This is a genomic window from Sphingomonas lenta, assembly GCF_002288825.1.
Lineage (GTDB): Bacteria > Pseudomonadota > Alphaproteobacteria > Sphingomonadales > Sphingomonadaceae > Sphingomonas > Sphingomonas lenta.
Window position 1 is genome coordinate 888,085 of record NZ_NSLI01000003.1, and the last position, 56,387, is coordinate 944,471.

General features: G+C 68.9%; 53 protein-coding genes and 1 pseudogene (1 of these 54 running past the window's edge). 31 read left to right on the forward strand and 23 right to left on the reverse strand.

The window, feature by feature from the left end; genetic code table 11:
• Positions 1-771 carry the final stretch of a succinate dehydrogenase flavoprotein subunit gene (sdhA, locus tag CKY28_RS11510; protein WP_095998436.1) on the forward strand. It extends 1,032 nt beyond the left edge of the window, so 771 of the gene's 1,803 nt are visible here — the last part of the coding sequence; the start codon falls outside the window, past its left edge; its stop codon occupies positions 769-771.
• A gap of 7 nt (positions 772-778) precedes the next feature.
• Entirely contained in the window at positions 779-1,651 is an 873-nt protein-coding gene (locus tag CKY28_RS11515) for a glycoside hydrolase (RefSeq protein WP_141243917.1), read from the forward strand.
• Here CKY28_RS11515 and CKY28_RS11520 read toward each other — a convergent pair.
• Positions 1,648-2,652: an SDR family oxidoreductase gene (locus CKY28_RS11520; protein ID WP_095998437.1), complete on the reverse strand. Its 1,005-nt coding sequence runs from the start codon at positions 2,650-2,652 to the stop codon at positions 1,648-1,650. The two genes, CKY28_RS11515 and CKY28_RS11520, sit on opposite strands and share 4 nt — an antisense overlap.
• 99 nt (positions 2,653-2,751) lie before the next feature.
• Between CKY28_RS11520 and CKY28_RS11525 the strand changes: the two genes are divergently transcribed.
• The 13 genes from CKY28_RS11525 to CKY28_RS11585 all read left to right on the forward strand — a co-directional run bounded on the left by CKY28_RS11525 (position 2,752) and on the right by CKY28_RS11585 (position 16,694).
• Positions 2,752-3,735, forward strand: coding sequence for a C13 family peptidase (locus CKY28_RS11525; RefSeq protein ID WP_095998438.1), 984 nt, complete (start codon positions 2,752-2,754; stop codon positions 3,733-3,735).
• Positions 3,736-3,878: 143 nt separating this feature from the next.
• The gene (locus CKY28_RS11530; protein ID WP_095998439.1) at positions 3,879-4,658 is read left to right on the forward strand and encodes a succinate dehydrogenase iron-sulfur subunit; all 780 of its coding nucleotides are present in this window, start codon (positions 3,879-3,881) and stop codon (positions 4,656-4,658) included.
• A 176-nt stretch (positions 4,659-4,834) separates the two neighbouring features.
• The gene (zapE, locus tag CKY28_RS11535; RefSeq protein WP_095998440.1) at positions 4,835-5,938 is read left to right on the forward strand and encodes a cell division protein ZapE; all 1,104 of its coding nucleotides are present in this window, start codon (positions 4,835-4,837) and stop codon (positions 5,936-5,938) included.
• A gap of 257 nt (positions 5,939-6,195) precedes the next feature.
• Positions 6,196-7,158 carry a malate dehydrogenase gene (gene mdh, locus CKY28_RS11540; protein ID WP_095998441.1) on the forward strand — a complete coding sequence of 321 codons (963 nt, stop codon included), beginning with the start codon at positions 6,196-6,198 and terminating at the stop codon, positions 7,156-7,158.
• A 91-nt stretch (positions 7,159-7,249) separates the two neighbouring features.
• A complete protein-coding gene (locus CKY28_RS11545) occupies positions 7,250-7,813 on the forward strand; it encodes a hypothetical protein (protein WP_095998442.1) in 564 nt (187 codons plus the stop codon).
• Positions 7,810-8,694, forward strand: a complete 885-nt coding sequence (gene sucD / locus CKY28_RS11550; RefSeq protein WP_095998443.1) for a succinate--CoA ligase subunit alpha — start codon at positions 7,810-7,812, stop codon at positions 8,692-8,694. Before CKY28_RS11545 ends, sucD begins: the two co-directional genes overlap by 4 nt.
• Positions 8,695-8,856: 162 nt before the next feature.
• Positions 8,857-11,835, forward strand: coding sequence for a 2-oxoglutarate dehydrogenase E1 component (locus tag CKY28_RS11555; protein ID WP_095998444.1), 2,979 nt, complete (start codon positions 8,857-8,859; stop codon positions 11,833-11,835).
• 14 nt (positions 11,836-11,849) lie between these two features.
• Entirely contained in the window at positions 11,850-13,091 is a 1,242-nt protein-coding gene (gene odhB, locus CKY28_RS11560; protein WP_095998445.1) for a 2-oxoglutarate dehydrogenase complex dihydrolipoyllysine-residue succinyltransferase, read from the forward strand.
• 12 nt (positions 13,092-13,103) lie between these two features.
• Positions 13,104-13,346, forward strand: coding sequence for a DUF433 domain-containing protein (locus CKY28_RS11565; RefSeq protein WP_245841797.1), 243 nt, complete (start codon positions 13,104-13,106; stop codon positions 13,344-13,346).
• 3 nt (positions 13,347-13,349) lie between these two features.
• Complete coding sequence (locus tag CKY28_RS11570) at positions 13,350-13,718, forward strand: DUF5615 family PIN-like protein (RefSeq protein ID WP_095998446.1); 369 nt, start codon at positions 13,350-13,352, stop codon at positions 13,716-13,718.
• The gene (lpdA, locus tag CKY28_RS11575; RefSeq protein ID WP_095998447.1) at positions 13,711-15,105 is read left to right on the forward strand and encodes a dihydrolipoyl dehydrogenase; all 1,395 of its coding nucleotides are present in this window, start codon (positions 13,711-13,713) and stop codon (positions 15,103-15,105) included. The genes CKY28_RS11570 and lpdA overlap by 8 nt, the downstream gene beginning before the upstream one ends.
• A gap of 206 nt (positions 15,106-15,311) precedes the next feature.
• Positions 15,312-16,244, forward strand: a complete 933-nt coding sequence (locus CKY28_RS11580) for a 3-keto-disaccharide hydrolase (RefSeq protein WP_245841798.1) — start codon at positions 15,312-15,314, stop codon at positions 16,242-16,244.
• 60 nt (positions 16,245-16,304) lie between these two features.
• On the forward strand, positions 16,305-16,694 hold the full coding sequence (locus tag CKY28_RS11585; RefSeq protein ID WP_217989580.1) for a hypothetical protein: 390 nt from the start codon (positions 16,305-16,307) through the stop codon (positions 16,692-16,694).
• On the opposite strand, the gene CKY28_RS11590 is transcribed toward CKY28_RS11585, so the two are convergent.
• Positions 16,642-17,925 carry a serine hydrolase domain-containing protein gene (locus CKY28_RS11590; protein ID WP_095998449.1) on the reverse strand — a complete coding sequence of 428 codons (1,284 nt, stop codon included), beginning with the start codon at positions 17,923-17,925 and terminating at the stop codon, positions 16,642-16,644. The genes CKY28_RS11585 and CKY28_RS11590 overlap by 53 nt on opposite strands.
• A 41-nt stretch (positions 17,926-17,966) precedes the next feature.
• On the reverse strand, positions 17,967-19,103 hold the full coding sequence (locus tag CKY28_RS11595; protein ID WP_245841799.1) for a serine hydrolase domain-containing protein: 1,137 nt from the start codon (positions 19,101-19,103) through the stop codon (positions 17,967-17,969).
• A gap of 44 nt (positions 19,104-19,147) precedes the next feature.
• Here CKY28_RS11595 and CKY28_RS11600 point away from each other — a divergent pair, with 44 nt between their 5' ends.
• Positions 19,148-19,720 carry a PepSY domain-containing protein gene (locus CKY28_RS11600; protein WP_095998450.1) on the forward strand — a complete coding sequence of 191 codons (573 nt, stop codon included), beginning with the start codon at positions 19,148-19,150 and terminating at the stop codon, positions 19,718-19,720.
• Between the two features lie 73 nt (positions 19,721-19,793).
• Positions 19,794-20,105 (forward strand): GCN5-related N-acetyltransferase, encoded by a 312-nt coding sequence (locus CKY28_RS11605; protein WP_095998451.1) that lies wholly within the window; start codon positions 19,794-19,796, stop codon positions 20,103-20,105.
• 355 nt (positions 20,106-20,460) lie between these two features.
• Here the strand turns inward: CKY28_RS11605 and CKY28_RS11610 are convergent, their stop codons facing one another.
• The 4 genes from CKY28_RS11610 to CKY28_RS11625 all read right to left on the reverse strand — a co-directional run bounded on the left by CKY28_RS11610 (position 20,461) and on the right by CKY28_RS11625 (position 23,875).
• Complete coding sequence (locus CKY28_RS11610; protein WP_095998452.1) at positions 20,461-20,829, reverse strand: cupin domain-containing protein; 369 nt, start codon at positions 20,827-20,829, stop codon at positions 20,461-20,463.
• A gap of 64 nt (positions 20,830-20,893) precedes the next feature.
• Positions 20,894-21,235 (reverse strand): PilZ domain-containing protein, encoded by a 342-nt coding sequence (locus CKY28_RS11615; protein WP_095998453.1) that lies wholly within the window; start codon positions 21,233-21,235, stop codon positions 20,894-20,896.
• A gap of 79 nt (positions 21,236-21,314) precedes the next feature.
• Positions 21,315-22,013: a class I SAM-dependent methyltransferase gene (locus CKY28_RS11620; protein ID WP_095998454.1), complete on the reverse strand. Its 699-nt coding sequence runs from the start codon at positions 22,011-22,013 to the stop codon at positions 21,315-21,317.
• 92 nt (positions 22,014-22,105) lie between these two features.
• A complete protein-coding gene (locus tag CKY28_RS11625; protein ID WP_176473062.1) occupies positions 22,106-23,875 on the reverse strand; it encodes a calcium-binding protein in 1,770 nt (589 codons plus the stop codon).
• Between the two features lie 230 nt (positions 23,876-24,105).
• Here CKY28_RS11625 and uvrA point away from each other — a divergent pair, with 230 nt between their 5' ends.
• The gene (gene uvrA, locus CKY28_RS11630) at positions 24,106-27,024 is read left to right on the forward strand and encodes an excinuclease ABC subunit UvrA (RefSeq protein ID WP_095998456.1); all 2,919 of its coding nucleotides are present in this window, start codon (positions 24,106-24,108) and stop codon (positions 27,022-27,024) included.
• 15 nt (positions 27,025-27,039) lie between these two features.
• On the opposite strand, the gene CKY28_RS11635 is transcribed toward uvrA, so the two are convergent.
• On the reverse strand, positions 27,040-28,974 hold the full coding sequence (locus tag CKY28_RS11635) for an NACHT domain-containing protein (RefSeq protein WP_095998636.1): 1,935 nt from the start codon (positions 28,972-28,974) through the stop codon (positions 27,040-27,042).
• Between the two features lie 498 nt (positions 28,975-29,472).
• Here CKY28_RS11635 and CKY28_RS11640 point away from each other — a divergent pair, with 498 nt between their 5' ends.
• From CKY28_RS11640 to CKY28_RS11670, 8 genes are all read left to right on the forward strand, one after another.
• Positions 29,473-29,685: a cold-shock protein gene (locus tag CKY28_RS11640; protein ID WP_095998457.1), complete on the forward strand. Its 213-nt coding sequence runs from the start codon at positions 29,473-29,475 to the stop codon at positions 29,683-29,685.
• Positions 29,686-29,893: 208 nt separating this feature from the next.
• On the forward strand, positions 29,894-30,067 hold the full coding sequence (locus CKY28_RS18700) for a hypothetical protein (RefSeq protein WP_176473063.1): 174 nt from the start codon (positions 29,894-29,896) through the stop codon (positions 30,065-30,067).
• A 286-nt stretch (positions 30,068-30,353) separates the two neighbouring features.
• Complete coding sequence (locus CKY28_RS11645) at positions 30,354-31,976, forward strand: hypothetical protein (protein WP_095998458.1); 1,623 nt, start codon at positions 30,354-30,356, stop codon at positions 31,974-31,976.
• A gap of 111 nt (positions 31,977-32,087) precedes the next feature.
• A complete protein-coding gene (locus CKY28_RS11650; RefSeq protein ID WP_095998459.1) occupies positions 32,088-34,892 on the forward strand; it encodes a VCBS domain-containing protein in 2,805 nt (934 codons plus the stop codon).
• 148 nt (positions 34,893-35,040) lie between these two features.
• Positions 35,041-35,487 carry a ferritin-like domain-containing protein gene (locus tag CKY28_RS11655; protein WP_095998460.1) on the forward strand — a complete coding sequence of 149 codons (447 nt, stop codon included), beginning with the start codon at positions 35,041-35,043 and terminating at the stop codon, positions 35,485-35,487.
• A 53-nt stretch (positions 35,488-35,540) separates the two neighbouring features.
• Positions 35,541-36,224: a hypothetical protein gene (locus tag CKY28_RS11660; RefSeq protein WP_095998461.1), complete on the forward strand. Its 684-nt coding sequence runs from the start codon at positions 35,541-35,543 to the stop codon at positions 36,222-36,224.
• The gene (locus CKY28_RS11665) at positions 36,221-36,655 is read left to right on the forward strand and encodes a hypothetical protein (RefSeq protein WP_245841800.1); all 435 of its coding nucleotides are present in this window, start codon (positions 36,221-36,223) and stop codon (positions 36,653-36,655) included. The genes CKY28_RS11660 and CKY28_RS11665 overlap by 4 nt, the downstream gene beginning before the upstream one ends.
• Before the next feature lie 13 nt (positions 36,656-36,668).
• Complete coding sequence (locus CKY28_RS11670) at positions 36,669-37,139, forward strand: DUF3597 domain-containing protein (protein WP_095998462.1); 471 nt, start codon at positions 36,669-36,671, stop codon at positions 37,137-37,139.
• Positions 37,140-37,219: 80 nt separating this feature from the next.
• Here CKY28_RS11670 and CKY28_RS11675 read toward each other — a convergent pair whose 3' ends face one another.
• The 5 genes from CKY28_RS11675 to tgt form a co-directional block, all read right to left on the reverse strand.
• A complete protein-coding gene (locus CKY28_RS11675; RefSeq protein WP_095998463.1) occupies positions 37,220-37,417 on the reverse strand; it encodes a hypothetical protein in 198 nt (65 codons plus the stop codon).
• 51 nt (positions 37,418-37,468) lie between these two features.
• Positions 37,469-38,431 carry a cell wall hydrolase gene (locus CKY28_RS11680; protein WP_245841801.1) on the reverse strand — a complete coding sequence of 321 codons (963 nt, stop codon included), beginning with the start codon at positions 38,429-38,431 and terminating at the stop codon, positions 37,469-37,471.
• Between the two features lie 120 nt (positions 38,432-38,551).
• Positions 38,552-41,422, reverse strand: a complete 2,871-nt coding sequence (locus CKY28_RS11685) for a M16 family metallopeptidase (RefSeq protein ID WP_095998465.1) — start codon at positions 41,420-41,422, stop codon at positions 38,552-38,554.
• Positions 41,423-41,430: 8 nt separating this feature from the next.
• Positions 41,431-41,619 carry a hypothetical protein gene (locus CKY28_RS11690; protein WP_095998466.1) on the reverse strand — a complete coding sequence of 63 codons (189 nt, stop codon included), beginning with the start codon at positions 41,617-41,619 and terminating at the stop codon, positions 41,431-41,433.
• The gene (gene tgt / locus CKY28_RS11695; protein WP_095998467.1) at positions 41,616-42,755 is read right to left on the reverse strand and encodes a tRNA guanosine(34) transglycosylase Tgt; all 1,140 of its coding nucleotides are present in this window, start codon (positions 42,753-42,755) and stop codon (positions 41,616-41,618) included. The genes CKY28_RS11690 and tgt overlap by 4 nt, the downstream gene beginning before the upstream one ends.
• Positions 42,756-42,998: 243 nt before the next feature.
• Here tgt and CKY28_RS11700 point away from each other — a divergent pair, with 243 nt between their 5' ends.
• Positions 42,999-44,828 carry a PQQ-dependent sugar dehydrogenase gene (locus tag CKY28_RS11700; RefSeq protein ID WP_095998468.1) on the forward strand — a complete coding sequence of 610 codons (1,830 nt, stop codon included), beginning with the start codon at positions 42,999-43,001 and terminating at the stop codon, positions 44,826-44,828.
• A 2-nt stretch (positions 44,829-44,830) separates the two neighbouring features.
• On the opposite strand, the gene CKY28_RS11705 is transcribed toward CKY28_RS11700, so the two are convergent.
• The 7 genes from CKY28_RS11705 to CKY28_RS18290 form a co-directional block, all read right to left on the reverse strand.
• The gene (locus CKY28_RS11705) at positions 44,831-45,298 is read right to left on the reverse strand and encodes an EF-hand domain-containing protein (RefSeq protein WP_095998469.1); all 468 of its coding nucleotides are present in this window, start codon (positions 45,296-45,298) and stop codon (positions 44,831-44,833) included.
• A 9-nt stretch (positions 45,299-45,307) separates the two neighbouring features.
• A complete protein-coding gene (queA, locus tag CKY28_RS11710; protein ID WP_095998470.1) occupies positions 45,308-46,333 on the reverse strand; it encodes a tRNA preQ1(34) S-adenosylmethionine ribosyltransferase-isomerase QueA in 1,026 nt (341 codons plus the stop codon).
• A gap of 43 nt (positions 46,334-46,376) precedes the next feature.
• Positions 46,377-47,114 (reverse strand): peptidylprolyl isomerase, encoded by a 738-nt coding sequence (locus tag CKY28_RS11715; protein ID WP_095998471.1) that lies wholly within the window; start codon positions 47,112-47,114, stop codon positions 46,377-46,379.
• 86 nt (positions 47,115-47,200) lie between these two features.
• The gene (coaD, locus tag CKY28_RS11720; RefSeq protein ID WP_095998472.1) at positions 47,201-47,707 is read right to left on the reverse strand and encodes a pantetheine-phosphate adenylyltransferase; all 507 of its coding nucleotides are present in this window, start codon (positions 47,705-47,707) and stop codon (positions 47,201-47,203) included.
• The gene (locus CKY28_RS11725; protein ID WP_095998638.1) at positions 47,704-48,570 is read right to left on the reverse strand and encodes a polyprenyl synthetase family protein; all 867 of its coding nucleotides are present in this window, start codon (positions 48,568-48,570) and stop codon (positions 47,704-47,706) included. The genes coaD and CKY28_RS11725 overlap by 4 nt, the downstream gene beginning before the upstream one ends.
• Positions 48,571-48,607: 37 nt before the next feature.
• Positions 48,608-48,847 (reverse strand): exodeoxyribonuclease VII small subunit, encoded by a 240-nt coding sequence (locus CKY28_RS11730; protein WP_095998473.1) that lies wholly within the window; start codon positions 48,845-48,847, stop codon positions 48,608-48,610.
• A 78-nt stretch (positions 48,848-48,925) separates the two neighbouring features.
• The gene (locus tag CKY28_RS18290; RefSeq protein ID WP_176473064.1) at positions 48,926-49,363 is read right to left on the reverse strand and encodes a hypothetical protein; all 438 of its coding nucleotides are present in this window, start codon (positions 49,361-49,363) and stop codon (positions 48,926-48,928) included.
• A 357-nt stretch (positions 49,364-49,720) separates the two neighbouring features.
• On the opposite strand from CKY28_RS18290, the gene CKY28_RS11740 reads away from it, so the two are divergent.
• Entirely contained in the window at positions 49,721-51,103 is a 1,383-nt protein-coding gene (locus tag CKY28_RS11740) for an NAD-dependent succinate-semialdehyde dehydrogenase (protein ID WP_095998474.1), read from the forward strand.
• A 175-nt stretch (positions 51,104-51,278) separates the two neighbouring features.
• Here the strand turns inward: CKY28_RS11740 and CKY28_RS11745 are convergent, their stop codons facing one another.
• Positions 51,279-51,479, reverse strand: a complete 201-nt coding sequence (locus CKY28_RS11745) for a hypothetical protein (RefSeq protein WP_095998640.1) — start codon at positions 51,477-51,479, stop codon at positions 51,279-51,281.
• 302 nt (positions 51,480-51,781) lie between these two features.
• Between CKY28_RS11745 and CKY28_RS11750 the strand changes: the two genes are divergently transcribed.
• The 3 genes and pseudogenes from CKY28_RS11750 to CKY28_RS18960 all read left to right on the forward strand — a co-directional run bounded on the left by CKY28_RS11750 (position 51,782) and on the right by CKY28_RS18960 (position 53,656).
• The gene (locus CKY28_RS11750) at positions 51,782-52,846 is read left to right on the forward strand and encodes a class I SAM-dependent methyltransferase (RefSeq protein WP_095998475.1); all 1,065 of its coding nucleotides are present in this window, start codon (positions 51,782-51,784) and stop codon (positions 52,844-52,846) included.
• Positions 52,847-52,915: 69 nt separating this feature from the next.
• Positions 52,916-53,152 (forward strand): annotated as a pseudogene (locus CKY28_RS18705) (DUF2171 domain-containing protein); the annotation flags it as partial.
• Positions 53,138-53,656: a PRC-barrel domain-containing protein gene (locus CKY28_RS18960; protein WP_095998641.1), complete on the forward strand. Its 519-nt coding sequence runs from the start codon at positions 53,138-53,140 to the stop codon at positions 53,654-53,656. The pseudogene CKY28_RS18705 and the gene CKY28_RS18960, both read left to right, overlap by 15 nt.
• Before the next feature lie 62 nt (positions 53,657-53,718).
• On the opposite strand, the gene clpA is transcribed toward CKY28_RS18960, so the two are convergent.
• Positions 53,719-56,046, reverse strand: coding sequence for an ATP-dependent Clp protease ATP-binding subunit ClpA (gene clpA, locus CKY28_RS11760; protein WP_095998476.1), 2,328 nt, complete (start codon positions 56,044-56,046; stop codon positions 53,719-53,721).
• A 132-nt stretch (positions 56,047-56,178) separates the two neighbouring features.
• Complete coding sequence (locus tag CKY28_RS11765; RefSeq protein ID WP_095998477.1) at positions 56,179-56,373, reverse strand: DUF1192 domain-containing protein; 195 nt, start codon at positions 56,371-56,373, stop codon at positions 56,179-56,181.
• Positions 56,374-56,387 lie beyond the last annotated feature (14 nt).

Here is a 56,387-nt window from a genome sequence, read left to right on the forward strand (position 1 = left end):
CTGACGCGCCAGGCGCTGCCCGTCGTGCCGACCGTGCACTACAATATGGGCGGCATCCCGACCAACTATCACGGTGAGGTCATTGCGCCCAAGGACGGGAACCCGGACGCGATCGTCCCCGGCCTGTTCGCGGTGGGCGAGGCGGCCTGCGTCTCCGTCCACGGCGCGAACCGCCTCGGCTCGAACTCGCTTATCGACTTGGTCGTGTTCGGCCGCGCCACAGGCCTGCGCCTCAAGGAGACGCTCAAGCCCAACACATCGCACAATCCGCTGCCGAAGGACTCGGCCGACCTCGCGCTGGGCCGCCTCGACAGGTTCCGCTACGCGAACGGCGGCACCAAGACCGCCGATATTCGCGGCCAGATGCAGCGCACCATGCAGCGCCACTGCGCCGTGTTCCGCGACAACGAGCTGCTGACGGAGGGCCAGGCCAAGATGGGCGAGGTCTATCGGTCGATGGGAGACGTGAAGACCGCCGACCGTTCGCTCATCTGGAACACGGACCTCATCGAGACGCTGGAGCTCGACAACCTGCTCGCCCAGGCGGTCGTCACCATGGAGAGCGCCGCGAACCGCAAGGAGAGCCGTGGCGCGCACGTCAACGAGGATCACCCGGACCGCGACGACGCCGACTGGATGAAGCACACGATCACGACGTTCATGGGCTGGGGCGGCGAGGGCGGCGCGGTCGCGATCGACTATCGCCCGGTCCACGATTACACGCTGACCGACGACGTCGAGTACATCAAGCCGAAGAAGCGGGTGTACTAAGCCGAGGATGAAGAGGCGGCGGTTCGGCCTGTTCGCGGCGGCGCTGGCATGCGCGGCCGCGGGCTGCGCGGAGCCGTCGCGCCCGCCGGCCACGCTTGGGCTCGACCCGTTCTATACGCGCTATGTCGACGCAGGCGGCATGCCCGTCGTCTCCTCCCGCCGCACACCGGCGGAGGCGCTGAAGGTCGCGCGCGACATCGTGCTCGGGCTGACGGCGCATCGGCCCGACCTGCACCGCAACATCGTCGCGAACGGCGTGCGCGTGGCGGTGATGGCGCCCGAGGAGGGCACGGTCGACCTTCCGGAGCAGCGTCATTGGCGCAAGCCTGCGCCCAACGACCCGCGCCTGACCCGGTGCGAGCGCAAGCATTATCAGGAGCGGATCGGCCGCCTGTCCGACCGCGAATACTGGAACGGCCGCGCGCGCGGCATGGCGGGGCGGCTCACCTCCGGGGCGACGGAGGACCTGCTCGGCCTGCCATCCAGCCGCTACTACGGCGAGAACATCCTCCTGCACGAGTTCGCCCATGTCGTGCTCTGGGCGATCCGCGACGTGGACCCCGCCCTCAACGCCCGCATCGAGCGGGCCTATACGCAAGCCAAGGCGAGCGGCCGCTGGCGCGACGAATATGCGTTGACCACCGTCGACGAATACTGGGCGGAGGGCACGCAGTTCTGGTTCAACTCGAACAAGGTCGCGACCTTCGACGGCCAGGTGGTCCTCTCCGACGCCGACCTCGCCCGCTACGACCCCGCGCTCGCGGCCGTGCTGCGCGAGGCGTACGGCGACCGCCACCACATTCCCGCCGATCGCTTCCACCAGCACGCCGCCCGCGTGCCGCCCGGACCGCTGCCGAAATTCACCGCTGAGGTGTGCTAGGCCGCCTGCTCGCGCCGCCTGAACCACCACGCGCCCAGCGCCGCCGCGCCCGCCGCCGCCACGGCCAGCGTCGCCGCGGGGCGCTCGACGGCCTTAGTGTAGAGACTGAACGTCTTGGCCGCGTGCTCGCCCGAGCGCTCGGACCCGCCTCGGCCCTCCCACAGATTCGTGGGTGGCTGCTTCTTGTCGGGGTCGGTCAGCAGCTTGGCCGCAGCCTTGGGCGCGACCCGCTCATAGATCCAGGGGAAGTGCAGCCCGAGCAGGACCTGGAGCCGTCCGGAACCGCCCACCGTGATCTCGCGCCGGGGCTTCTCGGCGGCGGTCAGGATCGCGTCGGCGACCAGCTCGGGCGCGTAGATCACCGGCGGGATCTGCGCCTCGCCCGGCTGATGGTTGCGCGTGTGCTGTGCGATGGGCGTGTCGATCCCCGACGGTTTGATTAGCGTGACGGAGATGGGCGCGCCCATGTCGCGCAGCTCCATGCGCAGCACTTCGACATAGGCCTTCAGCGCGTGCTTGGTCGCCGAATACGCGCCCATGATCGGCGTCGGCAGGTCGGACGCGATCGAGCCCACCGTGATCAGCGCACCGCCCGCGTCGCGCAGCAGCGGCACCGCCGCGCGGCACCCGTGCACCGCGCCGAAGTAGTTGGTGCGCATCATGCGCTCATGCTCGTCGTTCGGGATGTCGAGCAGCTTGCCCCAGACGGACGTCCCCGCGTCGTTGACCCAGGTGTCGACGCGCCCGAACCGGTCGATCGCGACACGCGCGGCGGCGTCCACCTGTGCCTGATCGCCCACGTCCGCGACCGCATAGGCCGCGGTACCACCCGCCGCCTCGATCTCGCCCACCACCTCGCGCGAGCCGTCCTCGTCGCGCGCGACCAGCAGCACGGTGGCGCCACGCTCGGCCGCCCGCCTGGCCGTGGTGCGCCCGATGCCCGAGCTCGCGCCCGTGATCACGATCACCTGTTCGGACAGCGGCTTCAGCTTCACGCTCATGACAACGACCTCTCGACTGGAAAGCAGCAGAACCGGGCGGCGCGACGCGCGGTTCCGTCGCTTGACTTGGGGGCCCGCGGGCCCAAGCTGCGGAGCGCCATGAACCGCTTTCTCAAACCGCTGGTCGCGCTGCTCGCCTTCACCCCCGCGGCGGCCGCGCAGCAGCAGCCCTACCAGCCGCCACAGCACAACCAGCCCGCGCCGCTGATCGGCACCGCCAGCCAGCAGGAGGTGGCGCGCCTCGCCGAGCTCGGCGTCCAGATCGAACGCGACCGCACCGCGCGCGACATGCTCGCGGAGCATCGCCGCCTCGCGACGGCGCTCGCCAACCTGCAGCCGCAACGCCGCGGCAAGGTCGACGCGTACGTCGTCTCGGTCGCGCTCGACAGCGACCCCGTGTTCGGCCGCGAGGCGCGCGAGGCCGGCCGCGTGCTCGCGCGGCGTTACAAGGCCGATGGCCGTACGATCGTGCTGGCGGGCACGGACGGCAGTCGGCCGAGCGACCTGCCCATGGGCTCGCCCCAGACGCTCGCCGCGGCCCTCGCCCGCGTGGCCGAGCTGATGGACGCCCGTGAGGACGTGCTCGTCCTCTACACGACGAGCCACGGCGCGCCGCTTGGGCTGGTCTACAACGACGGCGACCAGGGCTTCGGCGCGATCGCGCCCGCTAAGCTGTGGCGGACCTTACGCGAGCTCGGCATCGAGAACCGGCTGCTCTTCATCAGCGCCTGCTACTCCGGCCAGTTCGTGCCCATGATGATGGCCGACCGCACCGCGATCGTCACCGCGTCCGCCGCCGACAAGACCTCGTTCGGCTGTCAGGCGGATAATGACTGGACCTTCTTCGGCGACGCGGTGATCAACCAGGCGCTGCGCAAGCCGCAGCCGCTCGGCCGCGCCGTGGACGAGGCGAGGGGCCTGATCGCCCGCTGGGAGCGCGAAGGCAGGCTCGACGCATCCGACCCGCAGGTCAGCATCGGGCGCGGCGCGGGCAGGTGGCTGGCCGCGCTCGAACGCGACCTGCCGCCCGCGAGCGCGACTGTCGGCCGCTCGCCCGCCACGGTGCTGCGCGCGTCGCGTTGAGGCTCGGAAAAGCGCCGCGCGGCAACACGTGATAATGGCCCGAATCTCGTATTTGCGGGGCGGGGGGCTTACATGTATCGGACCTTGTCCCACCAGGGCGGCGGCCCCGCCTCCCGCACCCAGAACTGACGGATTGCACTGAAATGGCCGAGTTCGCGCTTCCCAAGAACAGCAGGATCAAGAAGGGCGTCGTCCACAAGTCACCGACGCAAGGCCGCATCCGCCAGTTCAAGGTCTACCGCTACGACCCGGACTCGGGCGAGAACCCGCGCTACGACGTGTTCGAGGTCGACCTCGACGCGTGCGGCCCGATGGTGCTCGACGCGCTCTTGAAGATGAAGGCCGAGCAGGACTCGACGCTCACCTTCCGCCGCTCCTGCCGCGAGGGCATTTGCGGATCCTGCTCGATGAACATCAACGGCCGCAACGGGCTCGCCTGCACCACCGCAATCGAGGACAGCAAGGGCGAGATCCGCATCACGCCGCTGCCGCACATGGACGTGGTGAAGGATCTCGTCCCCGACTTCACGCACTTCTACGCGCAATACGCCGCGATCAAGCCGTGGCTCCAGACCGTCACCCCCGCGCCGTCCGGCAAGGAGCGGCTGCAGTCGCCGGAAGATCGCGCCAAGCTCGACGGCCTGTACGAGTGCATCCTGTGCGCCTGCTGCTCGACCTCGTGCCCGAGCTACTGGTGGAATAGTGACAAGTTCTTAGGGCCGGCGATCCTGCTCCAGGCCTATCGCTGGCTCGCCGACAGCCGCGACGAGATGACGGGCGAGCGGTTGGATGATCTCGAGGACCCGTTCCGCCTCTACCGCTGCCACACGATCATGAACTGCGCGAACGTCTGCCCGAAGGGGTTGAACCCGGCCAAGGCGATCGCGGAGATCAAGAAGCTGGAGATGGAGCGCGTGCTCTAGGCGCAGTGCGGCCTGCGCCGCCCCGGCGCAGGACTCGCGCAAGCCCGGCCGGCGGATCGCGCTAGCGGGCCCGTCCGACGACGCCCCGGATTTACTCCGGGGCGCCCCCTTCGACGAGTAAGTGCGACTACCCCAGCTTTCGCTCGGGTGACGACTAGGGCTAAGGGCGGCGGCTAATGTCCTCCGTCCTCCCCGCTTACCAGTCCCTCGTCACCGCCGGCGAGCTCCGCCCCGACCCGGAGCAGGCCGCCGCCGCCGCCCGCCTCGACCGCCTCGCCGCCGAGCTGGAGGGCGCCGCCAAGCCCGGCCTACTCGCCCGCCTGTTCCGCAAGCCCGCGCCGCCGCGCGGCGTCTATCTCTGGGGCGGCGTCGGCCGCGGCAAGTCGATGCTGATGGACCTGTTCTTCTCCAACGTCCGCGTGGAGAGGAAGCGCCGCGTTCACTTCGCCGAGTTCATGCTGGAGGTGCACGCGCGCATCCACGACGAGCGGCGCAAGGAGGAGGGCGACCCGATCGCCCCCGTCGCCGAGGCCATCGCGGAGCAGGCGCGCCTGCTCGCCTTCGACGAGATGATGGTGACCAACTCGCCGGACGCGATGATCCTGTCCCGGCTCTTCACTGCGCTCATCGTCGAGCACGGCGTGACGGTGGTCACCACCTCCAACCGCGCGCCGTCCGAGCTCTACAAGAACGGCCTCAACCGTGAGCACTTCCTGCCCTTCATCGCGCTGATCGAGAACCGGTTGGACGTGCTCCCGCTCAACGGTCCCGTCGACTACCGCCGCCAGCGCCTGGGGCGCGTCGAGACCTGGCTCGTGCCCAACGGCCCGGAGGCGACCGCCGAGCTCTCCGCCGACTTCTTCCGCCTGACCGACTATCCGCCCGAGGATGCCGAGCACGTCCCGTCGGAGACGCTCACCGTCCAAGGGCGCGAGCTACGCGTCCCCAAGTCGCTGAAGGGCGTCGCCGTCTTCTCGTTCAAGAAGCTCTGCGGCGAGGCGCGTGGCGCGGCCGACTACCTCGCTATCGCGCGCCGCTACCACACTATCATCCTGGTCGGCATCCCGAAGCTCGGCCCCGAGATGCGCAACGAAGCCGCGCGCTTCGTCCAGCTCATCGATGCGCTCTACGAGCACAAGGTGAAGCTGCTCGCCGCCGCTGACGCGGAGCCGGACCAGCTCTACGAGGCGGGCGACGGCCGGTTCGAGTTTCAGCGGACGGTGTCGCGGCTCGAGGAGATGCGGTCGGAGGAGTATATGGCGCTGGGCCACGGTTGCTGAGCGCAGGCCGCGAGATGGATCAGCGGAGCTGAGCCGCACGCGGCCAAGCTCGGCCGGCGCGGCAGAGCCCGCCACAGGGCGCGGCTCTGCCGCGACCGACGGCGGGCGGGGGCGCATCCGGAGCCCATTGCTCCTGCGAAGCAGTCGCAACAAGACCTGTTAACCTCCGCCGTTTAGAGGTTGCCCCGCTTGCCCGAAAGGCGTAGGCGGCAGCCCAACCGCGCCCTTCTCAGCGGCGCCAAGCAGAAGGACAGGGGATGGCCCGCAAGAAGATCGCGCTGATCGGCGCCGGCAACATCGGCGGCACGCTCGCCCACCTCGCGGCGCTGAAGGGTCTCGGCGACATCGTGCTCTTCGACGTGGTCGAGGGCGTGCCGCAGGGCAAGGCGCTCGACTTGGCCCAGTGCGGCCCCGTCGAAGGCTTCGACGCCGAGATCAAGGGCACCAACGACTACGCCGACATCGCGGGCGCGGACGTGTGCATCGTCACCGCCGGTCGCGCGCGTCAGCCCGGCATGAGCCGCGACGACCTGCTCGCCATCAACCTCAAGGTCATGAAGGCGGTGGGCGAAGGCATCCGCCAGCACGCCCCCGACAGCTTCGTCATCTGCATCACCAACCCGCTCGACGCGATGGTCTGGGCGCTCCGCGAGTTCTCCGGCCTGCCCGCGCACAAGGTCGTCGGCATGGCGGGCGTGCTCGACAGCGCACGCTTCCGCACCTTCCTGGCTCAAGAGTTCGGCGTGTCGGTCAAGGACGTCAACGCCTTCGTGCTCGGCGGCCACGGCGACACCATGGTGCCCGTGCTCGAATACTCGACCGTGTCGGGCATCCCCGTCGCCGACCTCATCAAGATGGGCATGTCCACCCAGGAGAAGGTCGACGCCATCGTCCAGCGCACCCGCTCGGGCGGCGGCGAGATCGTCGCGCTGCTCAAGACCGGCTCCGCCTACTACGCGCCCGCGACCTCCGCGATCGAGATGGCCGAGGCGTATCTCTACGACAAGAAGCGCGTCCTCCCCGCCGCCGCCGAACTCAATGGCGAGTATGGCGTATCCGGCCTTTATGTCGGCGTGCCGATCGTCATCGGCGCGGGCGGCGTGGAGAAGGTGATCGAGGTCGAGCTGACCGACGCCGCCAAGCAGAACCTGCAGGTCTCCGTTGACGCGGTGAAGGAGCTGCTGGAGGCCTGCCGTTCGATCGACTCCAGCCTGGCCTGAGCGTTTGCGCCGGAGCCTGGCAATTTCGGTGATCGCTGCGCTGGGGCTGACCGTTCCGGCGGCTCCCGCGCATGCCCAATCGACTTACCCCATGCTCGCAGTGCTGAACGAGGTCCGGGCCGCGTGCGACAAGTTGCCCGTCCTGCGCGACGCGCACGCCCATGTGCGCGGCAAGGGTTGGACGCGCGTCGAGGACGCCGCGGCGACGCCGGTCGGCCCGCTCGTCGCGATGGGTATGGAGCAGGGCCGCGCATTGGCGAAGGCGCAGGGTGGCTCGATCGAGGCCGATCGCGGCGCCTATCGCAAGATCGTCGCTGGGGAGGAGCTGTGGCTGCTCCTGTCGGGCGCCACGATCGGTGGCCAGGTGGTCCATGGCTGCCGCGTCTACGACCCCGGCGAGACGCGCCGCATCACCGTCAAGGACGTATCCGCCTGGCTGGGCCGTGAACCCGTCCAGACGGTGGACCGGCCCGAACTGCTTCGCGGCGAGTGGCAGCCCGGCATCAACGCGGGCCAGGACAGTTTCGAACTGTTCTTCGTCCCGGACGCCAGCCCGCTCCGCGAGCTCATCAAGCTAAGCGGCGTCGCGATCAAGGCCGATTGGGTCGGCGCTCCCGCCGCTTCATCCCCGACCTCTCCCCAGGAGAAGAAATGAGCATCCTCGTCGACAAGAACACCAAGGTCATCACCCAGGGGATGACCGGCGAGACCGGCACCTTCCACACCAAGGCGGCGCTGGAGTACGGCACGCAGATGGTCGGCGGCGTGACGCCGGGGAAGGGCGGCACCACGCATCTCGACCTGCCCGTGTTCGACACGGTGCACGAGGCGGTCGCGAAGACGGGCGCGACCGCGTCCGTCATCTACGTGCCGCCGCCCTTCGCCGCAGACTCGATCCTGGAGGCGATCAACGCCGAGGTGCCGCTGATCGTGACGATCACCGAAGGCATTCCCGTGCTCGACATGGTCAAGGTGAAGCGCGCGCTCTCGGGCTCCAAGTCGCGGCTGATCGGCCCCAACTGCCCGGGCGTGCTGACGCCGGGCGAGTGCAAGATCGGCATTATGCCGGGCTCCATCTTCAAGAAGGGCTCGGTCGGCGTCGTCTCGCGCTCGGGCACGCTGACCTATGAAGCGGTGTTCCAGACGTCGAACGCCGGCCTCGGCCAGACCACCGCGGTCGGCATCGGCGGCGATCCGGTGAACGGCACCAACTTCATCGACGTGCTGGAGATGTTCCTCGCCGACGACGAGACCCAGTCGATCATCATGATCGGCGAGATCGGCGGCTCCGCGGAGGAGGAAGCCGCGCAGTTCCTCCGCGACGAGGCGAAGCGTGGGCGTTCCAAACCCATGGCGGGCTTCATCGCCGGCCGCACCGCGCCGCCGGGACGCCGCATGGGCCATGCCGGCGCGATCGTGAGCGGAGGCCAGGGCGGCGCCGAGGACAAGATCGCGGCGATGGAGGCGGCCGGCATCAAAGTCGCGGCCTCGCCGTCCGAGCTCGGCTCGACGCTGCTCGAAGTGTTAAACAAGTGAGTATCTCCCTCTCCCCTCCGGGGAGAGGGTCGGGGAGAGGGGCCGAGCCGGCGGCTCGGCGCGGAGCTAAGCTCCGCATCACCCCTCTCTCAGCTACGCCCCGGGCTCGATCCGGGGCTGCGCAACCCTCTCTCCTTGAGGGGAGAGGGAGGAGGTGGTGAGATGGGCTACGAAGGCCAGGATTTCAGCGACATCGCCGCCGGCGTCAGCCCGGCGTTCATCGACACGCTCTACGCCAAGTTCCGGGCCTCGCCCGACAGCGTGGAGCCCGTGTGGCGCAACCTGTTCGAGGGATTGGAGGGCGGCGCGTCCGGCCCGAGCTGGTCGAACCCTGCCTGGCCGCTCAGCACCACCGACGATCTCACCGCGGCGCTCGACCCGACGCAGATGGAGCCTGCGCCCAAGCCGTCGAAGGCCGGCAAGCCGGCCCCGGCCGGGCCGGCGGCCGCGCCGCCGTCCCAGGACGAGGTCGTCCGCGCCGCCGCCGACGCCATCCGCGCGCAGATTCTGGTCCGCACCTACCGCGTCCGCGGCCACCTCGCCGCCAATCTCGACCCCTTGGGTCTCGTCAAGCGCGAGATGCCGCTGGAGCTCCGCACCGAGTATCACGGCTTCACCGACGCCGACCTCGACCGCCGCGTGTACCTGGGCGGTACGATGGGCTTCGAATGGGCGACCGTCCGCGAGCTCGTCGATACGCTCCGCGCCAACTACTGCGGCAATGTCGGCCTCGAATATATGCACATCGCCGACCTGGAGGAGCGCCGCTTCCTCCAGGAGCGCATGGAGGGCAAGGACAAGGCCATCGACTTCACGCCCGAGGGCAAGAAGGCGATCCTCAACAAGGTCATCGAAGCCGAGCAGTGGGAGCGCTTCCTCGGCCGCAAATATGTCGGAACCAAGCGCTTCGGCCTGGACGGCGGCGAGGCGATGATCCCCGCGCTCGAGTCCGTCATCAAATATGGCGGCCAAGCGGGCATCAACGAGATCGTGTTCGGCATGGCGCATCGCGGCCGTCTGAACGTGCTCGCCAATGTCATGGGCAAACCCTTACGCGTCATCTTCCACGAGTTCGCAGGCGGCTCGGCCAACCCCGACGAGATCGGCGGCTCGGGCGACGTTAAATACCACCTTGGTACGTCGTCCGACCGCGAGTTCGACGGGCACAAGGTCCACATGAGCCTCGTCGCCAATCCCTCGCACCTCGAAGCGGTCGACCCCGTCGTGCTCGGCAAGGCGCGCGCGATCCAGACGATCGCGAACGACCTGGAGAACCACTGCCGTTCGCTCCCCGTGCTGATCCACGGCGACGCCGCGTTCGCGGGGCAGGGGATCGTATGGGAGTGCTTCGGCTTCTCCGGCATCCGCGGCTACAACACCGGCGGCTGCGTCCACTTCGTCATCAACAACCAGATCGGTTTCACGACCAGCCCGCAGTTCGCGCGTTCTTCGCCTTATTCGTCGGACGTCGCCAAGGGCGTGCAGGCGCCGATCTTCCACGTCAACGGCGACGATCCGGAGGCGGTGACCTTCGCCACCAAGATGGCGATCGAGTTCCGGCAGAAGTTCCACCGCGACATCGTCATCGACATGTGGTGCTACCGCCGCTTCGGCCACAACGAGGGCGACGAGCCCGGCTTCACCCAGCCGCTCATGTACCGCGCGATCAAGGACCACCCGCCCGTCAGCGAGGTCTATAGCCGCCGCCTCGTGAGCCAAGGCGTCGTCGACCAGGCCTGGATCGACGAGAACGTCCGCCAGTACGTCACCCGCCTGGAAGGCGAGTTCGAGGCGGGCGCGTCGTACAAACCCAACAAGGTCGACTGGTTCGGCGGCCGTTGGACCGGCCTCGGCGCCCCCGCCGACCCGGAGGGCTCGCGCCGGACGCCGGAGACGGGCCTCGAGCCCAAGCTGTTCGACGCGCTCGGCCGCACGCTGACCACCGTCCCCGACCACATCGCTATCCACAAGACGCTGGCCCGCGTCCTCGACGCCAAGCGCCAGATGTTCGGCACGGGCGAGGGCTTCGACTGGGCGACCGGCGAGGCGCTCGCGTTCGGCTCGCTGCTCGCGGAAGGGTACGGCGTCCGCCTGTCGGGCCAGGACTCCGGCCGCGGTACCTTCAGCCAGCGCCACGCCGTCTGGGTCGACCAGAATGACGAGCACAAATACGTGCCGCTCTCCACCGTCGAGCATGGCCGCTTCGAGGTGCTGGACTCGCCGCTTTCCGAATACGGCGTGCTCGGCTTCGAATACGGCTACGCGCTCGCCGACCCCAAGACGCTCGTCCTCTGGGAAGCGCAGTTCGGCGACTTCGCCAACGGCGCGCAGATCATGATCGACCAGTTCATCGCGAGCGGAGAAGCCAAGTGGCTCCGCGCCAACGGCTTGGTCATGCTGCTGCCCCACGGCTACGAAGGCCAAGGTCCCGAGCACTCGTCCGCCCGGCCCGAGCGCTACCTGCAGCTCTGCGCGCAGGACAATATGCAGGTCGCCAACGTCACCACGCCGGCCAACTATTTCCACCTGCTCCGCCGGCAGATGCACAGGACCTTCCGCAAGCCGCTCGTGCTGATGACGCCCAAGTCGCTGCTCCGCCACAAGCTGGCGGTGTCGCGCCGCGACGACTTCCTGGGCGACACACACTTCATGCGCATCCTGTCCGACCCGAACGGCGCGGCCGACGCGGACACGACGCGGCTCGTGCTCTGCTCGGGCAAGGTCGCCTATGACCTTATCGAGGCGCGCGACGCCGCCGGCGACACGGGCACCCAGATCGTCCGTGTCGAGCAGCTCTACCCGTTCCCCGTCGACGCGCTGGCGAAGCGCGTCGCGCGCATGCCGAACCTCGGGGACGTGGTCTGGGCGCAGGAGGAGCCGAAGAACAACGGCTACTGGACCTTCGTCGAGCCATTCGTCGAGGAAGCGCTGACCCGCGCGAACGCCGCCGTGAAGCGCCCCCGCTACGCCGGCCGCGCCTCGGCCGCGTCGCCCGCCACCGGCCTGATGAAGCGCCACCAGACGGAGCAGGGCGCGCTCATCGCCGACGCGCTCGGCCACAACGTCCGCGAAGAGATCCGCCGCACCCGCTCCGGCGAGGTGGCGACCACCACCCAAAAGGCCGGCGGCGCGACCGCCTGAGGAACGAGAAAACGATGGCAACCGAAGTCCTGGTCCCCACGCTCGGCGAGTCGATCACCGAAGCCACGCTCGGCGAGTGGCTGAAGCAGCCCGGCGACGCCGTCCGCGCCGACGAGCCGATCGCCAGCCTCGAGACCGACAAGGTCTCGGTCGAGGTGCCCTCGCCGGTGGCCGGCGTCATGGGCGCGCACGCGGTCAAGGTGGGCGATACCGTCCAGGTCGGCGCGATGATCGCCACCGTCGACGCCGGCGGCGCCGCGCCCGCCCAGACCGCAGCACCTCAGCCCGCGGTCACCCAGTCGCCTCAGCAAGCCGCGTCCGCACCGGCTCCGGAGCCTGAGCCGCAGGGCGACAGCCCCGCCGCGCTCTCCCCGTCGGTCCGCCGCGCTATCCTGGAGCTCGGCGTCGACCCCGCCACCGTGAGGGGCACGGGCAAGGACGGCCGCATCACCAAGGAGGACGTCGAGGCTGCGGCTCAGGCCAAGCAGTCCCAACCCACCGCTCCGGCTCCGGCCGCCGCGCCCGCCCCGGCTCCGCAGGCCGCGACCTCTGGCGGCCGCAAAGAGGAGCGCGTCCGCATGACGCGCCTCCGCCAGACAATCGCCCGCCGCCTCAAGGAAGCACAGAACACCGCCGCCATGCTCACGACGTTCAACGACGTCGACATGTCCGCGGTCATCGAGGCCCGCAACAAGTACAAGGATCTGTTCGAGAAGAAGCACGGCGTGCGCCTGGGCTTCATGGGCTTCTTCGTGAAGGCCGCCTGCATGGCGCTGAAGGACATCCCTGCCGTCAACGCGTCGATCGACGGCGAGGACATCGTCTATCACGACTACGCCGACATATCGGTCGCGGTGTCGTCGCCAGGCGGCCTCGTCGTCCCCGTCATCCGCGACGCCGACCAGCTCTCGGTCGCAGGTATCGAGAAGACGATCGGCGACTTTGGCAAGCGCGCTAAGGACGGTACGCTCAAGATGGATGAGATGAAGGGCGGCACCTTCACCATCTCCAACGGCGGCGTGTTCGGCTCCCTAATGTCGACGCCGATCATCAACCCGCCCCAGTCGGCGGTGCTCGGCCTCCACCGCATCGAGGATCGCGCGGTGGTCGTGAACGGCCAGGTGGTGGTCCGCCCGATGATGTACCTCGCGCTCTCCTACGACCACCGCCTGATCGACGGCCGCGAGGCGGTGACGTTCCTGGTGACGCTCAAGAATGCTATCGAGGACCCGACCCGGCTGCTGATCGACTTGTGAGGAGTTCCTGTCGTGGAGATCGACTGGCGCAAGCACATCCACTCGCACCCGGGCATCCTTGGCGGGAAGCCCGTAGTGCGGGGAACGCGGATCTCCGTCGAGCTCATCCTCGAGTACCTGGCCGAGGGCGGCAGCGTAGCTGAAATCATCGACGGCTATCCGAGCCTCACGGAAGCCGACATACGGGCGGCGATCGCCTTTTCGAGCCATCTGATGACGAAAGAGGCAGCGTCGGCTCGCCAGGAAGCCGCCTGACGGGTGAAGCTGCTCGCCGACCAGAACGTCCACCGGCGCGTGGTGCTGCGCCTTCGCGATGCCGGCTACGACGTCGAGTTCATCCTGGAGACGATGCCTGGGCGACTCGACGAGCAGATACTGGCGCGTCCCGACATCGGCGAGCTGGTGTTCATCACCGGCGACAAGGGCTTCGGCCGATGGATCTTCGATCTGGGCCTGCCGCGACCGCTGAGCATCCTCTATAGCCGATTGCCCCAACCCGATTGGGCGGACACGGCGGACCGCCTGCTACGCATCCTTGAAGAGGGCGTCGCACCGGGCCAGATGATCACCATCACCAAGGACGGCGAGCGTACGAAGCCGTTCCCCCTCGGAGCAAGCAATGGCTGAACACGACTACGACGTCCTCGTCATCGGCGCCGGTCCCGGCGGCTACGTCGCCGCGATCCGCGCGGCGCAGCTGGGGCTCCGCACCGCCTGCGCGGAGAGCCGCGAGACGCTGGGCGGCACCTGCCTCAACGTCGGCTGCATCCCGTCCAAGGCGCTGCTCCACGCGTCCGAGATGTACGAGGAGGCCGCCCACGGCGCGCTCGCCAAGTTCGGCATTGACTTCCAGGGCGTGACGCTCGACCTCGACCGGATGCACGCCGAGAAGGCCAAGGCCGTCAAGGAGCTGACGGGCGGCATCGAGTTCCTGTTCAAGAAGAACAAGGTCGAATGGCTGAAGGGCCGCGCGTCGTTCCAGGACAAGAACACGGTCAGCGTCGGCGACCGGACCGTCACCGCCAAGAACATCGTCATCGCGACCGGCTCGTCCGTCACCCCGCTGCCCGGCGTCGAGATCGACCAGAAGGTCGTCGTCGACTCCACCGGCGCGCTGGCGCTGCCGAAAGTCCCTGAGCACCTCGTCGTCATTGGCGGCGGCGTGATCGGGCTGGAGCTGGGCTCGGTCTGGCGTCGCCTCGGCGCGAAGGTGACCGTGGTCGAGTATCTCGACCAGATCCTTCCCGGCTTCGACGGCGAGGTCCGCAAGGAAGCCAACAAGATCTTCAAGAAGCAGGGTTTCGAGCTTCGCCTTTCGACCAAGGTCACCGGCGTCACCGTCCAGGGCGACAAGGCGAGCGTGCAGGTCGAGCCCGCCCAGGGCGGCGAGGGCGAGACGCTCCAGGCCGACGCCGTGCTCGTCGCGATCGGCCGCCGCCCCAACATCGACGGCCTCAACCTGGAGGCCGCGGGCGTGGAGCTCACCAAGCGCGGCCAGGTCGGCATCGACCACGATTTCCGCACCAACGTGCCGGGCATCTGGGCCATCGGCGACGTGGCGCCGGGCCTCATGCTCGCGCACAAGGCGGAGGACGAGGGGATCGCGGTCGCCGAGAACATCGCGGGTCAGACCGGCATCGTGAACCACGACGTGATCCCGTCGGTCGTCTACACGCACCCGGAGGTCGCCGGCGTCGGCCTGACCGAAGAGGTCGCGCGCGAGAAGGGCGAGATCAAGGTCGGCAAGTTCCCCTTCATGGCGAACAGCCGCGCCAAGACCAACCGCGACACCGACGGCCTGGTCAAGGTCATCGCCGACGCCAAGTCCGACCGCGTGCTAGGCGTCTGGATGATCGGTAGCCTGGCGGGCACGATGATCGCCCAGGCCGCGCAGGCGATGGAGTTCGGCGCGACGAGCGAGGACATCGCCTACACCTGCCACGCGCACCCGACGCACTCGGAGGCGCTGAAGGAAGCGGCAATGGCCGTCACGGGCAAGCCCATTCATATCTAGCAGAGCTAAATATGAATGTCGGGCCACGAAGTAGGCCCGACCGGTTTGCCCGCGGCCGGCGCGGCCGGCGCGGCCAGCAGCCGCGACCGACGAGTCACGGGCTTCGCCCGTGACTAGGCAAAATGCCTGCTCACGACACCCGCGACGATTGCCCAGCCACGCACGCCGGCTATCGTGCATGAACGGCCGACGAGAGGGGCTCCGACATGCACCAGGGGATAACACTGCTAGGCCTGGCCGCGGCCGCCGGCCTGATGACGCAAGACAGCCGCGACCAAGCCCGCGCGCTCGCGGGCGGGCAGGTGGCACGGCCGCAGCAACTCCGGCTCGTCGCCGTTCCTAAACCGGTCGGCCCGAGACGCGCGCTGTTCAACGGTCGGGATCTGGCGGGCTGGAACGGCTGGCTCGGCTACCCGGACCCGGCCGTGACCTACCGTGCCCAGCCCGGAGCGGCTCCGCTCGGAACAAGCCGCGACCTCGGCGAGCATTTCGCCGTTCGCGAGATCGACGGAGCGCCCGCTTTGTGGGTGAAGGGGGAGACCTGGGGTAGTCTCGTCCACCGCGAGGACCTGCAGGACTACCACCTGCGTCTCGAGTTTAAATGGGGAGACCGGGTCTGGCCGCCGCGGCTGACGGAGCCGCGCAACAACGGACTCCTCTACCACACGCACGGGCGTCCGGGCGCGGTGTTCGGTACCTGGTCGCCGTCGATGGAGTTCGAGATCATGACCGGCTCGACGGGCATGCTCGTCGCGGTCGGGCGCGACGTGCGCGGGCGGACCAGCGTCGCGTTCGATCCGACGATCATCGCGCCCCATCTCCGCTTCCGCATGAACGGCCGCGAAGTGGATCTCGTCAACGGCACGCCGACCTGGAACGTCGAGGCCGCGCGCGACGCGGAACGACCGGTCGGTTCCTGGAACACGCTCGACCTGTATGTTGTCGGCGACCGGGCGGTGCACGTCGTCAACGGCGTACCGGTCATGGCCGTCCGGGATATCGCTACAGTCGACCAGGCGGGCGTGCGCCGCCCGCTCACCCGCGGACGAGTCCAGCTACAATCCGAAGGCGCGGAGACTTGGTTCCGTAACATCACGGTGGAACCGATCCGCAGCCTGCCGCGCATCGTGGCGGCTTGAACGTAGCGGTCACCTCGCTGGCGGCTTGTCCACTGTGCCGACCGCGCGCATCCTCCGACCGTGCGTGCGCTCCTCAAAACTTTGCTCACTTGCGACACGTTGGACGGCGTTTCATCCGACGGCTTCGGCCAATCCGTCACTGACGACCTCCGCTTCCTGCTCCGGTTCCGTCGCTGCCGCCGCACACCCGTCGCCTGGCGCGACCCGACCCCGGCCGAGATGGATTTCTGGGAAGCCCACCCGATCGTCGGCCGCTTCGCTGACTCTACCTACGCGGTCGCCGAGGTGGACGGCCGCCGCTGGGTCGTGCGCGACCGGCTCTGGTTCGGCTGGCCCGACCCGCCCGAGTTCGCCTGGTTCGTCCTCGACGGCGAGGCGGTCTGGGCCGCCGCCGACTTCAACGATTGGCCGCGGGCGTGGAAGAGGCCTGCGGCGTCGGCTCCGGATTGACGACCGCTTCCGCGCCGCTTCCCGCTTCGTCCAGCTCCAACCAGTCCGTCACCGGCAGCCCGTACAGCATGTCGAAGAACTCCAGCTGCAGCCGCGCCGCCGTGTGCCGGTTGCTGTTCCACAGCATCGCGATCCCGCTCCGGTCGGCCGAATCGAACAGCAGCAGCGCGCCGTAGCCGTCGACCGTGCCGCGATGCCCGACCAGCCGCCGCCCCGCATAGCTGAAGCTGCGCCAGCCGAGCCCGTACGCCGCGTCGGTCATCGCCCGGCTCATCGCGTTGCGCCGCCCGCGCGGCTCGGTCGCGACGCGCGGCCGGTGCATCGTGTCGAGCGTCGCGGGCGAGAGCACCGCGGGCGCGGCGCCCATCTGCGCCATCATCCAGCGCGTCAGGTCGCCGATCGACGCGTTCACCCCCGCCGCGGCCGGCGTGCGGTAGTAGTTGTCGTTGACCGTCGTCGGCCGCTTCGCCAGCCGGTGCGGCCGCGCCCAGCTCCGCGACCGCTCCAGCCCTAAGCGGTCCATGCTCGCGCTCGCCATGCCCAGCGGCGCGAACAGGCGTGCGCGCGCGACCTCGCCATAGGCCTGGCCCGTTACGCCCTCGATCACCTCGGTCGACGCGTCGTAGGCGATGTTCTGGTACTGGTGGCAGGTCGACGGCAGGCAGTAGGGCGGCAGAGTCGCCAGCGCCGCGCGTATCGCCCGCGGGTCCTGCCCCGCCTCCAGCCGGTCGTCCCAGGCGTTGCGCACCAGCCCCGTGCGATGGCTGAGCACGTCGGCCACCGTCACCACCCGCTCCGACCCGCCCGGCAGCCTGAGCGTCGTCCCGTACTGCGCGATCGGTGCGTCGAGCTGGAGCCGGCCCTCCTCCGCCAGCTTGGCGGCGAGCGCGGCGGCGACGCCCTTCGACACCGATCCCCAGCGGAAGACCGTGTCGGGCGTCACGGGCACGCCCGACCCCGCCAGCACCTCGCCATAGCCGCGCAGGAAGCGCACCTGGCCGTTCTCCACGGTGCCGATCGCGAAGCCGACCATGTCCGGTTCCTGCATCAGCCGGGCGATCCTTCCGTCCAGGCGCGCATAGTCGACCCGCGCCGGCCCGGTGGCGAGCGCGGGATCCACCGACAAGCCGGCGGGAGCTTCGGCCTTCTCGGCGGCGGGCGTCGCCTCCTCGTCGCCCAGCGTCGCGGCGGTCCCGACCACCACCGCCAGCCCCAGAACCGCGCCCAGCACCCAGCGGCGCGTCGTCTTGCTACTCAGCTCGCGAACCCTTCTTATCGACCCAACCGCTCCTCGGCTTTCGCATAAGCCGACCGCGCGCCCTTGTTCCCGTCCGGCACCGCCGTGGCGAAGAACGCCACGCCCTTGCCCGCCCGCCGATCGAGCCACAAGCCCGAGCGCAACCCGTACGCCTCGCCTGCGTGGCCGACCCGTTCGCCCCCGAACGGATCATCCGCGCACCCCTTCACCGGCGTCGCCAGCAACTGCACCGCCAGTCCATAGCGGCAGTAGAACCCGCTCGTCGTGTCCCCGTTCGCCCCGTCGAACGTCCAGCCGGCGCGTTCCATCTCGGCGATCGACTCCGGCCGCAGGAAACCTTCGCCGCCGGCGAGCAGCATGCGCCCGATCCGCGCCAGCCCGCGCATCGACACGCGCGCGCCTCCCTGCGGCGAGAACAGCGCCCCGTTCTCGCCCAGCCGGTACGCCGGGAGGTCGCACGGCCCCTTGCTGACCACCGGACAGTCCGGCCGCCGTCCCCGCAGGTCGTCGGTCGCCACCTCGCCGTTCACCCGGTACAGCACCACCGCGCGGGCGACCGCCTCGTCGGAGCAGGTCGCCCAGTTGAAGCACGCGTCCACGCCCAGCGGCTCGAACACCAGCCGCCGCATCGCCCGGTCGAACCGCTCGCCCGTGACGCGCTCCACCACCGACCCGATCACCGGAAAGTTGAGGTTGGCGTAGCGGAAATACGCCCCCGGCGCGTGCGCCCGGTCCCAGGCCCGCGCGTCCCCCAGCCGGTCGCGCAGCCGCTCGCCCAAGGGCACGATATAGTCCGCGTCGTCCATCAGGCTCGACCGGTGCCCCAGCAACAGCCTGAGCGTCACCGGCCGGTCCGGGAACGCCGGGTTGCGCACGGGCCAGCCCAGATAATGGCCCACGTCGCGGTCGAGCTCGATCCGGCCCGACTCGACCAGCCGCATCACCCCCAGCGCGACGATCAGCTTGGACACGCTCGCGATCCGCACCGGATCGTCGGCGGTGACGCGCCGCCCCGTCCGCCGGTCGGCGATGCCGCGCGCCTCCTCGGAGGTCACGCCCGCAGCGTCGAACCCGACGCGCACCTCGGCGGGCCGGGCAGCGCAGGCGGCGAGCGGGAGGAGGGCGGACAACAGGCCCAAGCGCATGGACATTCTGTCACCTTGCCCGGCCGAGCGCGCCGGGGCAACGCGCGACGATGCGACTTCTCCGCCGACTCCACGTCTGGCTCGCCTGGATCGTCGGCGTGCCGATACTGTTCTGGACGGCGAGCGGGTTGTGGATGGTCGCGCGCCCGATCGAGGAGGTGAGGGGAGCGCATCTGCGGTCCGAGCCCGCCCCCTTCCGCGCGGGGCCGCTCGCGCCGCCCGCCGGCGCGCTCCGCTCCCTGTCGCTGGAGCCGCAGGACGGCCGGCTCGTTTGGCTGGCCACGACCGCCGACTGCCGCGCCTTCCGCGCCGACGCCGCCACGGGCCGCGTCCTGCCGCCCGTCACGGAGGCCGAGGCGCGGCGCATCGCCGCCGCCGCGCTCGCGAGCCCGCCCGCGATCGTCGGCGCGACCCGCACGTCCGCCGACGCGCCGCCCATCGACCTGCGCCGCCCGCGCCCCGCCTGGGGCGTCGAGTTTGCCGACCGGGCGCGCGTCTATGTCGACGCCGACACGGGAGAGGTGCTCGCATTGCGCACCGCCCAGTGGCGCCTGTTCGACTGGATGTGGGGCCTGCACATCATGGACCTGCGCGCGCGCGAGGACACGAGCCACCCGTGCTGATCGCCGCCGCCGCGCTGGCGCTCGCCGTCACGCTCGTCGGCCTCGTGCTGCTGCCCTTCACGGGCCGCCGCCGGTGAGCGCCGACCGAGCCGAGTTGGAGGCGCGCTGGCTCCACCTGACGCGCGAAGCGCTCCCCGCCGTCGCCGAGACGCGCGGCTGGCCCGTCCGGCTCGACCATTGCTTCCAGCGCATCCTGCTCGACAACGCGTGCGGCGGCCGCTGGTACGACCATATCCAGGGAAGGCCCGCTTATCGCCGTTGCGACACGCAGGCGCTCGCCCGCGCCGTCCGGCTCGCCGAGGCGGCGCTGGCCGGAAGCGCGGACCTGCACGCGCTGAACGCGCGGTCGCTCGAGTGGCGCAGCAAGGCCGTCAGACGACCGTGACCGCCATGGCGGGCACGGTCGCGACGGCGACGGCGGTGAGCGCGGCGGGCACGGCGAGCAGCATCGCGCCCACGAGGGATAGGAAGCGGTTCATCTCGGTTCTCCGGGTTAGGCGGCCGGGGCGTGCATGCCCCGCCGGTCGACGCGGCCTCTACGCCCGCCCGTCCGCCGGGTCAGCCGCCCCGCGACCGCGCGCCCGGGATGCGACGAAATAGGTCCGGAGTGCGACGGAACCGTCGTGAGCGCGTCGCGGCCGAGCCGCGACGTCGGACGACCCGCGCGGGGCGAGGGGCCCGCGCGGTCGCCGCCCGGGCTCGGCCGAGTCGGTCGGACGCGGCCGACCGCCGGCCCGCGCCTAGTGCTCCGCCGCCTCCGCCTCTTCCTTGGTCTTGAAGTTCACGCCCGCGGGCTCGGCCGGCGGCGCGTAGATGCTGTAGAGCTTGAGCGGCTCGTCGCCCTTGTTGACGATGTTGTGGCACGCGCCCTTGGGGATCACGACCAGATGGTTGGGGCCGACCTTGGTCTTCTTGCCGTCGACCACCGCCTGGCCCTCGCCCGCGACGAAGAAGGTCGTCTGGTCGGCGTCGTGCGTCTCTTCGCCGATGTCCTGGCCCGGCTCCAGGCTCATGAGGACGATCTGGACATTGTCGTCCAGATACACTTCCTTCTGGAAATTCTTGTTCTTGGTCGCGAGCTCGACCATGTCCTTGTTGAACGTCGCCATGCGGGGTTCCTGCTTCAGAGAGGTAGGCCCCCTGAATCGCACGCCCCGGCGCGGAGTTCCGCCCTTAAGCGACCGCCGCCAACCCGAGCGTCAGCGACCTGACCACCTCGCGCTCGATCGGCTGGTCGAAGCGGCACCCGGCCAGCCCGTCCGCCGTCCACACCACCGTGGCCGAGATCGGCAGCCCGCCCGACAGCCGGAGCCACACGCGCTCGCCCCCGTCGTAATCGCCCGCGGTCGCCAGGCGGCAGCCGAAGGTGGACAGGTCCTTCAGCGTCGCGGTCGCCGGCTGCTCGCCGTGCGCGCGGATCGTCGCCCGCGTGACCAGCACCGGATACCTGACCGCGCCCCGCTGCTCGAGCGAGGCGGGCTCGCAAGGCCGATAGGCGCTCCAACGTGAAGCCATGAGAAACCCTCCCCCGCCGGACTATCGCAGGGAAGGGGTGAAAGGCCGGTTAACGCCCGCAGGCCGCATGGAAGGCCGCTCAGCGCGCCCGGAGCAGCACCGCGCCGTCCTGCCGCGCGGCTATCGCCCAGCGCTCCGCCGCGAACAGCTCCGGGTGCCGCGGATCGACATAGGCCACCCACACCGGCGCGCCCGACGCCGCATGGGCCTCCAGCTTCGCGACCACCTCCGCCAGCACCACCGGCCCGAACGGGTTGTAGAGGTACGCAAAAGCCGGTCCCGCCGGCGGCAGATAGGCGCCCGCATCGCCCTCCACGATCTCCGGGGCGTGGGCCGCGCCGCCGCGCTCTACGAAGCGCCGGGCGTTTGCGCGCGCCACCGCGCACAGCTCGGGCGCGAACTCGACGCCCACCGACCGGGCGAAGCCCAGCGCGGACGCCATCATCACGATCCGCCCCTTGCCGCAGCCGTAGTCGACGAAGCTGCACCCCGCCGGCTCGACGCCCGCCGCCGCGACCGCCCATCGGAGCGCCTCGCCGTTCGACGGCTGATACCGCACCCCGTGCCGCGCCCGCGCCCGGTCGACCGACAGCTCGGACAGGTTGGCGAGCGTTGTCGTGTCCGTGCCCCAGCGTAGGTCGAACGCCATGCTCCGCCGCCGCGCCGCCGCCGCGCCGGGCGACAGGCGGCGCAGGCCATAAGCGATGTTCTTCGCCACGAGCCCCGCGACCTCGCCCGCCGTCCGCCCCGCCAACCGCGCCCGCACCGCCCCGATCATCGCACAGCCTCCGCCAAGCCCCGGCCGCCCTTAGCGCGGACGCGGTTACGGATCGGTTGCGGGGAGGGGCAGGGCGCGCGGGGCGGCCCGCCTCAAATCAGCGCGTCCGCCTCTGCCACCCCCGCCGCCGAGCCGATGCGGCTGTAGACGAAATAGGTGACGCCGTCGGCGGTGAACGACCCGTCATACTCCAACGAGGTGACGCGCCCGCCGGTCGCGGTGGTCATCACGACCTTGCCGCCGCCCGCGAGGTCGAGCGCCCGGTCGCCGCCGAAGGTGATCACGCCGTCGCCGTTGCTGTCGCGGATCGCCGCGGTCGTGACGAGCAGGTCGTCCGCCGCGAAGTCGGTGATCCGGTCGGTCCCGGGCCCGGCCGCGTCGAACAGGAACACGTCCCCGTCCGCGCCCCCGGTCAGCATGTCGGCCCCCGCGCCGCCCTCGACCAGGTCCGTGCCCGCCCCGCCGGAGAGCGTGTCGGCGCCGGCCAGCCCGGACAGCACGTCCCGGCCGGTCGTGCCCGTCAGCGAGTCGGCCCCCTCCGTCCCCACGCCGTCGTCGCTGCGCAGCTTGACGGTCACGACGATGCTGTCCGTCCCCGTCTCGAACGTCTGGCCGGACGCGGTGACGCGCACCGCGATCGTCTCCTCGCCCTCGACCAGCGCATCGTCCAGCACCGCGATCGAGCCCAGATCGATCCGATACTCGCCCGCCGGCGACTGCGTGATCGAGAAGCTGCCCGAGAAGGTCCCGACGTTCACGTCGCTTCCGTTCGTCGCGGTGGACTGGGCGGGGAGGAACGTCACCGACACCGTCGTATTGACGCTGGTCACGTTCTTCAGCGTGAGGCCGAGCCGGAAACTCGCATCCGCGCCCTCGCCGACGGAGGCGGGCGCGGTCACGAACGCGGTGGCGATCTCCTCGCCCTTGATAAGCGTTGGGGCAAAGCCGTTCAGGTTTTGGGCGGTGAGCGTATCTCTGGCGGTATTCTCGAACGTGACGAGGGTGGTGTGGTTCGCGCCGCCGGCGGTGCCGTTGCGATCGACCTGGAGCAGCGTGTCCGCGCCCGACTGGGTCAGGCGCAAGTAGCCGCCCGTCCCGAACGGGTTGGAGCCGTCCCAGCCGATGAGCGTCCGGGCGAGGTAGCCGTTGAGGTCCAGCACGTCGCCGCCCGCGCCCGCGGCGAAGTCGGTGAACACGGTGCCGGTGCTCATCCCGTTATCGTCAACCGAGCTGAAGGTGATCCGGTCGCGTCCTGCGCCCAACGTCACCCGCGCGCTGCTGGCGGAGTGGTAGCCGGTGCTCAAGCTGAGCTGGTCCGCACCCGCGCCCAGGTCGATCGTCACTACGCTGCTGTTGTAGCCGCCGGAGTAGTACACTTGGTCGTCGCCCTCGCCGGCGTCGATCGTGGACGAGGTGTTGCCGGAGCTGTAGTCCTGGCTCTTGCTGATGCTGTCGTCGCCAAGGCCGCCACGCAGCGTGTCTGAGCCGTAGCCGTCGTATACGCTGTCGTTGCCGTCGCCGCCTTCCAGCAGGTCGTTGCCTTGGCCGCCGGATAGCGCATCCCGATCGGCCCCGCCCAGCAGCACGTCATTGCCGAGGTCGCCGCTCAGGTTGTCGTCGCCGTCGCTGCCCTCCAGGCGGTCGTTGCCCTGGTTACCGTAGAGATGGTCGACGCCGCCCTCGCCGATGAGCGTGTCGTTGCCCAGCTCGCCATGGAGCCAGTCGTGATCCGCACCGCCGTTTACCTGGTCGGAGCCGCCGCCCGCATACACCGTGTCCGCACCGCCCAAGGCGTTGACCACGTCATCGCCCGACGTGCCCGTGAGCGAGTCACCGCCGGACGTGCCAAAGATATCAGCCAACACGACCCCCTGTTGTTTGTCGTTCGCGGCCGAAACCCCCGAGCCGCCCTTCAACTACCTTTTAACAATGTATCTCGTGCGATCGCAAACGCGATCGCATCCGGACTGCTCACTATTGATACAAGCTAGCGCAATATGCTCGAGCGCCCGCCCACCTCGCAACCGCGCCCGCCCGCGCCTATCTCCTCCGCTCTGGCCAAGTCGTTAGAACAGAAGTAGAACCCGCACCCATGCTGACCACCATTTCCGTCCGCGGCGCGCGCGAGCACAACCTCAAGGACGTCGACGTCGACATCCCCCGCGACACGCTGACGGTGATCACCGGCCTGAGCGGGTCGGGCAAGTCGAGCCTCGCCTTCGACACCATCTACGCCGAGGGCCAGCGCCGCTACGTGGAGTCGCTCTCCGCCTATGCGCGCCAGTTCCTCGAGCTGATGCAGAAGCCCGACGTCGACCATATCGAGGGCCTCAGCCCCGCCATCTCGATCGAGCAGAAGACCACCAGCCGCAACCCGCGCTCCACGGTCGCGACCGTGACCGAGATCTACGACTATATGCGCCTCCTCTGGGCGCGCGTCGGCGTGCCCTACAGCCCCGCGACGGGCCTTCCCATCGCCGCGCAGACCGTCAGCCAGATGGTCGACCGCGTCATGGCGCTGCCCGAGGGCACGCGCCTCTACCTGCTCGCCCCCGTGGTGCGCGGCCGCAAGGGCGAGTTCCGCAAGGAGTTCGCCGAGTGGCAAAAGGCGGGCTTCACGCGCGTGCGCGTCAACGGCGAGCTCCACGACATCGAGGACGCGCCCGCGCTCGACAAGAAGTACAAGCACGACATCGAGATCGTCGTCGACCGCCTCGTCGTCCGTGAGGACGTCGCGACGCGGCTGGCCGACAGCTTCGAGACCTCGCTCAAGCTCGCCGACGGCCTGGCCTATGTCGACCCGGCCGACGGCCCCGTCGAGCAGCACACGCCCAAGGAGGTGATCCTGGGCGACCACGCGCCCCCGGGCCGCATCGTCTTCTCCGAGCGCTTCGCCTGCCCGGTCAGCGGCTTCACCATCGCCGAGATCGAGCCCAGGCTCTTCTCCTTCAACGCCCCGCAAGGCGCGTGCCCCGCCTGCGACGGCCTGGGCGAGAAACTCGAGTTCGACGAGGACCTGGTCGTCCCCAACCACGAGCTCTCCATCAAGAAGGGCGCCGTCGTCCCCTGGGCCAAGTCCAACCCGCCCAGCCCCTACTACATGCAGGTGCTGGGCAGCCTCGCCCGCGCCTACAGCTTCAGCCTGGAGACCCCCTGGAAGGACCTCCACCCCGAGACGCAGGACGTCATCCTGTTCGGGACCAAGGGCAAGCCCGTCACGCTCACCTTCATCGACGGCAAGAAGAGCTACGACGTCAAGAAGCCCTTCGAGGGCGTGATCGGCAACCTGAACCGCCGCATGCTCCAAACGGAGAGCGCCTGGATGCGCGAGGAGCTGGGCAAGTACCAGTCCGCCAAGCCCTGCGAGACCTGCCACGGTGCCCGCCTCAAGCCCGAGGCGCTGGCGGTCAAGATCGCCGACCGCGACATCGCCCACGCCACCCACCTGTCCGTCGTCGACGCGCTCCAGTTCTTCCAGGACCTGCCCAACCACTTGGGCGACCAGCAACGCGCCATCGCCGAGCGCATCCTAAAGGAGATCCTCGAGCGCCTCGGCTTCCTCAACAACGTGGGCCTCGACTACCTGAACCTAGACCGCACCTCCGGCACGCTCTCCGGCGGCGAGAGCCAGCGCATCCGCCTCGCGTCCCAGATCGGCTCCGGCCTGTCCGGCGTCCTCTACGTCCTCGACGAGCCCTCGATCGGCCTCCACCAGCGCGACAACGACATGCTGCTCGCCACGCTCCGGCGGCTGCGCGACCTCGGCAACACCGTCCTCGTCGTCGAGCATGACGAGGACGCGATCCGCTCCGCCGACTACGTCATCGACATGGGACCCGGGGCAGGGGTGCACGGCGGCCAGATCGTCGCGCAAGGCACGCTGGGCGAGCTGCTCAGCTCCCGCACCAGCATCACCGCCGACTATCTCAACGGCACGCGCGAGATCCCCTTCGCCGAGAAGCGCCGCAAGGGCTCGGGCAAGAAGCTCACCGTCCACAACGCCCGCGCCAACAACCTCCGCGGCGTCACCGCCTCCATCCCGCTCGGCACCTTCACCTGCATCACCGGCGTGTCCGGCTCCGGCAAGTCGAGCTTCACCATCGACACGCTCTACGCCGCCGCCGCGCGTTCCCTCAACAACGCCCGCATCCAGGCTGGCCGCCACGACAAGGTCACCGGCCTCCAGCACCTCGACAAGGTCATCGACATCGACCAGTCGCCCATCGGCCGCACGCCGCGCTCCAACCCCGCCACCTATTCGGGCGCCTTCACCTGCATCCGCGACTGGTTCGCAGGGCTCCCGGAGGCGCAGGCGCGCGGCTACAAGCCCGGCCGCTTTTCCTTCAACGTCAAGGGCGGCCGGTGCGAGGCGTGCCAGGGCGACGGCGTGCTCAAGATCGAGATGCACTTCCTCCCCGACGTGTACGTCCAGTGCGACGTTTGCCACGGCGCCCGTTACAACCGCGAGACGCTGGAGGTGAAGTTCAAGGGCAAGTCGATCGCCGACGTGCTCGACATGACGTGCGAGGACGCCGCCGAGTTCTTCGCCAACGTGCCCGCCATCCGCGACAAGATGGCGATGCTGGTCGAGGTGGGCCTGGGCTACATCAAGGTCGGCCAGCAGGCGACGACCTTGAGCGGCGGCGAGGCCCAGCGCGTCAAGCTCGCCAAGGAGCTCAGCCGCCGCGCCACCGGCAACACGCTCTACATCCTCGACGAGCCCACCACCGGCCTCCACTTCGAGGACGTCCGCAAGCTCCTCGAAGTCCTCCACGCCTTGGTCGAGCAGGGCAACACCGTGGTCGTGATCGAGCACAACCTCGACGTCATCAAGACCGCCGACTGGATCCTCGACCTAGGCCCCGAGGGCGGCGTCAAGGGCGGCGAGATCGTCGCCGAAGGCACGCCCGAGCAGGTCGCGAGCGAGCCGCGGAGCTTCACGGGGCGGTATCTGGCGCCGTTGCTGGAGCGGGGGAAGGTAGGGGAGCGGGAGAAGGTGGCGGCGGAGTAGTCGAAGTTGCTCTGTTTACCTGTCCAGCGATTGAGCGGCTTGCCGAATCCTTCTGATTGCAGATTTTCGTTCTGTGTGTTTGCGTTCTAGTCGATCAACAAATTCTTTCGCCGCGAGCCTAACATTTGCAAGTCGCTCAGGTAGAGGAGTATGTATCAACCATTCAGCATCCTCAGCAGATACAAAGATCACCTTCTCACCTGCTTCTTCATCATCCTCATGCTCTCGTACAAGTGTTCTCGTCAGTGCTTTCTTGAAAGAGGTGAATCTGCTAATAACCGGATCGGCTTGAAGCGCTGATGCACTTCTTCCGCCTGTAGGAGTTGTGGCAAAGATAGCATTGGAGCCGAAGTTATCATCCCAGAAATCCTCAATTGTAGAAAATGTGTCTCCCATTGTACCAGGATCTATGTAGCATCCTACAACATCGCCGGTTTCAAATGATATATCGAAAGATCCCCAAGTAAGGTCAATCATCTTAGCTAAACCGGACTTGGTATTTATGCGGATGCGTTGGGTGTCGGAAAGCCATTCCCTCAATCGTGGCATAATGAACGATGTTTCTACTGACTGCTTATTTAGTTCAACAAGCATACTAAAAGCGAGCGTACTGTAACCGATACCATATACTTGACTTATTAGTTCACGGAGATCATCTTCCTTGTATCTAGATACAAACAGAGCTGTAAAGTATTCTTGGAATGAGCGATGAACGAATACTATATCTAAGCCCTCGTGTTGCAGTAAACATACTGACTCGATTGCGTCTTTAACTAAATCCTCTGCGCGAGCATCAACATCTGATATGTCTGCTGCTTCTCTGAAAAGTCTAAGGAGTTCGGCATTACTGAATTCTAAATTCGAGTCACTGAAGGTTCTGTAACAAAAAAACGAGAATACGCGCTCAAATTCGTCCATCGGCAGACCTGCATAATGTCCACGACGATACATTCCCTTTGCGGCGTCGTGCCGTTGATACAGGGTTTCGAACGCGGCTTTGTAGAACGAAGATCGCTTGGTCGGTATATCTGCTGAATGATCAAAAGTGAGCAACATAATTGTTGCGAGTAGAGGATTCGACAGAAACTCACTATGACGGCTAAAAAGGCCGGCATTAAGTTCACTAATCAGTCGCTGTTTGACATCTTGATCGTAAGCTAGTCTTTTCAGCACATCGACAATTTGTGTACTGCTCATCGGCTGAGTGTGTACTACTGTAAACTCTTGTAGGCTCTCGACCTGATCACTTGGCCGGGTCGAAAGGACCATGGGACAATCGGGGTAAAGTCTAGCAAAGTCAGAGATTGCAGTTACAACTCGATCACGGAAGTTATGGTGAACCTCATCGATAGCGTCGAGTACAATTATAAATTGACCTGACTTCAATGCTTCTACAAACAAGTCGTTAGAGATCATACCCCGCTGTGATGAAGTCTTTTGCCGCAATATATCTGATAAAGCGTGGTTTGCCTCTAATTCAGACAGGTAACGGAGCTCGAGAAAAAGCGGGATGCGCCCCGAAGATGGAAGTACGTCAATGAAAAACAGGGTGAGCCACTTCATGAACATAGTTTTTCCGGCACCCGCTGTACCAGAGATACAAAACTTCGATCCGTTTAACGTTTGCTCAGCAACTTCTACATCGGTCAAAAGCATGGAAGAGTGATGTCGGCTTAAGCCAAAATTGACATTTACATACTGATCTCGCAGGTACACAGACTGATCTCTATATAGAATGTTCTTTACACGGGAGCAGCGATTTTGAGATGAGTCTAGATGTCCCGAGAATGTCTTGGCAAACTGCTTGGCAACCTTGTTGTAGGCAGCAGTTCCAAGCTTTTGTGCTAACGTTGCCGCTGGTCCGGTCGCTTGCTTTGCTGCAGCCGTGATCAGAGCATTTTCGAGAGTGGGCATTTTGTTCTCTGCCTTCTGACTGGAAGCATCAATCATAGTTTGTACCTGTTGCTTGCATCGGCGGGTGTTGCACTCACGCCCTCCCCGTTAATATAGAGGAAGCCGCCCGAGATTTTCGCTGCGCTCGCAGCACTTGCTTATACTTTATGCAGGTTCGTCCTGCGCATTCGCATGCCTGCCACCACAGGGCCACACACGGCGGGATTGATCGCGACGCGGGAGTGGCGGGGAAGGAAGGTTCATCCCTACACGGTGCAAGGAAAGGCGTCGGGCGGTCAACTCGGGCCAGCGCCGCAGTCAAATCGCGTCGTCGATCCTCGCTCGTGGCGAGGTCGGCCGGCCGGGCGATATCGGAGGGTCAACTCCGCTGCCCCTTGTACCGCGCTGACGCGCTTTCCATATCGCTAAGGCTACAGTCGCAAACTGACGGTTTCTCCCTAGCTTTGCGGCTCGGTCGTTCCTTCTCTCCCTGCTTCGACGGCACGCGAGGCCGTCCCATGCGGGGATGGCCGACAACATGAAGGAACGGCTCACATGAGCATCATCGGCACTGTCAAGTTCTTCAACAGCGACAAGGGTTACGGCTTCATCGCGCCCGACAATGGCGGCCCGGACGCGTTCGTCCACATCACCGCCGTCGAGCGCGCCGGCATGCGCACGCTCAACCAGAACCAGCGCCTCGGCTACGAGCTGGAGCAGGACCGCCGCGGCAAGACCAGCGCGGTCAACCTCGTCGCGCAAGACTGAGGCTCCGCCGCGAGCGGGCGGCGCGAGCTGCCCGCGAGCACCAGGGCGGAGCCCGGCCGGCCTCGCCTGAAGCGAGGTTCGGCCGGGGTCCCCGCAAAGTACTACTTTGCGGGATGCCTCGACGACGCGGCTTCGCCGCGGCGCTGCCCACCTTCCTACCGATGCCTAGTCGCCATCGTCCGCGACGACTAAACCCGAAAGGACGATCATGGACCTGAACTACCTCTACCACCGCCACGGCGTCTCGCTGATGCGCGCCGACGCCGCCGCGTGCGACGGCGCGCGGGTCGCGCATCTCGGGCTCGCCAAGGGCTATGCGCTCCGGATCGACGCCGAGCGCGAACGCAACGCCCGCTGCGCGGTGGTGCTCGCGGAGGCGTAACGCCTGTCTTGATCCTCTCCGAGCTTCGCTCGGGGAGGGGGACCGCCCGGCATAGCCGGGTGGTGGAGGGGCAGGGCGCGTGAGACGCCCGCAACAGCAACAGCACCATCCAGGCCACGCCGCGGCGAAGCCGCGTCGTCGGTCGTCGCTGCAGGCGACGCCGGCCGGCCCCGGCTAGTTCGCTCAAAATTAGCTCCGCTAATTTTTTCGCCGCCGGGGCTGTCCTACAACCTTTCTCCTCGCATACCTCCATGGTCACCTTTTGTTCTCACATCAGGAGACCACTATGTCCGATATCACCGAACCCCTCCCCAACCCCAATAACCTCGACGCATTCGAGTACCTCAAGCAGAGCACCGTCCCCTCCACCCGCATCGACGGTTGGACGGGTCACAAGCAGAAGCGGTTCCTGGAGGCGATCGCCGACGGCGACACCGTCAAGGACGCGTGCGGGCTCGTCCGGCTCTCCACCCAGTCCGCCTACGCCTTCCGCCGCACCGCCAAGGGCCGCGCGTTCGACCTGGGCTGGCGCGCCGCCGACCTCCTCGCGCGCGAGCGCTTCGCCGCCGACCTCTACATCCGCTCGGTCGAGGGCCAAGTCGTCGAGATCACCCGCGCCGACGGCTCCGTCGTCACCCGGCACCACTACGACAATCGCCTGGCCACGCAGATGCTCAACCGCCTCGACCGCTACGCCGACGCGTCCGAAGGCACCGCGCCCGGCCGCGCCGCGCGGCTCGTGGCGAGCGACTTCGACGCCTATCTCCAGCTCGTCGGCGAGGAGGGCGGCCCCGCCCGCGCCGGCCTGTTCATGCTGGCGCACGGCGAGGACGGGGTCGCCGCCGAGCTCGAGCCCGTGGTCGCGCTCGCCCGCGCCGACCGCCTCATCCGCTGCGGCACCGCGGCCGACGTCGCGCTCGCCGACCTCGACCCCGCCAAGCGCGCCGAGTGGACCGCCGAGCAGTGGGCGAGGGCGGAAGCCGCGGGCGTGATCGCGCTCGCCCCCGCTCCGGAAAATTTCACGCGTCAACCGGAGTCAACATCCGGCCGGCGCGGCGAGCCGGCGCCCACCGGGCGCGGCTTCGCCGCGACCGACGGGCGGGGGCACGGCGCGACCGACGCGCGGCCCGTCCCCGGCCTCAACGCCCGCGACCTCAAGGCGCTCGACAAGCTCCAGAGCCTCAACCTCGCGCTCGACGAGGGCCGCGCGCCCACGCCCGGCGGCGACCACGACCCGCTGCTCGACGGCCCCGTCTGGTGGGACGAGGACGAGCGCGACTGGCGCACCAGCTTCCCGCCGTCCGCGGACTTCGACGGGTACGAGGAAGGCGAGTTCGGCGACGAGTCCTACGCGCGCAGCCTCACGCCCGAGGAGGAGAAGGTCGCGTTGCGGCGCCTGAAGGACGCGTTTGGGGTGGTGACGTTGGCGGAGGCGGAAGCGGAGCGGGACCTGTGGTTCCGCGAAGCGGACGAGAGCGACGTCGGCGCAGCCGACGACGCCACGTCCGCAAGCGCGGCCAGCGGGTCGGACCCGCTCACGGGGCCGAACCCGTCTGACGTCACGGGGCAAGGCCGCCCTTGCCCCGCTTCGGGCGCAGGCGACGAGAGCGGCGATCCCATCGACGCCACGTCGCCAAGCCCGGCCGACGAGCTTGGCGATCCACGCCAAGTCTCGTTCGACGTCACGGGGCAAGGCCGCCCTTGCCCCGCTTCGGAGGTCACGGACAACCCCGACCCCACCCCACCCGAACAGTCCCAACCCGGCCCGATCCCGCAAATACCCAACCCCCAACCCGAAGTGTTCCACCTCCGAAACGACCCGAGCCCGACGGACGAGATCTTCACCAAACCAGCTAACCACGCCGACAAGAACCTGATCCCCGACCCGCTCATCCGCGCCCATTACTGACTTAACCCGCCGCCCATCCGTTTCATTTCGGTCCGTTGTACGGAATCGACTTGCCAAGACTTAAGATTCGGTCAACCTTTCCGCCCGGGAGCTCAAACCCAGGGGGAAATCGTGACGGTGAAGAAGGTGAACGGCACGGGCCGCAACGACGTGCTGCGCGGCGAAAACGGGGCGGATTGGATCGACGGCGGCGCCGGCGACGACCAGCTGTCCGGCAACGGCGGTGCGGACATGCTGTTCGGGGGCAAGGGCCGCGACACGCTCGACGGCGGGGCGGGCGCCGATTACCTGGACGCGGGCGAGGGCGACGACCTGCTCGTCTACGTGGCCGCGGAGAACAAGGGCTCCTACGACGCCTATAACGGCTGGACGGGCTCCGACACGCTGCGCCTCGTCCTCACCGCGGCGGAATGGGACCGCGAGGAGGTGCGCCAGGACGTGCACCGCTTCCTGGCCTATCTGCCCGAATATAACGAGCCGGACGGCTGGAAGGACGACCCGCTCTTCGCCTTCAAGTCGCTCGGCCTGGCGGTGGTGGGCGTCAACAAGCTGGAGGTGGTCGTCGACGGCAAAAAGATCGACGCGACGGACAAGGCGCTGAAGCTCGCCGACGACAAGGTCGCCCTGTCGGAGGACGACGCGGCCTCCGCGCTCGTGAACCTGCTCGCCAACGACCAGGCTCTGGACGGCGTCCGCTCCGTCAAGATCGCGCAGCCCAAGAACGGCAAGGTGGAGCTGGTCCGCACCGACTTCACCGGCGCCTCGCCCGTCGCTGAGGTCCGCTTCACGCCCAAGAAGGGCGCGTACGACCATCTGGCGGAAGGCCAGACCGCGACGGAGGTGTTCACCTACACCGTCACCGACAAGGACGGCGACGTGAAGACCGCGTCGGTGCAGGTGACGGTGACCGGGACCAACGACGCGCCGGTGCTGGGGGCGGCGCGCACGATCGCGACGAACGAGGCCGTGGGCACGCTCACGGGCAAGATCAAGGCCAAGGACGCCGACGCCGGCGCCGTGATCACCTACTCGTGGGAATATGACGGCCGCTTCTCGCCCTTCTCGATCGACGAGGAGGGCAACTGGGAATACGAAACGGACCATTGGTGGGACAACTACCTGGAAGGCGACATGCGGGAGGGCGACAGCCGCACCCACGTGATCACCGTCACCGCCACCGACGAGCACGGGGCGACCAGCTCCACCACGCTCACCTTCACCGTCGCGGGCCGCAACGACCTGCCCGACGCCGAGGACGAGTCGATCGGCGTCTTCGAGGACCATGGCAACTACCCGCCGAGCGAAGGGGTGACCGAGGCCGACGGCAAGCTGGCCTATCAAGGCACCCTCAGGGTCGACGACGACGACAGCACCGGCCCGTTCACCGCCGAAGTGGTGGAGGCGCCCGCGAACGCCTTCGGCAAGCTCAGCTTCGTCGGCGGCAACGAGTACGGCCTGATCGTCTGGCGCGTGGAGGTGGACAAGGCGAAGCTGACCGCGCTCGGCGAGGAGGAGATCCTCGAGCAGGTCTACAAGATCAGGGTCGGCGACGGCGACGGCGGCTATGTCGTCAAGGAGCTGACGATCCGCTTCGTCGGCGACGACAACGACCCGGTGATCATCGTCGGGCCCGATTCGCTCGCCGGCTACGTGGACCAGACCGACGGCGTGCTCACCGCCGTGGCGAACATCTTCTGGAGCGACCGGGACGCGGACGACGAGCACGTCATCGAGTTGGAGGCGCTGAGCGACGACGGCGTCGGCGAGCTCGGTCTGGACGTGATCCCCGGCTATAAGGCGCAGATCCAGCTCCGGGTGACGGAGGCCGAGGTCGAGGCGCTCCGCTATGACCAGGTCAAGCAGCAGTACCGCCTCACCATCACCGACCGGGCGGGCCATTCGGCTTCGGAGGTCCAGACCTTCACGCTGCGCAACGATCAGTTCCGCTACGGCGGCGACGGCGGCGACCTCGTCCAAGGCGACCTCTACGAGCGCAACCTGCTCGTCGGCGGCGAGGGCGGCGACAAGATCCAGGGCGGGTATAAGGCCGACCTTCTGTTCGGTGACGCCGGCCCGGCCTTGCCCGACCTCCAGACCAACGGCTTCTCCGGCGAGGCCTGGGCCGGCGGCAGCGGCAACAACGACGAGTTGGACGGCGGCGTCGGCGCGGACGAGCTGACGGGCGGCGCGGGGGCCGATCGGTTCGTGCTCCGCGCGGGCCAGTCGAACGGCGACCTCATCACCGACTTCGACGCGGCCGCGGGCGACCGGATCGTGTTCTACGACTGGGGCGCGGGCGCGACGCTCAAGCATCTCGGCGGCGGCAAGTGGGAGGTCGGCGCCGCCGACCGCTCGGTCGTGGAGGTGGTGACGCTGACGGGCGTGACGGAACTCGCCGCCGACGCCTACGCGTTCAGGGAAACGCCGCCGACCTGGTCGATCGGCACCGCCGGCGACGAGGTGATCTCGCCCGATTACTCGAACCGCAACGTGATCGTGGGCGGCGGCGGTCGCGACCAGATCTACGGCGGTTCGCACGCGGACGACATTTACGGGGACCAGGGGCCGGCCCTGCCCGCGGGCGAACAAAACAAGCTGAACGCCTATGAACGGTGGTACGCCGATCCGGAACGCGACGACATCATCGACGGCGGCGGCGGCGCCGACCGGATGACCGGCGGCGCGGGTGCGGACACGTTCGTGTTCTACACTTCCGGCGGCGACGGCGACGTGGTGACCGACTTCGACGGGGCCGCCGGCGACCGGCTCGAGTTCCGCTATTGGGGCGAGGGTGCGACCTTCACGCAGGTGGATGCCGACACGTGGCGCGTGTCGAGCGCGGACGGCGCGTATCAGGCGCTGATCAACTTCGCCAACGGGGCCGTGATCACGCCGGACCACTACGTGTTCCTCTAACGGGCACCGCCGGGGAGCGGTCCGGGCCTGGCGCCCGGGCCGCTCCTCGACATTCGTCGCGCGGGCGCAACGAACGTTCGCGGGCCATGCACCCTTTCTCCCGGTCGGACGTTGCGGGGGTTCAACCCCCACTGGCAGGAGTGACCTCATGGCCGACACCAGCAACGACATCACCGTCGTCAACTCGCTCATCAAGACGCTGAACGACTCGATCACGGGTTATCAGGAGAGCGCCAAGGACATCGGCAACCAGCGCCTGGCGACCATGTTCCAGGAGCGCGCGCAGGAGCGCCAGCAGGTCGTGACGCAGCTCCAGGCGGAGGTCGCGCGGTTGGGCGGCGACCCGAACTCGGGCGGTTCGCTGCTCGGCAGCGCCCACCAGATCTTCCTCGACCTGAAGTCGACGATCACCGGCAAGAACGACAGCGCCGTGCTGGCGGAAGTGCAGCGCGGCGAGGAGTATCTCCGCGACAAGTTCGACACCGCGCTCGCCGACGCCAACCTGTCGGCCTCGACGCGCCAGGTGCTCGAGCAGGCCGCGCAATCGGTCCGCCAGGGTGCGGACTCAGTACGCCAGTTCAACACCGCGATGTAAGTGATCGAGGGGCGGGCCATCGGCTCGCCCCACCCGAAAGGGGAGAGCGTAACGTGAACACCGACCAGAAGAACGGCGCGGGCGCCTACAAGTCCGACCGCGCGGACGACGCCGCGGCCCAGGGCCGCGACTTCAAGGCCCCTTTCCACCTTCGCCTGACCAAGGATCGCGACGTCCAAGTGGGCTATCGCGAGGCCGCCATCGCCGCCGGCGCGCTCGGGCTGGGCTTTCTCGCCTTCAAGGGCGTGAAATCGGTGCTGGGCCGCGCCACCAAGGCGAACGCCGTCGCCGCCGGGCATAGCGGCAAGCTCGAGCCCGTGCCGCTCGCCACCTCGGCGACGCCCGACGTCAAGGACAACGCCGCGCCGCGCTTTCCGGAGGGCATCGACAACCGCGTCGACGAGCCCGCGACGCCCTTCGTCGCCTCCTCCAACCAGGATGACACGGGTGACTTGGTGGTCGAGGTCACCGAGGTCGAGGTCGTCGCGGTTGCCGTCGACGACGCGTCCGCCGACCAGAGCGCCCGGACGCCCGAGCATGTGCCGACCGACCTCATGGGCGACAAGCCGCCGACGGCGAACGACCGCGCCATCGACGCCTTTCGGCCCGATCCCACCGCGCCCGTGCCGCCCGAGATGCGCGACTCCTTGCGCCCGGCGACCGGGCCCGCGCCCAGCCTCGCCGCCGACCGCGGCACCTTCGGCCAGGGCCTTGCTCAAACGGACGGTTCGAAATGACGACGGATACGACGGCGAACACGCCGGCCACCAAGCAGAGCGACAATGGCGGGCTCATCTGGAAGCGCGCGAGCTACGGGTTGGGCTGGTTCAGCCTCGCGCTCGCCGCCGCCGAGCTTCTCGCGCCCAAGAAGATCGCCAAGGCGCTCTCGTCCGAAGGGCATGAGGGCCTGATCCGCGCTTTCGGCGCGCGCGAAGCGATCGCGGGCGTCGGACTGGTCACCGATCAGGGCCACGGCCTGCGCGTCTGGAACCGGGTCGCCGGGGACGCCATGGACCTGACCGCGCTCCACTTCGCCCGTAAGCGCGCGCCCGACAACAAGAACATCTGGGGCGCGATCGCCGCCGTCGCCGTGGTGACCACGCTCGACATTTGCACCGCCATCGGCCTCGACCGCCGCACCGGCAAGTCGCTGCCCATCGGCCGCTAGAAGGAGGACGGACGTGAGCATCCTCGGCAAGATCAAGCGCGCCATCTTCGGCGAGAGCGGCCCGCTCGGTGGTCAGTTCGGCGGCGGGAGCATCCTGGGCAGCGGCAAGACCGCCCAGCCCAACACGCCCGCGCAGACGACGCAGGCGGAACCGTCCGCCATGCCCCAGATGCAGCAGCGCCAGGCGCAGCAGCCGCCGCAAGTACAGTCGCCCGCCGCCCAGCCGGTCGATGTGGAAGCTGTGCTCGAAGGCATCTCGGCGCAGAAGGGGCATCCGAACCTCAACTGGCGCACGAGCATCGTTGACCTGATGAAGTTGCTCGACCTCGACTCCAGCCTCGACAATCGCCGCGAACTCGCGACCGAGCTCGGCTATACCGGCGAGAAGAACGGCTCGGCGGAGATGAACATCTGGCTCCACAAGGCGCTGATGCGCGAGCTGGAGAAGAGCGGCGGCAAGGTCCCTGCCTCGCTCAAGGACTAGAAAGAAAAAGCCCCTCCCGAGGCTCGGGAGGGGCTTGGACTGCTAAAAGCGGCCTGACACCGTATCCGAGTGTCAGGAGTTTACTCGTTCCAGAGCAGCGACGTCTTGTTGCCCGCCTCCTCGTCGGCGGTGGGCTGGCGTTCGTCCTTGTCCAGCCGCGCGTCGCCACCGTCGCGGTGCTGCATCGACATGGTCTGCGGTTCCTTGCTCACGTCGAGCCGCGGCGTCGTGTCCCGGTCCATCTTGGGCTGAATGTCTTCGAGGTTCTCGTCGGCCATGTTCGTTCTCCTTGCCTGTGGAGAACGCCCCGGCCGGGGCCCGGGTTGCCTCTACCGCAACGGCTTGCCCGAGTCCTTCCACCGGTCGAGGACTTCGGACGCGGGCGGCAAGAGATCGTCGGCCGGCGTCGCCGCGACCGGGGCGGCGCTCGCCACGGCGACGGGGGCGAGCGGCTTCTCGAGAACGCCGGGCGGGGGAGGGGGCGGCACGACCGCCGCAGCGACGGCGACGGGCTGCGCGGACGGTATCGACGCGTGCGGTCCCGGCGTCGGCTCTCCACCCCGATATGCTTGGCGGAACGCCGCGCTCGTGCCCCACCAGCCCTTCCACCGGTGGAAGAAATGCGCGCCGACCACGTCCGTCATCACCAGCGAGCGGTTCCAAGCCGGTTTGACCGCGAAGGTGTGATAGTGCGTCGCCAAGCCGACGGGCGCGTATACGCCGCCCGCCAGCGCCGCCGCGGCGTTCCGCGCCGCGCGCGCCCAGGCCGTCCGACTCGGGATCCGCGCCATCGATCCGTCGCAGGCGAAGGAGAACTGGCACCCGCGCCGCTCCGACCCTTGGTACACCACGCCGCACACGGTCGCCGGGAAGGCGGGGTGCCGCACCCGGTTCAGCACCACCTGCGCGACCGCGCGCTGCCCCGCGTCGGGCTCCGACGCCGCTTCATAGTAGATCGCCGCCGTCAGGCACTCGAGCGCGCGTGCCCGATCGAGCGAACTCGCAACGCCCGTGACGAAGGGCGCGGCGGGGGCGGTGCTCGTCTCCGCGGCCGCTTCCGCCAGGACAGGCGCCGCGGCGAGGGCCACGGTTCCGGTCACGCCCGCGGCCGGTGCGGCGAGCTCCTGGCCGGGCTCCACGCCCTGTTGCGGAACGTCGGCGGCGGCGACCTTGACGGGGATCGGCACCACGGAGTTCGGCATCGGCGGCAACGGCGCCGTGCGCACGGCCAACCAAGCCGACGCGGCCGAGACGCCCGCGGCGGCCGGTAATAGCAGCAGCCCGGCCGCCAAACGTCGGGTTTGGTTTGGGGAGAGGGTGCGCCGCATCACACGCCGTTCCTACCGTGCGAGGCGTTACCGGTCTGCCCCACTTTCCGCCCCGTCCCGCGATGGGACGAGGCGGCGCGGCGTTCACTTCAGCGTGGGGCTGTCCAGGTTGAGCGCGGAGACGGGGATCACCTCCAGCTTGGGGTAGCGCTGGCGCAGAACGTCAACGAACTCCTTGGCCTCGCCGACGACGACGATGCTCGCCGCCGTCGGGTCGAGCAGCTGGGCGGCGGCGGTGCGGACGGTGGCGGGGTCAACGTCGCCGATAACGTCGGTGTAGCGGCCGAGCTCGGACAGGGGCACCGCCTGGACGATGTAGTCGCCCAGGATCTCCGCGACGCCGTCCGTCGTCTCGATCGCCCGGCCGAAGCCGCCCACCAGCACCGCCTTGCGCGTGTCGAGCTCGGCGGCGGGAGCGGGCGCGGCGCCCAGCTTGCGCATCTCGTCGATAATAATACCCACGACCTCCGGCGCGGACGGATTCTTGGTCTGCGTCCGCGCCGCGACCATGCCGCCCCGGCGCCTGGCGGATAGCCCGCTGCCCGCGCCGTAGGCGAGCCCGCGCTTGATGCGGATCTCCTGGTTCAGCCGCGACGTGAAGCCGCCGCCGAGCGTCGTGTTCGCAACCGCGAGCGGATAGTAGCGCGGGTCGGCGCGCGCGATCGCCGGACGGGCGACGACCACGCCCGCCTGGCCGGCGCCGGGGAAGTCGACGACGACGACCCTGGGCGCGGCGGTCTCGACGGGCGCGGTGCGCGGTGCGGCGGCCGCACCGGCGCGCCAGCCGCCGAAATGCTTGGCCGCGAGCGCTTGGGCGGCCGCGGGCGTGATGTCGCCGACGACGAGCAGCGTCGCCGTAGCGGGGCTCCACGCGCCGGCGTAGGAGCGGGTGAGGTCCTCGCGGGTGATCGCCTTGAGCGAGTTCGGCGTGCCTTCCGGCGGCGATCCATAGGCCGAACCGCCGAACACCGCGCGCTCCGCCACCAGGCCGGCGAGCTGCGCCGGGTCCTTCAGGCCGACCTGCACGGCGTCGATCGCCTGGGTGCGGGCGCGTTCGATCTCGTCGGCCTTGAACGCAGGGTTCACGGCGACGTCGGCGAGGATCGCCATCGCCGGATCGATCTGATCCGACTTGACCGTCACGTCGACCGACGCCCCGTCCCGTCCCGATCCGCTCTCGATCGAGCCGCCGAGCGACTCGACGGCGCGGGCGATCTCGGTCGCGGAGCGGGTGGTCGTGCCCTTGGTCAGCAACGCGCTCGCCAGACTGCTCGCGCCGGCCCGACCGGCCGGGTCGGTTGCGGAGCCGCCGGTCGCGACGAGCGAGGCGGTGACGATCGGCAGGTCGCGGCGCTCCACGGTGACGACGCGCAACCCGTTCGCGAGCCGCGCCTCGACGGGGCGGGGCAGCACCGTCGGCACGGGCTGGCCGGGGGCCGGCGGGAGGATACGCCGGCCTTCCGGCGCTGGGGTCACGACCTGGATGCCCGCGGGCGCGCGCAGGTCGACCGCCTGCACCGTCGGCGCAATGGGGATCGCGTCGCTCTGCGCGGTCGCAGGCTTGGCCTCGAGCGGCAGGTAGCGGATCGTCGCGGCTTGATTGTCGCCCAGATATTTGGCGGCGACGCGCCGGACGTCGGCGGGCGTCACGCGGGCGATGGCTTCGAGCTGTTTCTGCGACGCGTCGGGATCGCCGTCGATGATCGTCGAGCTGGCGATGACGAGCGCCTTGCCCTCCGCGGTCTCGCGCTGGCGGATGGCTTGCGTCAGAATCTCGTTCTTGGCCTCGGCGAGTTCGGCGGCGGTGACGGGCTGCGTCCGGAGCCGCGCGACCTCGCGCTTCAGCGCCGCCTCGCCCTCTTCGGCGGTCTTGCCGCCCGCCAGGATGGCGTAGAGCACGAGGTTGCCCGTCGACTGCTTGGTGTCGAGAAAGGCGGCGGCCGACTGGGCCAGCTGGTCGCGGTAGACCAGCGTCTCGTACAGGCGCGAGCTCTCGCCGGTGGAGAGGATGGCGTTGAGCACGCTGAGCGCGGGCGTGTCGGCGTCGCGGTCGGGCGGCACGTGATAGCTGACGAGCACCGCGGGAAGCGGCGTGTTCGCCTCGTACACGGTGCGGGTCACGGCGCGGGTGCGCGGCGGCTCGACGGCGGTGACGCGCGGGATGGGGCGGTTCGGCTTGGCGATGGGCCCGAAATACTGGTCGACCCAGCGGTCGAGCTGCGCGGGATCGAAGTTGCCGCCGACCACCAGGATGGCGTTGTCGGGACGGTAGTAGGTGGCGTGGAAGGCGCGGACGTCGTCGATCAACGCGGCCTCCAAATCCTCCAGGCTGCCGATGCCGGGGCGCGCATAGGGGTGCACGGAGTAGGCGAGCTGGGGGTAGTAGATGGACAGCAGCTTGCCGTAGGGCCGCGCGAGCGTGCGGAAGCGGAGCTCCTCCTTCACCACGTCGCGCTCGGATGCGAAGCTGGTCGGCTCGACCACCAGGCTCGCCATGCGGTCGGCCTCCGCGAAGAGCAGACGCTGGAGGTGGTTCGCCGGCACCACCTCGTAATAGTTGGTGTAGTCGTCGGCGGTGGAGGCGTTGTTGTAACCGCCCACGTCCTCCGTCAGCCGGTCCATCTGTTCGGGCACGAGGTTCCGCGTCGCCTTGAACATCAGGTGCTCGAACATATGCGCGAAGCCCGAGCGGCCCTTGGGATCGTCCTTCGAGCCCACGTCGTACCAGACCTGGACGGAGACGTTGGGCGTGGTTGTGTCGCGGATGGCGAACACGCGCAGGCCGTTGGGCAGCGTGCGCTGCGCGTAGGCGATCGGCTTCACCGCCGCGGTGGACGGCGCGGGCGTCTGCGCCCCGTCCCGCAAAGTGGTGTTTTGCGGGGGCACCGGCTGAGCGGGCGCGGGCGCGGAGAGGAGGGCGGCGCCGGCGAGCAGCGCGGAGCGGAACAGGCGCATGGAGGTCCTTACTTTTTGGAACGCGAGCGGTTGGCGAAGAGCACGGCGGCGGCGACCGCCGCGGAACCGATGCCGACGCCCATGCCGAACGCGCCCAGCGGCCAGTTCCGCGCCTTGTCGTCCTTCTCAGCGGCGGCCCGCTCGCGGTCCTTCACGGCCTTGGCCTCGGCGAGGATCTCGTTGGGTTCGTCGCTCACTTGATCTCTCCTTTGGCCGAGGCATAGCGCGCGCGGAACCCGTTTGCGAAGACCTCTAGACGCCCCTCCGCGATGGCGGCGCGGAGATCGGCCATGAGCGTCTCGTAGAACCAGATATTGTGCTCGGTCATGAGCATGGCCCCGAGGATCTCGCCCGAGCGGACGAGGTGGTGGAGATAGGCGCGCGTCCAAGTGGCGCAGACGGGGCAGGGGCAGTCGGGATCGAGCGGTCCCTGATCCTCCGAGAAGCGGGCGTTGCGGAGGTTGAGCGGACCCGTCCGGGTGAACGCCTGTCCGGTGCGGCCCGAGCGGGTCGGAAGCACGCAGTCGAACATATCGATCCCGCGCTCGACGGCGCCGACGATGTCGTCGGGCTTGCCGACGCCCATGAGGTAGCGTGGGCGATCGGCGGGCAGCTGGCCCGGCGCGAAGTCGAGGCATCCGAACATGGCGGCCTGGCCCTCGCCGACGGCGAGCCCGCCCACCGCGTAACCGTCGAAGCCGATGTCGATCAGCGCGTCCGCGGAGGCCTTGCGCAGGCCCTCGTCGAGCGCGCCCTGCTGGATGCCGAACACGGCGTTCTCCGCAGCGTGGTCGCCGCCCGCGTCGAAGGCGTCGCGGCTTCGCCTGGCCCAGCGCATCGAGCGCTCCATCGCGGCCGCCTGGACGTCGCGCGGGCTGGTGGTGGGCACGAGCTCGTCGAAGGCCATGACGATATTCGAACCCAGCAGGCGCTGGATCTCGATCGAGCGTTCGGGCGTGAGGAGGTGGCGCGTGCCGTCGAGGTGCGACTTGAACGCGACGCCCTCCTCCGATCGCTGCGTCAGCTCCGCCAGGCTCATCACCTGATAGCCGCCGCTGTCGGTGAGGATGGGACGCTCCCAGCCCGAGAAGCGGTGCAGCCCGCCGAGCCTCGCCACGCGCTCGGGGCCGGGACGGAGCATGAGGTGGTAAGTGTTGCCGAGGATGATGTCGGCCCCGGCGGCGGCGACGTCGCCGGGCTTCATCGCCTTGACGGTCGCGGCGGTGCCGACGGGCATGAAGGCGGGCGTGCGGATCACGCCGCGCCGCATGGCGATACGGCCGGTGCGCGCTCGGCCGTCGGTCCGGTCGATGGTGAAGTGGAAACGGGTCACGGGCGCCGCTCTGGCGGAGGCGTCCGGCGGTGTCGAGGGCGGCGGGACGATAGCACCGGAGGCGGCGCACCGCTCTAGTCGGATCGCTTAGCCCCGGCTCATCGGAGGCGTGATATGCAGGGGTTCGCCGACCACGCCTGTGAGGAGATGCGCGTCCTCAGGCCGCCATTCGGGCATGGCATGTGCAAACGTTAGCTTTTTCGTTCGCGGAGCCAAATCGACATTTAGGAAAGGATCGCCACCATGACGAACGGGTTCGAGAGCGCGGCCGCAACGGCGGCCGCGGCGGGTCAGCGGATCGTGGGAGGCGATGGCGCGAACGTCATCGAGGGCGGCGCAGGAGCCGACCGGCTATTCGGCGGGGCGGGGTCGACGAGCGCGGAAAGCGGGCGGATCGACGCGACGCGGCTGGCCACGTTCGCGCAGCCCGTCTTCGCCACTTACGCGCCTGGCGGCGACCCGTCGCTGCTGTTCGTAGTGGAGCGCGCGGGCGCAGTGCGGGTGCTCGACACCGACACGGGGCAGGTGACGGGCACGGCGATCCAGCTCGCGTCGGGTCGCGTCGGCTTGTCGGGCGAGCGGGGGCTGCTCGGCTTGGCCTTTCACCCGGAGTTCCAGACCAACGGGTGGGCGTTCCTGAGCCTGGTCAACCCTGACGGGCAGACGGAGATCCTGCGCTACAAGACCATGGCCAGCGACCCGACGCGGCTCGATCCGGCGTCCGAGACGCTGATCTGGCGGTTCGACCGTTTGCCCGAATACGACAATCACGCGGGCGGCTGGATCGGCTTCGGGCCGGACGGCCACCTTTACCTCGCGTCGGGCGACGGGGGCGGGGGCAACGACCCCGCGAACCAGGCGCAGAACCGCGACTCGCTGCTCGGCAAGATGCTGCGCATCGACGTGGACGGCGCGGACGCGTTCGCGAGCGACCCGAACCGCAACTATGCCATCCCGACCGATAATCCGTTCGTGGGCGAGGCGGGTGCGGACGAGGTGTGGGCGTACGGCCTGCGCAATCCGTGGCGCAACAGCTTCGACCGAGAGACGGGCGACCTCTACATCGCCGATGTCGGCCAGGGCGCGCGGGAGGAGGTCAACTGGCAGGCCGCGACGTCCGACGGCGGCGAGAACTATGGCTGGGTCGTGCGCGAGGGCGATCGGGTGAACGTGACCGGGCGGCCGGGCAATCCGCCGCCCGACGATCCCTCGCTGGTCGATCCCGTGCTGGCCTATGCGCACGGGCCGGTGAACGGGCGGTCGATCACGGGCGGCTACGTGTATCGCGGGCCGGGCGAGGGGCTGGAGGGCTTCTACGTTTACGGCGACTTCATCAGCGGGCGCATCGCCGCGTTCCGGGTGGAGGAGGGCGAGGCGGCGGACGCGACCGACCTGAACGACCGGATCGTTGGGCTGAACGCGGCGGGGACGCTGCCGCGGCTGACCTCGTTCGCGGAAGGGGTCGGGGGCGAGCTCTACGCCATGGCGATCGACGGCGGGCTGTACCGATTGTCGCCCAGCGCGGGCGCGGCGGACGGGAACGACGTGATCCGCGGCGGGACGGGCGCCGACGAGCTGTACGGCGAGGCGGGGCGCGACGACCTGTTCGGCGGCGCGGACGACGACTCCCTGGTGGGCGGGTTCGGCGGCGACCGCCTGTTCGGCGAGGGCGGCCGCGACCGGCTGCGCGGCGAGGCGGGCGCGGACCTGCTCGCGGGCGGGGCGGGCCACGACGCGATGATCGGCGGGGCGGGGGGCGACCTGTTCCTCTTCGACAATCGCGCGAACGTGGGGCGCGACCGCGTCGGCGGCTTCGACGCGTCCGACCTGCTGGTCACCACCGTGGCGCTGCGCGACGGCAACAATGACGGGATCATCGTCTTCAGCGGGAAGAACCTGGCCCTGGGCGGCGGCGGGAGCGTGTCGATGACCGACGGGTCGGGCGCGACGATCCGGCGGTTGGAGTATGACGGCTTCTTCGACCAGGAGGGCGCGCGCTACTTCGTCTACAGCCTAGTCGGGTCGGCGGCGGCGGGCGTGGCGCAGGCGTCGGCGTTCGACCTGACGATCTGAGGTCAGCGCGGGCGCTCGGGCCTACGCCGACCGGGGCCGCCCTGACCCGGCGGCAGGCTGCGGATGGTGACGAGCTCGTTGCGGGCGAGCGTGCTGTCGCCGTTCGCGTCGTAGCGCGCGGCGATGGCGGTGAAGCGGGCGGCGAGTTCGGCGGCGGTGATGCGGTTGTCGCCGTCCTTGTCGAGTTCGTATGGGCCGGGGAGCGCGTTGCGGTCGCCGAGCCAGCGCTGCGCCCAGTCGGCATAGGCGATGTAGCCGACCCGGCCCGCCGACGCGCCCTCGGCGGTGGCATAGGCGCGGGCGAGGCAGTCGTCGCGTTCCGCTTTGGTGACGAGCGCGTCGGCGTTCGCGTCGCAGGCCGCGAAGAACATGGCGGCGGGCTCGACCAGGATCGTGGCGGGCGGCTGGGCCGTGGGGCTGGGCGGCGGAGCGGGCGGTGCAGCCTGGAGGGCCAGGGCGAGCAGGAGCATGGGCGGTCCTTAGGGCAGGAGCAGCGACGCGTCGCCGTAAGAGTAGAAGCGGTACTCGTGCGCGACGGCGTGGGCGTAGGCCCCGAGCATGCGCTCGCGGCCCATGAGCGCGCTGACCAGCATGAACAGGGTCGAGCGGGGGAGGTGGAAGTTGGTCATGAGCCCGCCCGTCGCGCGGAAGCGGTAGCCGGGGGTAATGAAGATCGACGTGTCGCCTTCGAAGGGCTCGACCACGCCGTCCTCGCGCGCGGCACTCTCGAGCAGGCGGAGCGAGGTGGTGCCGACAGGGATGACGCGGCCGCCATTCGCGCGCGCTTGATTGAGGCGGTCGGCGGTGGATCGGTCGATGCGGCCCCATTCGGCGTGCATGCGGTGGTCGTCGGTGTCCTCCGCCTTGACGGGGAGGAAGGTGCCCGCGCCGACGTGGAGCGTCAGCGTGGCGTGGCGCACGCCCGCGGCCTCCAAGCGCGCCAGGAGGTCGGGGGTGAAGTGCAGGCTGGCGGTCGGCGCGGCGACGGCGCCGGGCTCGGCGGCGAACATCGTCTGGTAGTCGTCGGCGTCGCGCGCGTCGGTGGGGCGCTTGGCGGCGATATAGGGCGGCAAGGGCATGCGGCCGGCGCGATCGAGCAGCAGCTCGACGGGCTCGTCGCCCTCGAACTCGAGCGCGAAGCTGCCGTCAGCGGCGCGGTCGGAGGCGGTCGCGGTGACGCCCTCCCCGAAGTCGATGGCATCACCGTCGCGCAGACGCTTGGCATTGCGGACGAAGGCGCGCCAGCGGCGAGGGCCTTCGCGCTTGTGGAGCGTCGCGCCGATCTTGGCGTCGCCGCGGCGGCCCTTGAGTTGCGCGGGGATGACGCGCGTGTCGTTGAAGACGAGGAGGTCGCCCGCGCGGAGCTGGCCCGGCAGGTCGCGGACGACGCGGTCGTGGAGCCCCGCGTCGTTCACGACGAGCAGGCGCGCGCCGTCGCGTGGGGAAGCGGGGCGAAGCGCGATCCGTTCCGGCGGCAGGTCGAAGTCGAAGAGGTCGACGTTCATGGCGCGGGCGCCGCCCCGGCTCGCGTGGAGGCGGCGGGAGAGGTCAGCGGCGCGTGCCGGTGGTGCGGCGGCGGGCGGGCGCGGCGCGCGCGGGCCTGCGCGGCGGGACGGGGGCGGCGCGCGGCGTCGGCGCGGCAGTCGCGCCGGGCAGCGTCACGGGCGCGCCGAGGTCGGCGGCGGGCTGGACGGGCGCGGGGACGTAGGCGGGCGGGTTGTCGCTGGCGATGTACGCCTTGAGGATGCGGCTGGGGCTCGCGGGCGGCTCGCCGCGCTCGATGGCGTCCACATGCTGCATGCCGTCCATCACGCGGCCGAACACGGTGTAGTCCTTGTCGAGCTGGAGCCGCGGCTGGAAGACGATGAAGAACTGGCTGTTGGCGCTGTTCTTCTCCTGCGCGCGCGCGGCCGAGACGGCGCCGCGGACATGGGGCAGGTAGTTGAACTCGGCCTCGAGGTCCGGGAGCGGCGAGCCGCCGGTGCCGTCGCCCTTGGGGTCGCCACCCTGCGCCATGAAGCCGTCGATGACGCGGTGAAAGGTCAGCCCGTCGTAGAAGCCCTGGCGCGTCAACGTCTTGACGCGCTCCACCATCTTGGGCGCGACGTCGGGACGCAGCAGGATCGTCACCCGCCCGCCGGTGGACAGGTCGAGCAGCCAGATGTTGGTCTTGTCGGTGGGCGAGGGCGGGGCGGGCCGGCCCGGAACGGGATCGACCACCTGGGCCGAAACGGGAGCCGCGAACACGGCCGCGAGCGCGGCGAGAAGGCCGGAGAACAGACGCATGTACGATCCTGTAAGGGTGGATTGCGGCGCGGTTTAGACCAGATCGGGGGTGTCGCCAACGTGAATGAGGCTCCGTGCCGCCGCGGTCAGCTCCCCCGTCGGCCGACCTCCGCGACCTTGGCCAGCATCGCCTCGCGCACGGCGGGGGTGACGAAGCGGCCGACCTCGCCGCCGTAGAGCGCGATCTCCTTGACCAGCTTGGACGCGATCGGCTGGAGCGCGACGTCGGCCATGAGGAAGACGGTCTCGACCCGCGGGTTGATCTGCTGGTTCATCCCGGCCATCTGATACTCGTATTCGAAATCCGCGACGGCGCGCAGGCCCCGGACGATGACGCGCGCGCCCTGCGCTTCGGCGAAGTTCATCAGCAGCGAGTCGAACGGCACCACGGCGATGTTCGCGCCCAGCTGCGCCACCTCATGCTCCACCATCGCCATGCGCTCGGGCAGCGAGAACATGGGGCTCTTGGACGCGTTGGTGGTGACGCCGACGACGAGCCGGTCGACGAGCTTCGCGCCGCGGCGGATGATGTCGAGGTGACCTAGCGTGATCGGGTCGAAGGTGCCGGGGTAGACGCCGATGCGCTCGCTCAACGGTCGCGCTCCAGGACGAAGCGGGCGAGCTCACGGAGGATGTCGGCTTCCGAACCGAAGGAGTGCAGATGCTGGATCGCCTGGTCGACGAGCATGCGGGACTGGGCTCGGGCGCGGTCGGGGCCGAGAAGCGTCAGGAAAGTCTCCTTGCCGGCGTCCGCGTCCTTCCTGAGCTTCTTGCCGACCTTGCCCTCGTCGCCGTGCGCGTCGAGCAGGTCGTCGACGATCTGAAAGGCGAGCCCCAGGTCGTGCGCGTAGCCGCGCAGCCCCAGGCGCCCCTCCGGCGGCACGCGGCCGAGGATCGCGCCCGCCTCCACGGACGCGCCGATCAGCGCGCCGGTCTTCATCTGCTGGAGGCGGGTCACGGTCGGGAGGTCGAAGCTGGCGGTCTCGGCCGCCAAGTCCATCGCCTGACCGCCCGCCATGCCGCTGGGGCCGGCGGCGCGGGCGAGGTCGAGCACGAGCTCGGCGCGGACGAAGGGGTCGGGGTGCGTGTCGGGATGCGCCAGCCACTCGAAGGCCAATGCGTGGAGGCAGTCGCCGGCCAGGATCGCGGTCGCCTCGCCGTAGCGGACGTGCACCGTCGGCTTGCCGCGGCGGAGCGCGTCGTCGTCCATCGCCGGCAGGTCGTCGTGGATCAGCGAGTAGACGTGGATAGCCTCGATCGCGGCGCCCACGCGCGTGCTGGCGACGCGGTCGACGGCGAACAGGTCGGCCACCGCGCGCACGAGCAAGGGGCGGAGCCGCTTACCCCCCGCCATCGCGGCGTAGCGCATCGCCTCGTACAGATCGGCGCGGGGGTCGTCGGGGACGGGCAGCAGCGCGTCGAACGCCCGGTCCACCTCACCGGCCACGTCGGCCATCGCATCATGGAGGCTGAACGGCTGCGCGGCCACGTGCTCAGCCGGCGGCAAAGGGGCGCGTTCCGGCGGGTCGGCCCTCGCTATCGAGCCGGATCGCCTCGATCCGCGCCTGCGCCGCGTCCAGCCGCTCGGCGCATTTGGCGCGCAGGCGGTCGCCGCGCTCGTAGAGCCGGATCGACTCGTCCAGCGCGCAGTCGCCGCTCTCCAGCCGCGCGACGATGCGTTCCAGCTCCTTGAGCGCATCCTCGAACGACAGGTCTTCGATGGGCGTATCCATGCGGCATGCTATGGCGCACGGCCTGATGAGGGGTCAAGAACGGGTGCCAATCGGTGAGAAGTGCGCGGTCCTGGCGGCTTATCCGGGAGTAGGCTTAGGCGTCGGCGTCGGCGTCGGCGTCGGTGATGGCGTCGGCGTCGGCGTGGGGGTTGGAGTCGGGATCGTGGGCGCCTCCGCCTTAGACTGCATGCTGGGCAGCCCCTTGTTGATCTCCTGACTGATCAGCGAGACGCCTGCGGCGAACGCGTTGTCCACGCGCGCACGATACTCGTCCTCCCCCAAAACGCCGGTCAGCCACATGTAGCAGTAGATCGGCGGCATCGCCCGGATGAGCTCAAGTCCTTGCGAGCGGGGAGCGAGTTGCAGAATGGTCGCCGCGGTCGCTGCTCGGGTTCCGGCGTCGACGCCTTTCGCTGCCAGCTGCGCGCCGACTTGGGAGGCCACTGCCTCGCCGACATCGGGCGGCGCCTCCGCGCAGATCCTCTGCTTGCCGGTCGTCTGATCGGCGCTGAGCATCGTGATCGCACGTCGTTCGGCGCGAAGCGTCAGAACGGACGCCTTGGGCTGACCAGTGTCGCCTACGCGTACGCGGTCCTCTATCATGGGGTTGGCGGCTCGGGGCGTGAACATGCGATGCCCACAACCGGACAGCATAGTGCTAAGCAGTAATAGATGGACGGTGAATCGGCTCATCATGCACCCCCTACGGCTACGTTGGATGAGCGACCCCTTTTGCTCCTGATGCTATCATCATTTGGGTTCGGCACCCTATCCTTCTTGCGACAACTAGATCCGGATCGGCGGTAAGCGCGCCCGGCTGTCGGTGGTCCGACCTGGCTTTCACAGAAGCCGGGCTCGTTCAGGAGGAATAGTATGTTCACGAGCGTTAACCCCGCGACGGGCAAGCCGGCCGCATCCTATCCGAAGCTGACGGACGCCGAGGTCGGGCAGTGCGTCGCGCGGGCGTCAGCGACCTATGCTGACTGGCGGCTGAGTCCTCACACGGAGCGGTCCGACCTGCTGCGCCGCATCGCAGACCGCTTCGAGGCCGAGACCGACCGGCTCGCGGCGCTCGCGACCGCCGAGATGGGCAAGACGCTCAAGTCCGCACGGGCGGAGGTGGCGAAGTGCGTCGCGGGTTTCCGCTATTATGCGCAAGCCGGGCCGGGGATGCTGGCGCCGGTGCGGTTGAAGGCGGCCGGCGGCGTCGCCGAAGCGCGCTGGCACCCGATCGGGCCGGTGCTGGCGGTCATGCCGTGGAACTTCCCCTATTGGCAGGTGGTGCGGTTCCTGGCGCCGACGATCATGGCGGGCAATGTGGGGCTGCTCAAGCACGCCTCGCTGACGCAGGGCTGCGCCCTGGCGATCGAGGAGATGGTGCGCGAGGCGGGGGCGCCGGAGGGCGTGTTCCAGAACCTCGCCATCCGCGCGGGCGGAGTGGCCGCGCTCATCGCCGACGACCGGGTCGCGGCGGTGACGCTGACCGGGAGCGAGGAGGCGGGCGCGACCGTCGCTGAGCAGGCGGGCCGCGCGCTCAAAAAGGTGGTGCTGGAGCTGGGCGGGTCGGACCCGTTCATCGTAATGCCGTCCGCCGATCTCGACGCGGCGGCCAAGGCGGCGGTGACGGCGCGCATCCAGAACGCCGGCCAGTCCTGCATCTGCGGCAAGCGGATGATCGTCCACGGGCAAGTGTACGACGCCTTCGCCGAGCGGTTCGTCGCGGGCATGCGCGCCGTGAAGGTCGGCGACCCGGTCGACGAGGCGAACGACATGGGCCCGCTGTCGAGCGTCGAGCAGCGCGACGCGGTGCTGGAGCAGCTGGAGCGGTTCAAGGCGGCGGGCGCGACGCTGGTGGGCGGCGAGCGGCTGCCGGGCGAGGGCGCCTATATGACCGCGGGCGTGCTGACGGACGTGCCGATCGAGTCGGAGGTCGCCAAGGAGGAGCTGTTCGGGCCGGTCGCCATGTTGTTCCGCGCGGCCGACGCGGACGAGGCGATCCACATCGCCAACGACGTGCCGTTCGGGCTGGGATCGAGCGTGTGGACGAACGACGAGGCCGAGCGCGAGCGCTTCGCGCGCGACATCGAGGCGGGCATGGTCGCGGTGAACCAGGTGCTCGCCTCCACGCCCGAAGCGCCGTTCGGGGGCGTGAAGCGGTCGGGCCACGGGCGCGAGCTCGGCGCGCAGGGGCTGCACGAGTTCATGAACCTGAAGACGGTGATGCTGCCTGGGGCGAGCGGGGAAGTGGGGGATTAGCGGTGGAACCCGCTCCCGCCCGTCACCCCGGACTTGTTCCGGGGTCCATCGCTGTCCGGGCGAACCGCTCGCGAGAGCAGGACAGTCGGTGGTGCACACCCGCCGACGTGTCGTGTCCACGACGATGGACCCCGGAACAAGTCCGGGGTGACGAAGGAGAGTTTAGGAGCGGGCCTTACCCGCCCAGCCGCTGGCTCGTCCAAGTGACGAGCACCGACACAGCCATCAGGCCGAGGTCGACCGCCGCCTGGACGCGCTGCGGGTTGGGGTCGCCGACGCTGTGGGTGATGAGGCGGATGTCGGCGGTGGGACGCTGCACGGCCATGAGCGCCAGAACCGCTCCACCCGCGATCAACAGCTTCCGACGATCACGCATGATCCGCACGCCTCCCTTTTGCGAAGCGGAGACTACGCGCATCCAGAGCTGATTACAAGCGTAATCATGCGGTTGCGGCGAAGGCTCGGCGGACGCGGTCGCGACCGAATTTCTCGGCGTCGAGCAGCGCGCGGTCATCCCATGAAAGCCGGCGTAGAACGCGACCTGCAGCTAAGGAAGCGCGAACCGGAACGGGATCGCGGATTGGATGAAAAGGATGCCGCAGGCGCCCGCCGCGCGTGGTAAACCGGATCACCTCGGGCCGCCTGACCAGAACAACCTGACTGCGATGGGAGGGCGATATGGCGGATTTCGACGGCGATAAGTTGCACCTGTTCGTGGGCAAGATGCTGGGCGACCTGGGCGGCGCGTACAGCGTGCCCACGGTGCGGCTCGGTTTCAGGCTGGGCCTGTTCGCGTCGCTTCAGACCGACGGGCCGGCCACCGCGCCGGAACTGGCCGAGCGGCTGGATCTCGCGCCGCGCTACGTGCGCGAGTGGGCGCTGGCGCAGGCGGCGAACGGTTACCTGACTTACGACCGGCACACCGAGCGGTTCAGCCTCAGCCCCGAACAGGCGATGGTATTCGCCGTGAAAGACAGTCCCGTCTATCTGGAGGGCGCGTTCGACCTGACGGCGGCGATGATCGAGGGCGAGCCCAAGGTCGAGCGGGGGTTCCGGACCGGCGAGGGGGTGGCCTGGGGCGACAGCGCGGGCTGCCTGTTCTGCGCCGTCGGGGCTTTCTTCCGGCCGGGCTACGTCAACGGCATCGTCCAGTCCTGGCTGCCGTCGCTCGACGGCATGCTGCCCCGGCTGGAGGCGGGGGCCAGGGTTGCGGACGTGGGATGCGGCGTCGGCTTCTCGACGCTGCTGATGGCCGAAGCGTTCCCGAACAGCGCGTTCGTCGGCTACGACTTCCACGCGCCCTCGATCGAGCAGGCGAACGCGCATGCGGCGGAGCACGGGCTGGCCGACCGCGTCCGGTTCGAGACCGCGCCCGCCAAAGAGATCGCGGACGGCGGCTTCGACCTCATCACCATGTTCGACTGCCTGCACGACATGGGCGACCCGGAAGGCTGCGCGGCGCATATGCGCACGCTGCTGAAGGACGACGGCGCCTGGATGATCGTGGAGCCGATCGCGGCGGACGATCCGGCGGGCGCGCTCGATAGCCCGGTGACGCGGCTCTACTACAACGCGTCCACGATGATATGCGTGCCGACGTCGCTGTCGCAGGAGGTCGGCGCGGCGCTGGGCGCGCAGGCCGGGGAGAGACGCCTGACCGAGCTCCTGAACCGCGCGGGCTTCGGCCGGGTGCGCCGGGCGACGGAGGGGCCGTTCAACATGGTGCTGGAGGCGCGCCCTTGAACGCGCCTCGCCGATGCATCCATCACGAATCCGAGCCGTTGTGCGGCCTGGTCTACAATGGAGGTTAACATGGCCAAGATCAGCGGCATCAAGGAGCATATGGAGGTGATCGGCGCGGACGGCGTCCATGTCGGCACCGTGGACAAGCTGGAAGGCGACCGGATCAAGCTGACCAAGAAGGACAGCGGGCAGGGTGGGCACCAGGGCCACCATCATTATCTGTCGGTGGGTCTCGTCGCGGACGTGGAGGGCGACAAGGTGCGCCTGTCGACCACGGGCGCCAACGCGTTCATGTTCCAGGAGGAGAATGACGGCTCCGCGCGCTACGTGACCGACGAGCGGTCGCGCTCCGGCGTGTCCGGGCTCGACTGGAACACGCTGGGCCTGGGTGCTGCGGCGCTCGGCGCGCTGGCGGGCGCGACCTACCTCGCGCGCAGCAACGCCCGGCGCGACGACCGGCTGAAGCTGCAGACGGACGAGAGCGTCCGGCTGATCTCCTCGTCCAAGGTCGAGGGCACGCCGGTGGTCGGCCGAAATGGCGAGAGCCTGGGCAAGATCCAGAGCTTCATGGTCGACAAGTATACGGGCCGCGTGGCGTATGCGGTGATGTCGTTCGGCGGGACCATGGGTTTCGGCGAGTCGCTGTTCCCGCTGCCCTGGGACGTGCTGACCTACGACACGAACAAGGACGGCTACGTGCTCGCGCTCACCAAGGAGCAACTCGCCGACGCGCCGCGCTTCACCGCGAGCGACGCGCCGGAGTTCGACGTGGGCTATCGGCGGAGCCTGGCGGGCTATTACAACCGCTGAGCGGGCCGACTGCGTAAAAGAAAGCGGCCGGGGAGTGATCCCCGGCCGCTTCTCGTTCCAGCCTACTCCGCCGCGGGCTCCTCGGCGGCGGGGGCCGCCTTGCCCTTCTTGGCCTTCTTCGGCGCGCCGGGCTCGATCTCGAACTGGAGCTGGCCGTCCTTCATCTTGACGGTCACCTCGCCGCCATGGACGAGCTTGCCGAAGAGCAGCTCCTCGGCGAGCGGCTGCTTGATCTTCTCCTGGATCAGGCGGCCCATCGGACGCGCGCCGTAGAGCTTGTCATAGCCCTTGTCGGTCAGCCACTGGCGGCTCTCGTCGTCGAGGCGGATATGCACGTTGCGGTCCGCCAGCTGCAGCTCGAGCTGGAGGATGAACTTGTCCACGACCCGAGCGACGACCTCCGGCGGCAGGTAGCCGAAGGGCACGATCGCGTCCAAGCGGTTGCGGAACTCGGGCGAGAACATGCGCTGCACCGCCTGCTCGTCCTCGCCCTCGCGCGTCAGCGTGCCGAAGCCCACCGTCTCGCGCGCCATGTCGGCGGCGCCCGCGTTGGTGGTCATGATCAGGATGACGTTGCGGAAATCGACCGTCTTGCCGTGCTGGTCGGTCAGGCGCCCGTTGTCCATCACCTGCAGGAGGATGTTGAACAGGTCCGGGTGCGCCTTCTCGATCTCGTCGAGCAAGAGGACGCAGTGCGGATTCTGGTCGACCGCGTCGGTGAGCAGGCCGCCCTGGTCGAAGCCGACATAACCCGGAGGCGCGCCGATGAGCCGCGAGACCGAGTGCCGCTCCATATACTCGGACATGTCGAAGCGCTGGAGCGGGATGCCCATGATCTGGCTGAGCTGCTTGGCGACCTCCGTCTTGCCGACGCCCGTGGGGCCGGTGAACAGGTAGTTGCCGATCGGCTTCTCCGGATCGCGCAGGCCGGCACGGCTGAGCTTGATCGCGGAGGCGAGCTTCTCGATCGCGGCGTTCTGGCCGAACACGACGCGCTTGAGGTCCGTCTCGAGCGTCTCCAGCGCCTTCTTGTCGTCGGTGCTGACGGACTTGGGCGGGATGCGCGCCATGGTGGCGATCACCGCCTCGATCTCCTTGGGCGTGATCGTCTTGCGGCGCTTGTTCTCGGGCACGAGCATCTGCATCGCGCCCACCTCGTCGATCACGTCGATCGCCTTGTCGGGCAGTTTCCGATCGTTGATGTAGCGCGCGGAGAGCTCGACGGCCGCCTTGATCGCGTCGGGCGTGTACTTGACCGAATGGTGGTCCTCGAACGCCGAACGCAGGCCCGCCAGGATCTTAATCGTGTCCTCGACGGTGGGCTCGTTCACGTCGATCTTCTGGAAGCGCCGCAGTAGAGCGCGGTCCTTCTCGAAGTGGTTGCGAAACTCCTTGTAGGTCGTCGAGCCGATGCAGCGGATCGTGCCGCCCGACAGCGCGGGCTTGAGCAGGTTGGACGCGTCCATCGCGCCGCCCGAGGTCGCGCCCGCGCCGATGACGGTGTGGATCTCGTCGATGAAGAGCACCGCGTGCGGCATCTTCTCCAGCTCGGAGACGACCTGCTTCAGCCGCTCCTCGAAGTCGCCGCGGTAGCGCGTGCCGGCGAGCAGCGCGCCCATGTCGAGCGAGTAGATAACGGCGGGCAGCAGCACCTCCGGCACGTCGCCCTCGACGATCTTGCGCGCGAGGCCTTCGGCGATCGCGGTCTTACCCACGCCGGGGTCGCCGACATAGAGCGGGTTGTTCTTGGACCGGCGGCAGAGGATCTGCACCGTGCGGTCGACCTCGGCCGAGCGGCCGATGAGCGGGTCGACCTTGCCGTTCTTGGCCTTCTCGTTGAGGTCGACGGTGAACTGCTTCAGCGCGGACTCGCCCTTGCCGCCCTTGTCGGCGGGCTTGCCGGGCTTCTCCTCCTCGGCGCCCTTGGGGCTCGAGGCCTCGGCCGCAGCACCGCCCTTGCCGACGCCGTGGCTGATGAAGGACACCGCGTCGAGGCGGCTCATGTCCTGCTGCTGGAGGAAGTAGACGGCGTACGACTCGCGCTCGGAGAAGAGCGCGACGAGCACGTTCGCGCCAGTCACTTCGTCACGGCCGGACGACTGAACGTGCAGGATCGCGCGCTGGACGACGCGCTGGAAGCCGCTGGTGGGGGAAGGATCGGTGGCCTGGTCGACCTTGAGCGCGTCGAGCTCGGTGTCGAGATAATGGGCCACGGTGGTGCGAAGCTCGCCCAGGTCCACCTTGCACGCGGTCATCACCTTGGACGCGTGCTCGTCGTCCACGAGCGCCAGGAGCAAGTGCTCCAGCGTGGCGTACTCGTGGCGGCGCGAGGACGCGGCCTCGAGCGCTTTGTGAAGGGTGGTCTCCAGGGCGGGGGCGAAAGACGGCATATAGTCACTCCATGCCGGCCGGTATGCACGGCCGGGCTTCCCCAATGTCGGGGGCGGCTTCCCCCGCATCAAGCTCTTGAAAACTTGGCGTCCGGTTCCAGGGCTCCAAGCCCAGGCGGACCGCGGCCCGAGTCATCGCTTGAATAACGCGTCGGCGTTTGCGCGATGGTTAACGGCGGATTCCATTTTGCGCCGGACGCGCGCGATCTCGCCTTCCAGCGTCGCGATCCGCGCCTCCAGCTCGGCGACCGAGAGCGGGTCGAGATCCTGGCGCGTGAGCTGCGCGAGGAGGTCGTTCCGCCGCTGGGGAAGGTCGTCCATGTCCATGATCGTTAACGTTG

What these genes read in the sequence shown, in the direction of transcription:
- mdh (WP_095998441.1), top strand. Translation starts at nt 6,196, where the DNA reads ATGGCCCGCAAGAAGATCGCGCTGATCGGCGCCGGCAACATCGGCGGC.
- CKY28_RS11635 (WP_095998636.1), bottom strand. Translation starts at nt 28,974, where the DNA reads ATGATTGATGCTTCCAGTCAGAAGGCAGAGAACAAAATGCCCACTCTC.
- CKY28_RS11545 (WP_095998442.1), top strand. Translation starts at nt 7,250, where the DNA reads ATGCTCGCAGTGCTGAACGAGGTCCGGGCCGCGTGCGACAAGTTGCCC.
- CKY28_RS11530 (WP_095998439.1), top strand. Translation starts at nt 3,879, where the DNA reads ATGGCCGAGTTCGCGCTTCCCAAGAACAGCAGGATCAAGAAGGGCGTC.
- CKY28_RS11555 (WP_095998444.1), top strand. Translation starts at nt 8,857, where the DNA reads ATGGGCTACGAAGGCCAGGATTTCAGCGACATCGCCGCCGGCGTCAGC.
- CKY28_RS18290 (WP_176473064.1), bottom strand. Translation starts at nt 49,363, where the DNA reads ATGCTCAGCGCCGATCAGACGACCGGCAAGCAGAGGATCTGCGCGGAG.
- CKY28_RS11515 (WP_141243917.1), top strand. Translation starts at nt 779, where the DNA reads ATGAAGAGGCGGCGGTTCGGCCTGTTCGCGGCGGCGCTGGCATGCGCG.
- CKY28_RS11700 (WP_095998468.1), top strand. Translation starts at nt 42,999, where the DNA reads ATGACGAACGGGTTCGAGAGCGCGGCCGCAACGGCGGCCGCGGCGGGT.
- CKY28_RS11750 (WP_095998475.1), top strand. Translation starts at nt 51,782, where the DNA reads ATGGCGGATTTCGACGGCGATAAGTTGCACCTGTTCGTGGGCAAGATG.
- CKY28_RS11600 (WP_095998450.1), top strand. Translation starts at nt 19,148, where the DNA reads ATGCGACTTCTCCGCCGACTCCACGTCTGGCTCGCCTGGATCGTCGGC.
- odhB (WP_095998445.1), top strand. Translation starts at nt 11,850, where the DNA reads ATGGCAACCGAAGTCCTGGTCCCCACGCTCGGCGAGTCGATCACCGAA.
- CKY28_RS11580 (WP_245841798.1), top strand. Translation starts at nt 15,312, where the DNA reads ATGCACCAGGGGATAACACTGCTAGGCCTGGCCGCGGCCGCCGGCCTG.
- lpdA (WP_095998447.1), top strand. Translation starts at nt 13,711, where the DNA reads ATGGCTGAACACGACTACGACGTCCTCGTCATCGGCGCCGGTCCCGGC.
- CKY28_RS11615 (WP_095998453.1), bottom strand. Translation starts at nt 21,235, where the DNA reads ATGGCTTCACGTTGGAGCGCCTATCGGCCTTGCGAGCCCGCCTCGCTC.
- CKY28_RS11765 (WP_095998477.1), bottom strand. Translation starts at nt 56,373, where the DNA reads ATGGACATGGACGACCTTCCCCAGCGGCGGAACGACCTCCTCGCGCAG.
- CKY28_RS11520 (WP_095998437.1), bottom strand. Translation starts at nt 2,652, where the DNA reads ATGAGCGTGAAGCTGAAGCCGCTGTCCGAACAGGTGATCGTGATCACG.
- CKY28_RS11675 (WP_095998463.1), bottom strand. Translation starts at nt 37,417, where the DNA reads ATGGCCGACGAGAACCTCGAAGACATTCAGCCCAAGATGGACCGGGAC.
- clpA (WP_095998476.1), bottom strand. Translation starts at nt 56,046, where the DNA reads ATGCCGTCTTTCGCCCCCGCCCTGGAGACCACCCTTCACAAAGCGCTC.
- CKY28_RS11725 (WP_095998638.1), bottom strand. Translation starts at nt 48,570, where the DNA reads ATGGCCGACGTGGCCGGTGAGGTGGACCGGGCGTTCGACGCGCTGCTG.
- CKY28_RS11610 (WP_095998452.1), bottom strand. Translation starts at nt 20,829, where the DNA reads ATGGCGACGTTCAACAAGGACATGGTCGAGCTCGCGACCAAGAACAAG.
- sucD (WP_095998443.1), top strand. Translation starts at nt 7,810, where the DNA reads ATGAGCATCCTCGTCGACAAGAACACCAAGGTCATCACCCAGGGGATG.
- CKY28_RS11745 (WP_095998640.1), bottom strand. Translation starts at nt 51,479, where the DNA reads ATGCGTGATCGTCGGAAGCTGTTGATCGCGGGTGGAGCGGTTCTGGCG.
- CKY28_RS11655 (WP_095998460.1), top strand. Translation starts at nt 35,041, where the DNA reads ATGGCCGACACCAGCAACGACATCACCGTCGTCAACTCGCTCATCAAG.
- CKY28_RS11595 (WP_245841799.1), bottom strand. Translation starts at nt 19,103, where the DNA reads ATGTCCATGCGCTTGGGCCTGTTGTCCGCCCTCCTCCCGCTCGCCGCC.
- CKY28_RS11740 (WP_095998474.1), top strand. Translation starts at nt 49,721, where the DNA reads ATGTTCACGAGCGTTAACCCCGCGACGGGCAAGCCGGCCGCATCCTAT.
- CKY28_RS11645 (WP_095998458.1), top strand. Translation starts at nt 30,354, where the DNA reads ATGTCCGATATCACCGAACCCCTCCCCAACCCCAATAACCTCGACGCA.
- CKY28_RS11685 (WP_095998465.1), bottom strand. Translation starts at nt 41,422, where the DNA reads ATGCGCCTGTTCCGCTCCGCGCTGCTCGCCGGCGCCGCCCTCCTCTCC.
- CKY28_RS11730 (WP_095998473.1), bottom strand. Translation starts at nt 48,847, where the DNA reads ATGGATACGCCCATCGAAGACCTGTCGTTCGAGGATGCGCTCAAGGAG.
- CKY28_RS11715 (WP_095998471.1), bottom strand. Translation starts at nt 47,114, where the DNA reads ATGCGTCTGTTCTCCGGCCTTCTCGCCGCGCTCGCGGCCGTGTTCGCG.
- CKY28_RS11705 (WP_095998469.1), bottom strand. Translation starts at nt 45,298, where the DNA reads ATGCTCCTGCTCGCCCTGGCCCTCCAGGCTGCACCGCCCGCTCCGCCG.
- CKY28_RS18700 (WP_176473063.1), top strand. Translation starts at nt 29,894, where the DNA reads ATGGACCTGAACTACCTCTACCACCGCCACGGCGTCTCGCTGATGCGC.
- zapE (WP_095998440.1), top strand. Translation starts at nt 4,835, where the DNA reads ATGTCCTCCGTCCTCCCCGCTTACCAGTCCCTCGTCACCGCCGGCGAG.
- queA (WP_095998470.1), bottom strand. Translation starts at nt 46,333, where the DNA reads ATGAACGTCGACCTCTTCGACTTCGACCTGCCGCCGGAACGGATCGCG.
- CKY28_RS11640 (WP_095998457.1), top strand. Translation starts at nt 29,473, where the DNA reads ATGAGCATCATCGGCACTGTCAAGTTCTTCAACAGCGACAAGGGTTAC.
- CKY28_RS11620 (WP_095998454.1), bottom strand. Translation starts at nt 22,013, where the DNA reads ATGATCGGGGCGGTGCGGGCGCGGTTGGCGGGGCGGACGGCGGGCGAG.
- CKY28_RS18960 (WP_095998641.1), top strand. Translation starts at nt 53,138, where the DNA reads ATGTTCCAGGAGGAGAATGACGGCTCCGCGCGCTACGTGACCGACGAG.
- CKY28_RS11665 (WP_245841800.1), top strand. Translation starts at nt 36,221, where the DNA reads ATGACGACGGATACGACGGCGAACACGCCGGCCACCAAGCAGAGCGAC.
- uvrA (WP_095998456.1), top strand. Translation starts at nt 24,106, where the DNA reads ATGCTGACCACCATTTCCGTCCGCGGCGCGCGCGAGCACAACCTCAAG.
- CKY28_RS11525 (WP_095998438.1), top strand. Translation starts at nt 2,752, where the DNA reads ATGAACCGCTTTCTCAAACCGCTGGTCGCGCTGCTCGCCTTCACCCCC.